Source organism: Ignavibacteriales bacterium (assembly GCA_026390595.1).
Lineage (GTDB): Bacteria > Bacteroidota > Ignavibacteria > UBA10030 > UBA10030 > UBA9647.
This window is the reverse complement of sequence record JAPLFQ010000020.1, coordinates 1-57,671: the sequence shown is the minus strand read 5'-3', so window position 1 is coordinate 57,671 and position 57,671 is coordinate 1. Positions and strand designations below refer to the sequence as shown.

Annotated in this window: 37 protein-coding genes (1 of these 37 running past the window's edge); 26 read left to right on the top strand and 11 right to left on the bottom strand. The window is 54.5% G+C overall.

Annotation, left to right across the window (positions count from 1 at the left end; translation table 11 throughout):
• On the top strand, positions 1–757 hold the 3' portion of the coding sequence (surE, locus tag NTU47_08380; GenBank protein ID MCX6133814.1) for a 5'/3'-nucleotidase SurE. It extends 32 nt beyond the left edge of the window; the window shows 757 of its 789 coding nt (coding positions 33–789); its start codon lies beyond the left edge, outside the window; it ends in the stop codon at positions 755–757.
• Between the two features lie 23 nt (positions 758–780).
• Positions 781–1,941, top strand: a complete 1,161-nt coding sequence (locus tag NTU47_08375) for a 6-phosphofructokinase (protein MCX6133813.1) — start codon at positions 781–783, stop codon at positions 1,939–1,941.
• A 90-nt stretch (positions 1,942–2,031) separates the two neighbouring features.
• Here NTU47_08375 and NTU47_08370 read toward each other — a convergent pair whose 3' ends face one another.
• Positions 2,032–2,910: a hypothetical protein gene (locus tag NTU47_08370; protein MCX6133812.1), complete on the bottom strand. Its 879-nt coding sequence runs from the start codon at positions 2,908–2,910 to the stop codon at positions 2,032–2,034.
• 358 nt (positions 2,911–3,268) lie between these two features.
• Here NTU47_08370 and mutS point away from each other — a divergent pair, with 358 nt between their 5' ends.
• From mutS to NTU47_08300, 14 genes are all read left to right on the top strand, one after another.
• Complete coding sequence (gene mutS / locus NTU47_08365; protein MCX6133811.1) at positions 3,269–5,878, top strand: DNA mismatch repair protein MutS; 2,610 nt, start codon at positions 3,269–3,271, stop codon at positions 5,876–5,878.
• Positions 5,879–5,952: 74 nt separating this feature from the next.
• The gene (locus tag NTU47_08360; protein MCX6133810.1) at positions 5,953–6,558 is read left to right on the top strand and encodes a DUF3109 family protein; all 606 of its coding nucleotides are present in this window, start codon (positions 5,953–5,955) and stop codon (positions 6,556–6,558) included.
• An 835-nt stretch (positions 6,559–7,393) separates the two neighbouring features.
• Positions 7,394–8,020, top strand: coding sequence for a TetR/AcrR family transcriptional regulator (locus NTU47_08355; GenBank protein MCX6133809.1), 627 nt, complete (start codon positions 7,394–7,396; stop codon positions 8,018–8,020).
• 18 nt (positions 8,021–8,038) lie between these two features.
• A complete protein-coding gene (locus NTU47_08350) occupies positions 8,039–8,992 on the top strand; it encodes an efflux RND transporter periplasmic adaptor subunit (GenBank protein ID MCX6133808.1) in 954 nt (317 codons plus the stop codon).
• 12 nt (positions 8,993–9,004) lie between these two features.
• The gene (locus NTU47_08345) at positions 9,005–9,952 is read left to right on the top strand and encodes an ABC transporter ATP-binding protein (protein MCX6133807.1); all 948 of its coding nucleotides are present in this window, start codon (positions 9,005–9,007) and stop codon (positions 9,950–9,952) included.
• A complete protein-coding gene (locus NTU47_08340; protein MCX6133806.1) occupies positions 9,949–11,262 on the top strand; it encodes a TolC family protein in 1,314 nt (437 codons plus the stop codon). The genes NTU47_08345 and NTU47_08340 overlap by 4 nt, the downstream gene beginning before the upstream one ends.
• A 30-nt stretch (positions 11,263–11,292) precedes the next feature.
• Positions 11,293–12,234: an ABC transporter ATP-binding protein gene (locus NTU47_08335; GenBank protein MCX6133805.1), complete on the top strand. Its 942-nt coding sequence runs from the start codon at positions 11,293–11,295 to the stop codon at positions 12,232–12,234.
• Between the two features lie 10 nt (positions 12,235–12,244).
• Positions 12,245–13,372 carry an ABC transporter permease gene (locus tag NTU47_08330; protein ID MCX6133804.1) on the top strand — a complete coding sequence of 376 codons (1,128 nt, stop codon included), beginning with the start codon at positions 12,245–12,247 and terminating at the stop codon, positions 13,370–13,372.
• 4 nt (positions 13,373–13,376) lie between these two features.
• Entirely contained in the window at positions 13,377–14,501 is a 1,125-nt protein-coding gene (locus NTU47_08325; GenBank protein MCX6133803.1) for an ABC transporter permease, read from the top strand.
• Positions 14,502–14,717: 216 nt separating this feature from the next.
• The gene (locus NTU47_08320) at positions 14,718–15,959 is read left to right on the top strand and encodes a SpoIIE family protein phosphatase (protein ID MCX6133802.1); all 1,242 of its coding nucleotides are present in this window, start codon (positions 14,718–14,720) and stop codon (positions 15,957–15,959) included.
• Between the two features lie 22 nt (positions 15,960–15,981).
• On the top strand, positions 15,982–17,592 hold the full coding sequence (locus NTU47_08315; GenBank protein MCX6133801.1) for an ATP-binding protein: 1,611 nt from the start codon (positions 15,982–15,984) through the stop codon (positions 17,590–17,592).
• A 99-nt stretch (positions 17,593–17,691) separates the two neighbouring features.
• The gene (msrP, locus tag NTU47_08310; GenBank protein ID MCX6133800.1) at positions 17,692–18,636 is read left to right on the top strand and encodes a protein-methionine-sulfoxide reductase catalytic subunit MsrP; all 945 of its coding nucleotides are present in this window, start codon (positions 17,692–17,694) and stop codon (positions 18,634–18,636) included.
• Positions 18,637–18,648: 12 nt separating this feature from the next.
• Positions 18,649–19,314 (top strand): sulfoxide reductase heme-binding subunit YedZ, encoded by a 666-nt coding sequence (locus NTU47_08305; GenBank protein ID MCX6133799.1) that lies wholly within the window; start codon positions 18,649–18,651, stop codon positions 19,312–19,314.
• Positions 19,311–19,976, top strand: coding sequence for a hypothetical protein (locus NTU47_08300; protein MCX6133798.1), 666 nt, complete (start codon positions 19,311–19,313; stop codon positions 19,974–19,976). Before NTU47_08305 ends, NTU47_08300 begins: the two co-directional genes overlap by 4 nt.
• A gap of 17 nt (positions 19,977–19,993) precedes the next feature.
• Here the strand turns inward: NTU47_08300 and NTU47_08295 are convergent, their stop codons facing one another.
• The 4 genes from NTU47_08295 to acnA form a co-directional block, all read right to left on the bottom strand.
• Positions 19,994–20,368: a DUF302 domain-containing protein gene (locus NTU47_08295; GenBank protein MCX6133797.1), complete on the bottom strand. Its 375-nt coding sequence runs from the start codon at positions 20,366–20,368 to the stop codon at positions 19,994–19,996.
• A 27-nt stretch (positions 20,369–20,395) separates the two neighbouring features.
• A complete protein-coding gene (locus tag NTU47_08290) occupies positions 20,396–20,569 on the bottom strand; it encodes a DUF6132 family protein (protein ID MCX6133796.1) in 174 nt (57 codons plus the stop codon).
• Positions 20,570–20,598: 29 nt separating this feature from the next.
• Positions 20,599–20,985 (bottom strand): rhodanese-like domain-containing protein, encoded by a 387-nt coding sequence (locus NTU47_08285; GenBank protein ID MCX6133795.1) that lies wholly within the window; start codon positions 20,983–20,985, stop codon positions 20,599–20,601.
• Positions 20,986–21,380: 395 nt separating this feature from the next.
• Complete coding sequence (acnA, locus tag NTU47_08280) at positions 21,381–24,155, bottom strand: aconitate hydratase AcnA (protein ID MCX6133794.1); 2,775 nt, start codon at positions 24,153–24,155, stop codon at positions 21,381–21,383.
• A gap of 557 nt (positions 24,156–24,712) precedes the next feature.
• Here acnA and NTU47_08275 point away from each other — a divergent pair.
• The 8 genes from NTU47_08275 (at position 24,713) to NTU47_08240 (ending at position 37,552) form a co-directional block, all read left to right on the top strand.
• Positions 24,713–26,677, top strand: a complete 1,965-nt coding sequence (locus tag NTU47_08275) for a M1 family aminopeptidase (protein MCX6133793.1) — start codon at positions 24,713–24,715, stop codon at positions 26,675–26,677.
• 155 nt (positions 26,678–26,832) lie between these two features.
• On the top strand, positions 26,833–28,314 hold the full coding sequence (gene carB / locus NTU47_08270) for a carbamoyl-phosphate synthase large subunit (protein MCX6133792.1): 1,482 nt from the start codon (positions 26,833–26,835) through the stop codon (positions 28,312–28,314).
• Positions 28,289–28,837, top strand: a complete 549-nt coding sequence (locus NTU47_08265; protein MCX6133791.1) for a hypothetical protein — start codon at positions 28,289–28,291, stop codon at positions 28,835–28,837. Before carB (NTU47_08270) ends, NTU47_08265 begins: the two co-directional genes overlap by 26 nt.
• Positions 28,827–30,641, top strand: coding sequence for a carbamoyl-phosphate synthase large subunit (gene carB, locus NTU47_08260; GenBank protein MCX6133790.1), 1,815 nt, complete (start codon positions 28,827–28,829; stop codon positions 30,639–30,641). The genes NTU47_08265 and carB (NTU47_08260) overlap by 11 nt, the downstream gene beginning before the upstream one ends.
• Positions 30,642–31,029: 388 nt before the next feature.
• Complete coding sequence (locus NTU47_08255; protein MCX6133789.1) at positions 31,030–33,972, top strand: tetratricopeptide repeat protein; 2,943 nt, start codon at positions 31,030–31,032, stop codon at positions 33,970–33,972.
• A gap of 4 nt (positions 33,973–33,976) precedes the next feature.
• Entirely contained in the window at positions 33,977–35,728 is a 1,752-nt protein-coding gene (locus NTU47_08250) for a hypothetical protein (GenBank protein MCX6133788.1), read from the top strand.
• A gap of 59 nt (positions 35,729–35,787) precedes the next feature.
• On the top strand, positions 35,788–36,489 hold the full coding sequence (locus tag NTU47_08245; GenBank protein MCX6133787.1) for an SPOR domain-containing protein: 702 nt from the start codon (positions 35,788–35,790) through the stop codon (positions 36,487–36,489).
• Between the two features lie 118 nt (positions 36,490–36,607).
• Entirely contained in the window at positions 36,608–37,552 is a 945-nt protein-coding gene (locus NTU47_08240; protein ID MCX6133786.1) for a hypothetical protein, read from the top strand.
• Between the two features lie 15 nt (positions 37,553–37,567).
• Here the strand turns inward: NTU47_08240 and NTU47_08235 are convergent, their stop codons facing one another.
• From NTU47_08235 to NTU47_08210, 6 genes are read right to left on the bottom strand one after another with little or no spacing between them, the layout of a single operon-like run.
• A complete protein-coding gene (locus NTU47_08235) occupies positions 37,568–37,939 on the bottom strand; it encodes a hypothetical protein (protein MCX6133785.1) in 372 nt (123 codons plus the stop codon).
• A 25-nt stretch (positions 37,940–37,964) separates the two neighbouring features.
• Entirely contained in the window at positions 37,965–39,419 is a 1,455-nt protein-coding gene (locus NTU47_08230) for an undecaprenyl-phosphate glucose phosphotransferase (GenBank protein ID MCX6133784.1), read from the bottom strand.
• A gap of 52 nt (positions 39,420–39,471) precedes the next feature.
• The gene (locus NTU47_08225; protein ID MCX6133783.1) at positions 39,472–40,077 is read right to left on the bottom strand and encodes a D-sedoheptulose 7-phosphate isomerase; all 606 of its coding nucleotides are present in this window, start codon (positions 40,075–40,077) and stop codon (positions 39,472–39,474) included.
• Positions 40,078–40,092: 15 nt separating this feature from the next.
• Entirely contained in the window at positions 40,093–40,857 is a 765-nt protein-coding gene (locus NTU47_08220; protein MCX6133782.1) for a geranylgeranylglyceryl/heptaprenylglyceryl phosphate synthase, read from the bottom strand.
• A gap of 11 nt (positions 40,858–40,868) precedes the next feature.
• Positions 40,869–43,730, bottom strand: coding sequence for an alanine--tRNA ligase (alaS, locus tag NTU47_08215; protein MCX6133781.1), 2,862 nt, complete (start codon positions 43,728–43,730; stop codon positions 40,869–40,871).
• A 24-nt stretch (positions 43,731–43,754) separates the two neighbouring features.
• Positions 43,755–44,033: an ATP-dependent Clp protease adaptor ClpS gene (locus NTU47_08210; GenBank protein ID MCX6133780.1), complete on the bottom strand. Its 279-nt coding sequence runs from the start codon at positions 44,031–44,033 to the stop codon at positions 43,755–43,757.
• Between the two features lie 1,001 nt (positions 44,034–45,034).
• Between NTU47_08210 and NTU47_08205 the strand changes: the two genes are divergently transcribed.
• Together NTU47_08205 and NTU47_08200 are read left to right on the top strand one after the other, a co-directional pair.
• On the top strand, positions 45,035–55,435 hold the full coding sequence (locus NTU47_08205; GenBank protein MCX6133779.1) for a hypothetical protein: 10,401 nt from the start codon (positions 45,035–45,037) through the stop codon (positions 55,433–55,435).
• Positions 55,383–57,671: hypothetical protein (locus NTU47_08200; protein MCX6133778.1), on the top strand; the 2,289-nt coding region annotated here is incomplete at its 3' end. The genes NTU47_08205 and NTU47_08200, both read left to right, overlap by 53 nt.

The following is a 57,671-nucleotide window of genomic DNA, read 5'->3' as shown; positions in this document are numbered from 1 at the left end:
ACTGGTTTCGAACGACGACGGCATCGACGCGCCGGGCATTTTTGCTCTCGTTCAGGAGCTCAAGAAGATCGGTACCGTCATCGTGGTCGCACCCGACAAGCAGCAGAGCGCGGTCGGCCATGCAATCACCATGAACTTTCCATTGCGGGCCAAGGAGTTCAAGAAGAACGGCGTGTTCTTTGGCTATGCAGTCGAGGGAACGCCGGCTGATTGCGTGAAACTTGCCGTGAAGGCACTCCTCAAGGAGAGGCCGGACCTGGTAGTTTCAGGCGTGAATCACGGCGCGAACACGGCCATCAGCATCATCTACTCTGGCACGGTATCAGCCGCCACGGAGGGTACGATTCTTGGCATCCCGTCGATCGCTGTTTCCCTCACGACATACGGGCCCCCCGACTTCAAGTACGCGGCGAAATTTGCCAGGAAATTGTCCCAATTGGTCATCAAAAAAGGAATGCCTGAGGGGACGCTGCTCAACGTGAATGTACCGGCGCTCGCAGAAAAACTTATCAAGGGCGTGGTGGTGACCAGGCAGGGGAAGGCCATCTGGAACGACACGTTCGATGTGCGGCGCGATCCTGCCAACAAGGAGTATTATTGGTTGACAGGCGCTCTGGAGGAGAGTGATACAGGGCTTGAGTTCGACCAGTCTGCAATTCTTAACAACTACGTATCCGTTACTCCCATACACTATGACCTCACTGACTACGATTCGGTGAAGGTTATGGGTCGTTGGGGTATCGACAAACTTCACTAACACGATCAAGAGGAACCCAGACAATGAGAATCGGAATACTAACAGGCGGCGGTGATGTGCCTGGATTAAATCCCTGCATCAAGGCCGTCGTGTATCGCGCCATCGACAAAGGCGCAGAAGTGGTCGGCATTCGCCGCGGATGGGGAGGATTGCTCAATTATGATTTCAACCGAAAGGACAACGAAGGAGACAACTTCCTTCCTCTCAACAAGCTCAACACTCGTACTATTGACCGATCGGGCGGAACGTTTCTCCACACCTCCCGAACGAATCCGGGCAAAGTGAAAAAGGATGACATTCCGGCGTTTCTCAAGACGCCAGAGCATGAAAAACTCGGTGTGGACTACAAGGTCGATTTCACGCCTCACGTTCTGAAAGTGATTGAGCACCTCGGTATTGATGTTCTTATCACGATCGGAGGCGATGATACGCAGAGCTATGGTGTGCGGATGCACAAAGAAGGAGTGCCCGTCATCGCGATTCCCAAGACGATGGATAATGACGTCTTCGGCACGGATTACTGCATCGGGTTCTCGACAGCCGTCACGCGGAGCGTGGATTTCATCACGGCTCTCCGGACAGTCGCCGGTTCGCATGAGCGTATTGCGGTTGTGGAGCTCTTCGGGCGCAATTCAGGCGAGACAGCGTTGATCTCCGCCTATCTGGCCGGCGTCGATCGCGCGCTCATTTCAGAAGTGCCGTTTGATGTCGAGAAGCTGGCCCGGTTCGTCATGGACGACAAGTCTCACAATCCGAGCAACTATGCCGTCGTGACCATGTCTGAAGGTGCTCACTTCCTCGGCGGACAGGTTGTGGAGTACGGTGAGGCGGATGCGTATGGCCACAGAAAACTGGGAGGCATTGGTGCCGCGACAGAACAAGCTCTGAAGAGGCTCACGGGTTCGCACACAGTCTATCAGCAGGTTGCGTATCTGATGCGAAGCGGCGAGCCGGATGCTTTGGATCGGATGGTCGCGATCAGCTATGCCAACTTGGCGACGGATCTGGCGTTGAAGAAGGAGTTTGGGAGGCTCGTGGCATTGCGGGAAGGAAAATACACGACTGTCCCGATCGAAACGCTGACGCAAGGACTGAAGCGCGTCGACGTCGCTGAATTGTACGATGCGGAACACTACCGTCCGAAGGTTTCTCACCTGCTTGGCAAGCCGATGTTCCTGTACTAGGATCGATGGACGGTTGAGCAGAGCCGGATGCTCTGCGGAGAGATGCACGAATCCCGCCTGAAGAAGGCGGGATTCGTTTTTGGAGGATGATTAACGGCGTTTCTTCCCGGGCGGATGTTGATAGACGGGTTGGACACCATACTCGCTCGCGGCCCAGAGGGTCAGGAGAGCGGTAATGCCCGCGATGCCTCGCTTCTCATCCTGGCTCGGGAAGACAAGGCCGTAGGTGTCTGCGACGAAATGAAGATGGTTAAGCACGCGCTTAGCTTGCGGCCGTTCGATCCAGCCGTGCCAGAGGTCAACCTGATCGACGATCATTGCCTCGTGGCGACGGAGGAATTCACCCAGCGAAATGAAGTTCGAACGTTGCGGGGTGCGCGGCCGGCAGAGGTTCAGAAGATCTGCGAGATATTCGTTCCACAGCCGTGAGAATCCGCGGTTGCTCGGTTTGAGAAGGTAATGTGCTCGAGCGACCGAAAACCGGGCTTTGGTCTTGACGCGAAAGCGCGGGATGACGGGGTGAAAGTCGAGAATTGTCATGACCGCGGTTTTGTCTCGCTCGTCCGGCTCGTGAAGAATCCACGTTTTCCGCAGTTCGCGCCACGAGAGGATCCTGAGAACTGATTTCTTCTCGCTGTCGAGTATGATGAACTTTCCTTTTTCTTCCTTGACGGCAGTGACCCAGTGGCTCCATTCCTGCACGCAGAGCAGGACGGGAATGCCTTGCCGCAGATACGAAACGAGTTCCAGCCTCGCTTGTTCCGGGTCGAACCGTCTCGTAAACTTCAGGTCGCAGTTGAATTTGCGGGCTGCTTTGGCAAGTTGAAACTCGTCCGTGCCGGACCACCAACGCGTCCCCGCAATTTCTGCGATCTTGTTCTCGTCGGCAAGAATGCCGAGCATAACAAGAGCGTGCTTGAGGGCAAACGGACCGCATTGCCACAGATTCGGTTGAGGGTAAAATCCCATCGTGCAACTTCTCCCTGCTTTCAGTGCGCTGAACCTACCGAAAGTTTGATGTAATTACAACCACGTTCTAAGCCCCTATTGTCAGTGAAGACGGTTGTCTCGGTCTCGAAGTTTCTGTATCTTTCAGGAGAATGACGAACGAAGGGTCAATTGGTACGTATCGCTGTGCCGTGTGCGGCGAGGAAAATGAGACTCTTGTGGATCCTACGGCCGGATCGGCCCAAGACTACGTGGAAGACTGCGAAATCTGCTGCCGCCCCAATGTCCTTCACGTGCGGATTGACGGATTGACCGGAACAGTTTCCCTGGAAACGGAATTTGAGGGATAGAGAACCCTGGTTCTCGCCCGATGAGGGATATGGCTACACCATTAATGAAACAATACCAGCAGGTCAAAGCGAAACACCCCGACACGATTCTCCTGTTCCGGATGGGGGACTTCTATGAGACTTTTGAAGAAGACGCGAAGACCGCTGCGAGGGTGCTCGGCATAACACTCACCAAGCGCGGGAACGGCGCGGCGGGTGAGGTGCCCCTCGCGGGATTTCCCTACCACGCTCTCGACGCGTACCTTCCAAAACTCCTCAAAGCCGGACATCGGGTTGCGATCTGCGAACAGATGGAAGACCCGAGGTTTGCGGTCGGTCTTGTGAAGCGGGATGTCGTTGAGGTCGTGACGCCGGGTGTCTCATTCTCTGACAAAGTCCTGGAGCAGAAACAGAACAACTATCTCGCCGCTGTCGCACTTCCGTCTCCGCTGGCTCAGGGGGATGAGATGATCGGATTTGCGTTTATCGACGTCTCAACGGCGGAATTTGGTGTCACAGAGTTCCCGTTCAGGAACCTCGCCGATCAGATTCATGTCTTGCAGCCTTCTGAGCTTCTCGTCCAGAAAAGAGACCTCGAGACACTCGAGAGCATTCTCCGTGATAAGTTCAGGGGCTTGTATACGAAGGTGGAGGATTGGGTCTACAACGGAGACTACAGCTACGAGATCCTGGTCAACCACTTCAAGACGCAATCGCTCAAGGGCTTCGGTGTTGAGCATCTGAAGACAGGTCTGGTCGCGGCCGGCGCCGTCATGCACTACCTCCAGGAAACGCAGAAGGCGAATCTGCCGCACCTCAGGAAAGTGACTCCCTTCGACACCAGCGACTATATGGTGCTGGACGCTTCCACGAAACGCAACCTCGAGATTACGGCTTCGCTTTCCGGACAATCGGATGGGACATTGTTCGCGGTTCTGGATCGGACTCAGACTGCGATGGGAGGGCGGCTGTTGAAGGCATGGGTCAATCGTCCGCTGAAGAAACTGGAATCGATTCGCCGCCGGCTCGACGCAGTGAAAGAACTGTTCGGCAACGACAGCGTGCGGAGCGACCTCCGGGATGTGCTGGGGCAGGTGGGCGATCTTGAGCGGCTGGTTGCGCGCATCGCGACTGGACGCGCAAACCCCCGGGAACTGAAGCAACTCGAACGGTCGCTGACTTTCATCCCTTCTGTGAAACAGCACGTGGGCTTGTTAAAGTCGCCAACGCTTGCGGAGATGCACGCCGCATTGAATCCTCTTGATCCTCTGGTCAAACTTCTTCACGACGCGATCGAAGAAGATCCGCCTCTTGCTCTCGTCGAAGGAGGAGTGATCAGGGTGGGATACAGCAAGGAACTTGATGATCTCCGGACGATCGCCTTCAGCGGAAAGGATTGGATCGCGAAACTTCAGGCGAAAGAGCGTCAGAGGACCGGAATCCCTTCGTTGAAGGTGGGGTACAACAATGTGTTCGGATACTACATCGAGATCACGAATACGCATAAGGACAAGATACCGGCGGACTATATCCGAAAGCAAACCCTGACGAATGCCGAGCGGTATATCACGCCAGATCTGAAGGAATACGAAGAGAAAGTCCTTCACGCCGAAGAAAAGATCCTTGCCCTTGAAACGCGGATTTTCAGTGATATCCGAATTTCGATTGCCGAGTACTCCGCCTCAATTCTGGACAACGCCCGGCTCCTTGCGACATTCGATTGCTTCGTCGCTCTTGCGGATGTCGCTGTCGAGAGTAACTTCGTCTGTCCGGAAGTTGATGATTCAACCAGGCTGGAGATCAGGGAGGGGCGGCATCCGGTGATCGAGCGGCTGCTCCCGCCGGGAGAGCGCTATACGGCCAACAACACGCTCATGGACACCGAATCGGATCAAATCCTGATTATCACAGGTCCAAACATGAGCGGCAAATCAAGTTACCTCCGGCAGGTCGGCCTGATCGTACTTCTCGCACAAATCGGCAGCTTTGTTCCGGCAGCCGAAGCCAAGATTGGTCTGGTGGACCGGATCTATACGAGGGTTGGGGCGAGCGACAACATTGCGTCCGGAGAGAGCACGTTTCTGGTGGAAATGCACGAGGCCGCGACGATCGTCAACACGTCCACGAGCCGCGGATTGATCCTGCTTGACGAGGTGGGACGCGGGACGAGCACATTTGACGGGATCAGCATCGCGTGGGCCTTGACGGAGTACCTGCACACCCGGATCGGTGCGAAAACGCTCTTTGCGACGCACTATCACGAGCTGAACGAACTCGCGGATATCTTCCCCCGCATCAAGAACTACAAAGTTGATGTGCGGGAGTACGGTGACAAGGTTCTCTTTCTCCACAAAGTGGTCCCGGGATTTGCTGACCACTCGTATGGTATTCAGGTTGCCCAGATGGCCGGGCTTCCCGAGGAAGTGACCGACAGGGCAAAGAAAATCCTGAAGAATCTCGAGGAGTCTGACCTCAACGTGTATTCGAGCGGGAGGCAGATCAAAGGCCGCACACCTCCTCCGGATATCCAGATGACGCTTTTCGAAGTGAAAGATGAACGGCTTCGCGAGGAGATTCGAAAACTGGATGTCGAGAATATGACCCCGCTGGAAGCATTGCAGAAACTTACCGAGATCAAGCGCCGGTTGGATCAACAATAGCCCGTCGAATCGTCACGGGATGGTCTAAGCGTCAAGACTCACAACCCTATCACAATTCAATTGAAAAGGAATCGATGGCAGACAGCAGCTACCCGATACTTCGCACACACAAGCTTGCGCATATCCCCGCCTTGAAGGTCGACCCGGTCGTATTTAACTCAAGGTTCCAGCACGGCTGTTCGATGATCAACTGCAATGCGACCTGTTGCGCGGGAGGGGTCCTGCTCGACATCGAGGAGCGTGACAACATCCTGCATCATGTTGACCTTATCCATCGGCATATGGAACCTGGGCAGATCAAAGATCCGGCCGCATGGTTCGATGTCGAAGTGGAAGAAGATGCCGATTATCCGTCCGGCAAGGGGACGGGGACTCAAACGACCGAGAAAGGCTGCGTGTTTCTGAAGCATGACGGACGCTGTGTCCTTCAGACGGCAGCGATGGAGGAGGGACTGCCGAAGGACATGCTGAAACCATTCTTCTGCTTCGCATTCCCGGTCACGATCGATGGCGGTGTTCTGACAATTGATGATCCTGATCTTGCGAATCGGCCTGAGTGTTGCAGCATGATTCCCGGTGGAACTGTATCGGTGCTGGATCTTTGTGCCGAGGAGTTTGAATTCGTTTTGGGGAGCGAAGGGGCGAAGGCCTTGCGCGAACTCGCGCCTCCACATGCATAACATGTTCGGTGCAGTTGTGCACTAGTCGCTGGTGCGGGTGATCGAGCACCAGCACGCCTACTGGAACGATCGCTTCGAAAACACACCTCAATGAATTGAAGAAACCCTGGCATCGGTATGATAGCCAGGGTTTTTGCATTCTTGCCGACACACTCGATCCTACTATTCCGCATAATAGCATGTTGCAACCGTCTCGTTGCCAGTGGCAAGAACCTGTGTATGCGAAAAATGTCAGTGGAAGGCTCCTGGAAGTCATACGCCTGAAATGCCTATTGATAGCGGGTTTGAGCAGGCGGCTCGTCATGATACGTTTGTCAGGATTGTGCCGGAGATGATGATCGATGGTTCGGACGCTCATGGGTGAATTCGCTTCGTTGAGGCGGAGTCCCGATCTTCGTTCGTCCAAGAATTGACCTGGCTCGAGTTCCTGACAAACTTGACTCCCGGTCAGATTGATTTGTAACCGGACGCGGGGAAACCTCTGCTCTGATTCCAGGCCTTCGCTCAGCGTTCGACCATGTTGTCTCCGAACTCGCCTCCCGTAGAATCATCCCCTCCTCAGCCTCTTGCCAATAGAGTTCGGTACATGCGCTTGCGACAGGGTAGTGCCAATCTCATCAATGCAGAAGTGGCCGTGAAATTGAGACAAGACCAACAGGCGACGGATGCAGGAAAATTTCGCTTGACATACCTTCTCCGATTATCTATATTGGAAACGTAAGACACGATATTAGTTTCTCAAATACCAACATAGTGACTCCATAACGATATGTATAGTATGCGATAAGCACCAGTGGAAACCTTAAATACTCAATTGGTATCCGTATGCTAGCAAATGACGAATAATCTTGAGGTGAGAGAGAGAGTGCTGGAACATGCCCGGGATGCGTTTCTTTCCAGAGGGTTCAGCAAAGTGACGCTTGACGAGATAGCATCCGACCTCGGGATAAGCAAGAAGACACTCTACAAGTTTTATCCAAGCAAGGAGGAGCTGTTGAGAGCCTCCTTGCATACGATGATGCGCTCCGCTGGGTGGGAGCTGGAGCGCATCTCTTCTTCCGATAAGCCCTTCGCAGAGAAACTGGCTGAAGCTATGGTGACAATGGGGAAGTACATCAGCCGCCTTCGGAAGGAAGGGCTGGCTGATGTTCAACGCAACGCACCATTGATATGGCGAGAGCTCGACAAATTCCGGGAGGAACACATCGTGAGCAAACTTGTCGCCATGATCGTGCAGGCTCGCAATGAGAACATCTTTCGTCCCGAGATTCATGAGCAAGTCTTGATCCGTATGCTTATGAGCTCCATACAGGGAGTAATCAATCCACAAGTGCTCACGCAATGCTCCTTCTCTGCACAGGAAGCTGCGCAGAACATCCTGAAGGTTCTCTTCGAGGGTGCACTGACCGATGCGGCGAGGAAAGAATTTCACGTCTTCGACAAACCAACTGAATTCGTCTAGTTCACAACGAAGGACATCATGAAAACGAAATCCATTTTCCTGGTTCTGGGCTTCGTGCTCTGGGGATGCGGGAACGGCAGCAAAGGAGCAATAGAAGCGAGCGGCACACTCGAAGCAACGGAAGTAAAAGTGAGCGCGAAGGTGCCGGGTCAGATTGAGACCATTCGTGTGCAGGAAGGGAGTGAGGTGAAAGCCGGCGATACGCTTGTGATCCTTGATCGCTCCACGCTGGTCCTGCAATGGAAGCAGGCGCAGGCGGGCTTCGAAGTAGCAGACGCACAACACAGGCTGTTGCTCAACGGCGCACGCTCGGAAGACCTGAGGCTCGGTGAAGAGGCGCAGCGTCAGGCCGAGGCGTCCTTCAAGAGCTCCAATGATGACTACGCGAGAATGAAACAGCTGCTTGCGACGAACACGATCTCGAAAAAACAATTCGACGACGCCGAATCGCGATACACGATCGCCAGGGCCCAGTTGAATTCCGCCGAACAGAACCTTGGCAAGCTCCGGAAATTCGCGCGTCCCGAAGACCTGGCCGCGGCGAAAGCCCGGGCAGGTCAGGCCAGAGCGACCGCGGACCTGCTTATGAAACAGCTCACTGACGCAGTCATCATCGCTCCGGTCGCGGGCACGATCACGCATAAGCCTTTTGAGGAAGGTGAACTCGTGAGCATGGGCGCCGTGATTGCCACGATCGCACGCCTCGACAAGATGGAACTGATGATCTACGTCAATGAGTCAGAGCTCGGCAAAGTGAAGCTTGGGGGACCGGCGGACGTATCGATCGATACCTATCCCCAGAAGACCTTCCCCGGAAAGGTCATGTACATTTCGCCTATAGCAGAATTCACTCCGAAGAATGTTCAAACCAAAGAAGACCGAACGAAGCTGGTCTTCGGTGTGAAGCTCGAGGTGGAAAACAAAGAACGCGCGTTGAAGTCTGGAATGCCGGCCGATGCCGTCGTGCGTTGATCGCAAAGTGCTATGAGCGCCATCGAACTAAGGTCAGTCAGCAAGTCATTCGGGATCCATCGCGCAGTCGATTCGGTGTCGATGCGGATCGAGAAGGGGGAGATGTATGCCCTTGTTGGTCCCGACGGTTCCGGCAAGACGACTACGATCAGGATGCTCTGCGGCATTCTTCCGCCCGACGAGGGGGAGTTGTACGTGTGCGGCTACGACGTACGGAAACAGCCCGGCCAAGTGAAGGATCGCATAGGATACCTGTCTCAGAAATTCAGCCTCTATGGCGACCTGACTGTCGATGAGAACATCGAGTTCTTCGCAGAGATCCATGGAGTACGTGAATACCGGACACGGAGGGAGGAACTTCTCGAGTTTACCCGGCTGGTCCCTTTTCGCAGCCGGTTCGCGGAAAACCTGTCCGGAGGCATGAAGCAGAAGCTCGCGCTCGCCTGCACGTTGATTCATACGCCAGAGGTGATTTTTCTTGATGAACCGACCGCCGGCGTCGACCCGGTTTCGCGGCGTGATTTCTGGAAGATCCTCTCGAACCTCTTGAAAACCGGCATCACCATCCTGATGACGACGCCCTATCTGGATGAGGCCGAGCGCTGCAGCCGCGTTGCGATGATGAACGCAGGGCGGGTGCTCGTGGCGGATACCCCGCAGAATCTCAAGAGTACCATGAAAGGCACGATTGTCGAGTTGGTGTGCGACGACATTCGCAAGGCGTCATCGGTTCTCAAATCAGGGCAACTGGCGATGGAAGTGCAGGCCTTTGGCGACCGGCTGAATGTCGTGGTGGAGGACGAAAAAAAGGGGATGCGCAGAATTCTCGAAGCTCTGAAGAAACACTCTGTGGAAGTAGCCGATCACCGGGTGATCGCGCCGTCCCTGGAAAATGTTTTTATCTCTCTTCTTTCGGAGCGAAACAGCAAACAAGGCATTGTGGAAGGCCCGGCAGCATGAAAACGATTACTGTAACATTGGCTCTGTTGGTCGCAGGATTCTCGAGCGCTGTTGCGCAGGTGAAGATGCTCACGATTGAGGAAAGCGTGAACATCGGAATCGAAAACAGCCGGGTTCTTCACGCTGCGCAGATGAAATCGGAGTATGCGGGTGCAAAAGCGAGTGAAATGAGCGCAATGCTCTATCCGTCATTAAAGGTGATGGGTTCATATCAACGATTGAGCGAGGTGCCGGCGTTTACTCTCCCGCTTCCGGGAGCGCCTACCTCGTTGTTTCCCTACATCCCGAACAGCTACAATCTCCGGGCCTCCTTTCAACAGCCGCTCTTCACCGGTTGGAAATTCCAGGGCGCAGCGGACAACGCAGCATTCCAGGCTGAGGCCTCCAGAATTGATGTGGCGAAGGAGAGGGCGGAACTGGTCTTCAATATCAAGTCGGCCTATTGGAACCTGTACAGGGTAAACGAAATGAAACGCCTGACTGACGAAAATGTGAAACAAGTGAGTTCGCATCTTGAGGATGTCGAAAACCTGGTGAAGCAGGGGATGGCAACCACCAACGATGTCTTGAAGGTGAGAGTGCAACTATCCAATTCGAAGATCCTTCAAAGTGACGCGGGAAATGCTGTAAGGCTTGCGATGATTTCCCTGAACTCAACGATCGGCATCCCTCTTGGTACAGACGTCGGCATTGCCTCGCCCCTCACTGCGACGACGAGAGAATTTCCCGAATTGGCAAAGACGCTCGCCTCGGCTCTGGGAACCCGCCCAGAAGTCCTGGGGATGGAATCGCGCGTGAAAGCCGCCGGAGCAGCAGTGACTTCGGCTGTGGGAGGCTGGTTTCCGCAGATCTTTCTCACAGGGAACTACAATTATGCCAGGCCAAATCAGCGGATCATTCCGGCCAAAGACGAATTCAAGGACACATGGGATGTGGGTCTTTCGGTCCAGTTCGATCTCTGGAACAACCTCACGGCGTTGCACCAGACGAATCAGGCGAAGGCACAGCTTGAACAAACAAAAGACGCTCTCGTGACATTGAAGGACGGTATCACGCTCGAGGTGACGCAGAGCTATCTGAATTTCCAGCAGGCGAAGGAACGCATCAGGCTTTCCGAATTGACTGTCGATCAGGCAAATGAAAACTACCGGACGGCGGCAGAAAAGTACAAGGCAGGCCTTACGTCGAGCTCCGAGCTCCTCGATGCGGAAGTCGCACTACTGCAGTCAAAACTCCAGCTGACGCAGTCGTTGGTGGACCATGAATTGGCGGAAGCAAGGCTGGAGAAAGCACTTGGCGAGCTGCGGTAGCAGGGGCCGATCCTTTGAGGATGATATCTCATGGCTGTGAATGCGATTGAAGTCGAAAACCTGACCAAGCACTTCGGAAAGTTCTGTGCAGTCGACCACATCTCTTTCGAAGTGAAGCAGGGGGAAATCTTCGGGTTCCTCGGGGCCAACGGAGCGGGCAAGTCCACGACGATCCGCATGCTGTGCGGGCTTCTGCAAACGACAAAAGGGACGGCCCGGGTCGGCGGTTATGATATCAACACGCAATCGGAAAAGGTCAAAGAGAACATCGGGTACATGTCGCAACGGTTCTCGCTCTACGAGGATCTCACGGTGGATGAGAACATCAACTTCTTCGGCAAGGTGTACGGGCTGAGCGACGGTGAGCTTGCGGAGCGGAAGCAATGGGTGCTGGAGATGGCTAACCTCAAAGGGCGTGAACGGAGCATCACGGGCACGCTGTCAGGAGGGTGGAAGCAACGCCTTGCGCTCGGCTGTGCGGTGCTTCACCGGCCGAGAATTGTGTTCCTGGATGAGCCGACGAGCGGCGTAGACCCGGTCATGCGGAGGAAGTTCTGGGAACTCATCAACGACCTTTCCGCTGATGGAATAACGGTCCTTGTGACTACGCACTTCCTCGAAGAGGCGGAATATTGCAACGACATCATCCTCATCAACGCCGGCAAGATCATCGCCGGGGGTAGTCCAAAAGAGCTCAAGGAACAGCACATCAAGACGCCGATTCTTGAAGTGCGATGCGGCACCGTGATCGAAGCTCTCGCGTTGCTTGAGCAGCAGCCGTGGGCAGTGGAGACGTCGGTGTTCGGAACGTCGATGCACGTCAGTGTCTCCGACGAGACGCTGGCGCGGAGGGAGATCAAAAAGGTGTTGAAGAAACAGGACATTCACGTGACGCATATCGAGCGCATCACGCCTTCGCTCGAGGATGTGTTCATCTATCTGCTGGATCAGGAAGCTCAACGAGCCGCTTAGGGAACAACGCATGCTTGACCGTCTACTTCCGATCATAAAGAAGGAATTCCGGCACATCCGGAGAGATAAACGCGTGCTCGCTGTGCTGACGCTTGTCCCCGCAGGCCTTCTGCTGCTGAACGGGTATGCGTTGAATTTTGACGTCAATCACATCAGGATGGTTGTGGTGAACCTGGACAAAGGGTCCATCTCCCGGGAGTTCGTCAATTCCTTCGTCACGTCGGGGTACTTCGACTATGTGCAGGACCTGGCAACGTCGGAGGAGGCGACGCACATGCTGGACGACGGGCACGCGCGCATGGTTCTCGTCGTGCCAGCGGGTTTTTCAGATCGCATGCATGCGAACGAGTCTGCCTCAGTCCAGATCCTTGTAGACGGAATGGATGCGAACTCGGCAACGACCATCGTGGGGTTTTCGCAGGCTGTTGTTCTTCAGTATTCTCAGCGGATCGTGTTGAACAATCTGGCGAAGATTGGCCGGGGCAACTACATCCCCATACAGTACGAGGGGCGCATCTGGTACAATCCGGAACTGAAGAGCTCCAAATTTCTCGTGCCCGGACTGATCGCATTCATCCTCGCGATCACAGCCGTCATTGCGACGTCGTTGTCCATTGTCCGGGAAAAGGAACGCAACACGATTGAACAAATAAACGTCTCGCCGGTACATTCTCTCCACTTCATCATGGGAAAGTTGATACCGTATGCGCTCATTTCGCTCGTCGCCGCGGCGCTCGTACTCATTGCGGCGTACGCCTTGTTTGGAGTGGTCATCAAAGGGAGTGTGTTTCTGCTGTTTGGGGCGACGGTGCTCTTTGTCATCGCGGCACTGAGCATTGGGTTGCTTGTTTCAACGATCTCGGATAGCCAGCAGGTCGCATTTCAGATAGCCGCTCTCGTTTCCATGCTTCCTACGATTATTCTCTCCGGATTCGTGTTCCCGATCCGGAGCATGCCGTGGTGGCTGCAGGTGTTGTCGAACGTCACGCCGGCGAAGTTCTATCTGGTCATACTCCGCAGCATCCTTCTCAAGGGAGCGGGCATTGCTGCGTTCTGGGAGCAGCTTGTTTACCTGGCGGTTTTTGCGACTGTCTTGCTGACGATCAGCACAGTACGATTCAAACGGACCATAGGATAGATACGTGAGCCGACACCGGATCATAGCGCTTCTCAAGAAGGAATTCGGCCAGTTGCTGAAGGACCGGCGGCTGCTGCCGATCGTCTTTCTCGCTCCGGTCATCCAGCTGACGTTTCTCGGGTTCGCGGCATCGCTTGATGTGAAGAACATCTCGATGGTCGTCTGTGATCTGGACAAATCGGCGGAGAGCCGTCAGTTCATCCAGCGATTTTCGAATTCCGGCTACTTCATGATCGAGTACGCAACGGATGACTACAACTCCATCCAGGACTACGTCGATAACAACAAGGTCACCATGGCGTTGGTCATTCCCCCGCGGTTTGGTGACAACGTGCTGAGAAACGAACCGGCGACTATCCAGGTGATCTTCGACGGCAGTGAAGGGAATACCGCAGCAATCGGCATGAGCTATGTCAATCAGATCATTATCGGCGCATCGACCAGCATTCTCACGGAAGTGCTCGGTGGGAGAGCTCTTTCGGGAAGGGTCGATGCGCAGATACGTTCGTGGTACAACCCTTCGCTGAAGAGCCGCAATTTTATGGTTCCCGGTGTGCTCGTGTTGATACTTCTCATCACGACAACGAACCTGACTGCGATGGCGATTGTGAAAGAGAAGGAAGTGGGCACGCTGGAGCAGCTCATGGTGACGCCGATCAGATCGTACGAGCTGATCCTGGGAAAGCTCATACCATTTACGATTATCGGCATGGTAAACGTGTGCGTGGTGCTGACAGTCATGGTATTCGGGTTCGGCATCGCAATCAAAGGGAGCGTCCTGTTACTGTTTGTTCTCACCGCCGCCTTTCTCATGACTTCACTTGGAGTTGGGCTCTTCGTTTCAACGATCTCGAGGACGCAGCAGCAGGCCATGATGACGGCGATGTTCTTCGTGATGATGCCCATGATGTATATCTCCGGTTTTGTTTTTCCGATCGAAAACATGCCAACTGTGCTGCAGTATCTCTCGCTCGGCATACCGATGCGCTATTACCTCATTATCATCCGATCAATCATACTGAAGGGTGCAGGAATCAGCACGCTCTGGCCGCAAGCGGTGATGTTGGTGCTCATGGGACTTGCCATTCTCGTCGCAAGCGCACTCCGGTTCAAAAAGAAACTCGATTGATCATCGTCACCTGATCAGGGGCAACTCAATCTCAAATTTGATTTTCATTCAGAAATGCGGTAAAATTACGACGCATTACACGTGCGGACACCGGGATCCGGGTCTTTCCCCGCGGGAAAGCCCGCCCCTTGTTCCTCGCATGCCAGAGTATCCCATGCACCAGCGTTCCTTTGCATTCACCACAGTGCTTCACGAAAAGGTTTCTTAAACGTTATGATGAATCAACGTCGTCTGTACCGAACAATTGAGAGTTTCGCGTCACACGATTTCAAGACAGACAAAGAGCTTCTCAAGCATGTTTTGAACGAAATCGTAAAAGATGAGCAGATCAATATCAAAGGGGGGCGGATTTGGCAATATGAGCCATCCACCACCTCGTACCGCCTGATTCATCAGATCGGTGTCATCGATCGGGTTGAACATGGCTACAAAATCGCTCTCTCGAGTTATCCGATCTTCTACCAGCTGGCGGATCATCGCTCGCTGATCGCAAATGAGACGGATCGCCACCTGAGGAAAAAAGGGATCGTCAAGTACTCGGCGACGGGCGTTGGGGAACGAATCGATACGAAGAAGGGGAAAGTCCCGCAGTATATCCTTGCCTTCAATTCGGACAGGCTGGAGGAATCCCTGCTCGCGGATCTGAATATCATCAGCCTGGCAGTGACCTCCCTCCTGCGCGGCAAGAAGGTTGAACGCAAAGCTGATTTGCTCGAGAAGGACCTTGACAAGGCCCGGGAAATCCAGCAGAGTATCCTTCCGCAGCATGCGCTCAACTTCCATCATTATGAGCTCTACGGTGTTTCGATTCCTGACAGGGTGGTAGGGGGCGATTTTTTTGACTACCTGCAATCTGACGAAGAAGAAGACCGGTTGAGCGTTGTCATCGGGGATGCTGCGAGCAAAGGATTCAGGGCCGCAGCCCAAGCCCTTTATGTCTCGGGCGCGCTTCGGATGGGCATCACCTTTCACACCAAGATCAGCGCCCTGATGTCCCGCGTGAACAGGCTGGTGAACAAGACCTTCGCGGAAGAGCAGTTCGTGACGATGTTCTACGCTGAACTCTCGAACGATCCGAAGGGACTCCTGCTCTATTCGAACGCTGGACACAACAGCCCGATGGTCTATCGTGCACGGGACAAGCGCATCGACATGCTGGAGGCGACAGGACAAATCATGGGACCGTTCCCGGATGGGCTCTACAAAGTGGACAATACACATTTGGACAAAGGCGACGTCGTTGTGTTGTACACGGACGGTGTTGTGGAGGCGGTCGGGGGAGGGGTCATGTACGGTGAAGACAGGCTGCAGGAGAAAATCAAAGAGATCGCACACCTCACGGCCCGTGAAATCTGCCAGCTCCTGGTGGACGATGTATTGAAGTACTCATCGGCATCCGACGATGGGGATGACAAAACCATTGTTGTGATCAAACGAATGAACGAAGCCACTCACTAGTGTCTTTCCAGCGGGGAGTGATATGACTGAACAGAAACGAGTCGGCATTGTAACGGGAGTCACCAGCGGCACCATGACCGCTGTCATGGACTCGGAAATCAAGAACCTTGCCCGCGAGCTCAATGGCAAGATCTACTATATCGGCCAGATCGGCAGCTATGTGCTTATCCCGGTTGCGAAGATCATTGTCGTCGCCATGGTGTCAGAGTTCAAAAAGATCGACGTCTCAGAAAACGGGAAGCTGACTCAGCGCTGCGTGATGGACCTCAGCCTTGTTGGAACCGTCAAAGCGGGTCGCTACGAGCGCGGTGTCTCCGTTATCCCCCCGGTTGATTCACCGGTATTCATCGCAGAGGATGCTGACCTGACGGCGGTGTTCTCCGTGTTCCGCAAATTCGGGTTCTCAGTTGGGCAACTCTCGATGTTCGAGCGCGAACGCGCATATCTCGACCCGAATAAGTTCTTCGGAAAGCACCTTGCAATCCTCGGGTCCAGCGGCTCCGGAAAATCATGTACGGTTTCTTCGATTCTTCAAAAAGTGGCGGTCTATCCGGATACGAATGTCATCATTCTCGATATCCACAACGAATACAGCAATGCCTTTCCGGAGACGAGTCAGCACCTCGATATCGCGGAGCTTGAACTACCGTTCTGGCTGATGAACCTCGCTGAACTTCAGGAGACGTTCATCGATGAGCGCGACGAGAACTCGGCGACACAGCTTACCGTGTTCAAGGACCTTATCGTTGCGTCAAAGAAGGGCAAGAATCCCGGTCTCGCAGATATTCTCACAGTGGATACGCCAGTGTACTTCGACCTTGCGGAGGTCCGTGCGAAGATTCAGTATTATGATTCGGAAAAGATCTCGGGTCTCACCGGGTCGACAGCGAAAGAGGGACCTTTCTATGGGAAGTTCACAAGGTTCCTTGTCCGTCTCGACAGCCGTTTGAACGATCCGCGCTATGCGTTCATGTTCAAACCGAAGGAGTACGTGCAGTCTTCCTCGTTTGCCGTGCTCCTGGGCAAGATCTTCGGACGGAATCAGGACTCCCGTATCACAATTATGGACATGAGCGGTGTTCCGTTCGATATCGTCAACACCATCGTATCGCTGCTCGCCCGCCTCGCATTCGATTTCAATTTCTGGAATGCGAGCCGACGCGACTTCCCCATACTTCTTGTCTTCGAGGAAGCGCACAACTATCTTCCGAGCGGCGGAACCGGAGCTGGCGCGGCGAGACGAACGGTTGAAAGAATCGCGAAGGAAGGGCGTAAATACGGCGTGAGTTGCATGATCGTGAGCCAGCGCCCTGCTGAAGTGTCTGAAACCATTATCTCGCAGTGCAACAACTTTGTCATTCTCCGCCTCACGAACCCTGTCGACCAGGGTTATGTCCGGAAATTGATGTCAGATACGTTTGCGGGGCTTATCGACACGCTTCCTTCGCTGCGACAGGGGGAGGCCCTCATCGTTGGGGAGGCTATCCCCATGCCGCTGCGCGTCCAGATTGATTTCCCCAATCCCGAACCCAGCAGTGCCGACATCAAGTTTTTCGACAAATGGAAGCAAAGCGAGGTGAAAACGGAAATCCCTGATGTCGTTGAACGCTGGTGGCACCAGCATCGAGGGTGACGATCGACCCCAGCTGTCATTTCTCACATCCTGACAAGGAACGAAGCCCCGGGCCGGTGTGTTTTGTAGTTGCAGCCAATCACATTGGAGGGACGCAGCATGCTGGTCAAGCGGGCCGAGGATCTCAAGTCAACCGATATCACACCTGAACATCTGTACTTCAACCGCCGTGAGTTCATCCAGGCTGCAGCGGCAGCCGGTATCGGATTCGCGTCCTCCCTGGCGTTCCTTGAAGCCGCCCACGCGGACGATCGCTGGCCGCGCGGCAAAAAGGGTCCGTACGACACAGACGAAGAAGTAAGCACTTTTAAAGACATCACTTCGTACAACAATTTCTACGAATTCGGAGTTGACAAGGGAGACCCTGCAAAGTACTCAGGGCGCTTTCAACCGAAGCCATGGTCTGTGCGAATCGAAGGGGAGGTCAGGAAGCCGGCCACGTATAACCTCGAAGATTTTCTGAAACCGCACAAACTCGAAGACAGAATTTACCGGATGCGATGTGTCGAGGGATGGTCGATGGTGATTCCGTGGCGCGGTGTTCCTCTTGCGGATCTGGTCAGAAGGGTCGAACCGACATCGCGTGCAAAGTACGTGACGTTCGAAACAATCTTCAGGCCTGAACAGATGCCGGGGCAGAAAGAGCGATACCTTCGCTGGCCGTACACAGAAGGACTGCGGCTCGACGAAGCACTTCATCCGTTGACGTTTCTGGCGACCGGACTTTATGGAAAGGACCTTCCGAATCAAAACGGCGCTCCATTGCGACTTGTCGTTCCCTGGAAGTACGGCTTCAAGGGAATAAAGTCCATCGTCAAGATCAGGTTCACAGATCAGGAACCCAAAACGACCTGGATGCTCGCGGGTCCCGATGAATACGGATTTTACTCCAACGTAAATCCCGACGTGGATCATCCGCGCTGGAGCCAGAAGACGGAGCGTCGGATCGGCGATTTCTTGAAACGCAAAACTCTTCCGTTCAATGGCTATGCAGACCAGGTCGGTTCAATGTATTCTGGAATGGATTTGCGGAAGCTCTTCTAACCCCGTTCCGGCATGACAAGAACGCAGTGGGAAATAGGACTTCTGAAAGTCGCGGTGTTCGTCCTTGCTCTCGTACCGTTGGGGTTGCTCCTGTATGGAGCCGCAACGGGGGAGTTGAGTGCGAATCCGATCAAGGACATCACCGAAGAAACAGGAATCTGGACGCTCCGTTTTCTCGTCATCACTCTTGCAGTCACTCCGTTTCGCAAGATCACCGGTTGGTCCCGTCTCGCACGATTCCGGCGCATGGTCGGGCTTTTCGCGTTCTTTTATGGATCCCTGCATCTCACCACCTACGTCTATCTCGACCAGTTTTTCGCATTCGATGAAATTCTGAGAGACGTCGCCAAGCGTCCGTTCATTACCGTCGGATTCACAGGTTTCGTTCTGATGGTTCCGCTGGCGATTACATCCCTGGACAGAATCCAGCACTGGATGGGAGGCAAGCGATGGCAGTTGCTGCACCGGCTGGTCTATGGTGTGGCACTCTGCGGAGTATTTCATTATCTTTGGCTGGTCAAGGCCGATACGAGCCGGCCGCTCCGCTACGGTGCAGTGATCGCAGCGTTGCTTCTCTTTCGTGTGTGGGATTATCTGAGATCGAGGGGATCAGGAAGGAAGGCCAGGGCGGAGCGGGGAAAAGCGGTTGCCCAGGAACTTGATGGAGCGTCACGATGAACTCGATTCTTCTCTCTACGCGGGTTGTTTCACTTCTGCTGGGACTCGCCCTCGTTGTACCTCTCGCCGGTCAGGAGAAGACCAGAGAGTTGGAGCAACGGCTCAAGTCAAACCCTCGGGATGAATCGGTCCTGATGGATCTGGGACGGTTGTACCATGATCAAGCGGCGGCGGGCGATGGGAACTCGGTCGACAAAGGAGTTCGGACGTTCGATCAGTTGCTGGCAATTGATTCGACCAACGCTGTCGCGGTTGCATATCGCGGAGCTCTTCTGACAATGCGGGGCCGGGATTCCTGGTGGCCGCCCAATAAGCTGAAGTACATGCGGCAGGGGTGCGAAGAACTCGACAGAGCCATTGCACTGGACCCCGGTAACATCATGGTGCACTTGATTCGCGGGATCAACGGCCTCGAGTTGCCTGACTATGCCGGGAGACTTTCGACTTCACTCGAGGATTTTATCCTCCTGCTCAGACGTCCGGATTTCCAGGAACAGGGAAAAGAACTGAAAGTGCTGATTCTGTACTACGGTGGGGTTGTACACAAGCGTGCCGACGAATACGAGAGGGCCCGTGAACTGTTCAAGAGGGCGATAGCAGTATTTCCCGATTCGGAGTATGCCAGGCGGTCACAGGAAGAGCTCAAAGACATGGGCTCCTGACCCGCCGACGGTAGATGTCACTCGATCGCTTGAAACACCCGCTGAAGCCTGGCTGCGACATCTTCTGCAATTGGTTTCAGCGCCTCGTTTTCTACCATCTTTGTCATCGTCATCGGATCAAAGATCCCGACGACGGTTCTCCCTTCCTTCTCATATACGATCACATTGCAGGGGAGCAGCAGCCCGATTTGTTCCTCGGCCTGGAGTGCTTTATAGGCGAATGGAGGATTGCAGGCTCCCAGGATGATGTACTTGTTGAAGTCCACGTCGAGTTTCCTCTTGAGCGTGTCCTTGACGTCGATCGTGGTCAGAACTCCAAACCCTTCCTTTTTCAACTCCTCCGTGACCTTCTCGATTGCCTTCTCATATGACATCGAAACTGTTTTTGACATCCCGTAGCTCATTGCCACTCCTTGATCTTATGAAGCGCTGTCTTCCCGAGTCTTTTCTTTCTTCGATTGCATGGTCAACACCAAACCAAAAAGCGATCCGTACGCAGTGCTCACCCAGGGATTGCTCGTGATGGGGCAGGCGCCGGTTGAACAACCGATAAAAGTATAGTAGGCGAAGCCGCCAAGAGCTCCAAGTGCCATCGCGCCTCCTCGCTTCAACCAGGAGCGCGTTATCGCAATTTGCTGAAATTCCATTCGGCAATGCCGCCCTTCATGTGAGCAACAGTGAACCCCAGACGTTTGAGCCGCAATGCCGCCGTGAGACTCCTGTTTCCTGACTGGCAATAGCAGATGATTTCTCTGCTCTTGTGTTTCTCCAGGTCGGTGTAGCGTCGTCCCAGTTCATGGAGCGGGATATGGTGTGCCCCTTTGATGTGATTCTGACTCCACTCTTTTTCAGTACGAACATCCAGGAGAAAAGTCCCCCGGTCTGTTCGCATTTTCTCTTCGACATCCACCGGATGATACTCCGTGATGGACCGAACCGCGAGAAGCCGGCGGAGGTACAAGAGCCCGAGGATCGCCACGATGGCATATGCAAGGATCTCTCCGCTCACTGAACTCTCTCCTGATACTGGTGTCGTGTGATCAATTGAGCCCGCATGCCCCGCCACCGCAGCATTCGCCGCCCGTTTCACAAGGGGGGCGCGAGGGAGAATGGGAAGAAGATCCGCCCATCGAAACTGAAGCCATCGAGAAGAGCTTCTTGTGCTTTTTCGATCCGCATTGCGGGCACGAGACATCTTCGACCACTTCGCGAACCTTGTGGTACACATCGTACGTTTTACCGCACTCAGAACAACTGTAATCGAACACTGGCATTGATGGTATCTCCTTACAAACACCTGTGTGCTAAACGGAGCTGAACAATTGCCTGTCCACCCCCATACGCTTCATTGGATGCAGCTATTGCGTGAAGGATTCAGCATCCCGGGCAATTCGGAGACGCATTCTATTTCAACAATGATCGGAGCACGAATTGGAGTATCCCGTCGTGTTTGTAGTAGTCGACCTCGTTCGGCGTATCAATCCGTGAGTTGACCGTAAAGGTCTTGACATCGCCGTCTGCGGACTTCGCTTTGACAGTCAACTTCTGACGCGGCTGCAGGCCCCTCGAAATGCCTTCAATGTAGAATGTCTCGAATCCTGTGAGTCCAAGTGTTTTGTGATTTTGCCCCTCCTCGAATTGGAGAGGAAGAACGCCCATGCCTACGAGATTGCTCCTGTGAATCCTCTCGAAGCTCTCGGCGATTACTGCACGTACTCCAAGCAATTTAGGCCCTTTTGCAGCCCAATCACGGGATGAGCCTGAACCGTATTCCTTGCCGGCTATAATGATGAGCGGTACTCTTTCGTCTTTGTACTTCATCGCAGCGTCAAAAATCGAGAGAGGGTCTTTGGATGAGGGATGAAGAGTCCAGCCTCCCTCAGTGCCCTGGGCAAGGAGATTGCGCAGGCGCACGTTGGCAAACGTCCCGCGCATCATCACTTCGTGGTTGCCGCGTCGCGCACCATATTGGTTAAAGTCCTTCTTCTCTACTCCGTTCTCCATGAGGTACTTTGCGGCCGGGCTCGTGGCTGCAATGGAGCCAGCCGGGGATATGTGGTCGGTTGTGACTGAATCGCCGAGAAGCGCCAGGACTCTTGCTCCCGCAATGTCCTCGGGAGGTTTGGGTTCACGCGGCAGATTGTCGAAGTAGGGGGCCGCCTTGATGTACGTCGAACCTCCATCCCACGCGTACCGGGCGCCGGTCGGCACGGGAAGGGATTGCCATTCGTTGCCTCCCTGAAAGACGTTTGAATATTCCTTGTGATACATTTCCGATTTGACGCATGAACGGATTGTTGACTCGACTTCTTCCGGAGACGGCCAAATGTCGCTGAGAAACACAGGCTTCCCGTCATTCGCCGTCCCGACCGGTTCGGTCTGGAGATCGATGTTCATCGTTCCTGCGAGCGCATACGCAACGACGAGCGGGGGAGAGGCCAGGTAGTTGGCCTTCACCTGGGCGTGCACGCGCCCCTCGAAGTTGCGGTTCCCTGATAGAACGGACACAGCAACGAGATCGTTGTCCTGGATCGCTTTCCCGATTGACTCGGGGAGCGGGCCGCTGTTACCGATGCATGTTGTGCAGCCGTATCCGACGAGATTGAAACCGAGCGCGTCGAGGGGTCCGTCCAATCCCGCTTCGCGCAGGTAGTCAGTAACAACCTTCGATCCCGGCGCGAGGCTTGTCTTCACCCAGGGCTTTGTCTTCAATCCGCGTTGCGATGCTTTGCGAGCGAGCAGCCCGGCGGCGACCATTACCGATGGGTTCGACGTGTTCGTGCAACTCGTGATCGCTGCGATGACGACGGATCCGTGGGCGAGTTGGAAGCTCGAATCGTTCTTCTGGACTGGCACGGATTTCGTGACTGCGTCGGCGAAATCCTTTGGCAGTGATCCGCTTTGTTGCCCCGCTGATTCATTCGCCCATTGAGACGCGGCTTCTTTGTCGAGTTGTTTCCCTTTCAACTCGAGCATCTCGACGAGCGCTTTTCTGTACGTTGGCCTGGATTGTGAGAGTGTGACACGGTCTTGCGGACGTTTCGGGCCTGCGAGGCTTGGCTCAACGGCTGCGAGGTCGAGTTCAAGCGTGCTGCTGAACTCCGGCTCAGGACTATCCGCTGTATGGAACATTCCCTGTTCTTTGCAGTACGCCTCGACGAGCGAGACCAGCTCGGGGTCGCGTCCGGTGAAGCGCAGGAAATTGATTGTTTCCTGATCGACGGGGAAGAAGCCCATCGTTGCTCCGTACTCCGGTGCCATGTTCGCGATGGTCGCGCGGTCGGCGAGCGAGAGGCTGGACATTCCCGTTCCGAAGAACTCGACGAATTTACCCACGACGCCATGCTTTCTCAGTATCTGCGTCGCAGTCAGAACGAGATCGGTTGCCGTTGCCCCCGGGCGGAGCTTTCCTTTGAGCTTGAAACCAACGACCTGTGGGATCAACATCGAAATCGACTGCCCGAGCATGGCTGCTTCAGCTTCGATCCCGCCGACTCCCCAGCCCAGGACGCCGAGTCCATTGATCATTGTCGTATGCGAGTCCGTTCCAACCAGCGTGTCCGGATACGCCCACGTTGCGCCGTCGATCTGTGTGGTGAAAACCGTCCGGGCGAGGTACTCCAGATTGATCTGGTGGACTATGCCGGTTCCAGGAGGGACGACGCGAAAATTCTTGAATGCCTGCTGGCCCCAACGAAGGAATGCGTACCGCTCCAGGTTCCTGGCGAATTCCTTCTCCACATTGAGCATGAATGAAGCGCTACTGCCGAACTCGTCCACCTGAACTGAATGGTCGATGACCAGGTCGACTTGCTGAAGGGGGTTGATTTTGGCCGGGTCTCCGCCCATCTTCACCATCGCGTCCCGCATCACGGCCAGATCGACCACACAGGGAACGCCGGTGAAATCCTGCAACAGCACACGCGCAGGCATGAAGGCGATTTCCTTGTCAGGCGTTGCCTTCGCATCCCAGTGAACGAGCGCCTCGATGTCTTCACGGCGAACGACGCGTCCGTCCTCCTGCCGCAGAAGGTTCTCGAGCAGTATCTTAAGCGAGATTGGGAGTCTGCCCAATTGATTGGGAAACGACTTCTCCAGGAGCTTGAGCGAAAACACGGTATGCGGCTTGCCCGAAACCGTAATGGTGGATTTCGTTTGGAAACTATCCTTCAATTGCATTGTTCCTCCTCAATCTCTTGGGTGGATGACCTGAGAAGCCATCGTGTCGCATGAGTACATATGGTAGAAAAAAATCACCTGACTTTCCAGATGAGCTTAAAACTCTGGCGGAACCCAGTGAGGCTGACTCTTTGTTCTTTTCTCAGTATATTTGCGGCGAGCATGGGGGGAGACATCACTTTCGTTGGCGACAAATTCCATGTCAGGCGCCGACGCTTCTCGATTTTGCCGGAGACAGTCAGGCATGTCCGGCACGGGAAGGCTTCGGAAGGAGATCCGTTGCCGGTGGCAAAGGTCGCGGCATGGAGGCAGAAGCCGGCGGCGGATGAGGCTGTGGTGCCCGATCTCAGGATTGCGCGTTTTCAGAATCACGCTGGACCTCCCGGGTTCGTTGCACGTCGTTGGAGAATCACCCATGCAATGCTCTGCGGTACTTTGAGTGACTGCAGAAAGCTTCAAGGAGAAGGATACTTACGATGACAATGTTCCAGAGGACTTTGAACCCACACCGCCTCGCTCTCTTGGTTTTATGTACTCTCGTTTCGGCGAGCTCTCTGTTGCCCCAGGAACGGAAAGAGTACCGGAGGCAGGAATTCGAATCGCAGGAAACTCTCCGGGCGGAGCAGCTGTCAAAATTATCTTCCACACTCACGCCGGGCCAGGAAGGATTTGATGTCACCTACTACAAGCTCGACCTGAAACTCAGGACCTCGCCCGGCGATGTAAGCGGGGCCGTGACGATGGTTGCCAGAAGCCTTACGAGCAGTCTTTCATCAGTGACGCTCGACCTGATGAGCACGATGAAAGTTGACTCGGTGATCGCTGGGGGAACTCGCGTTACAGGGTTTGATCAGCAGACGTCGTTCGTGAATATCCCTTTGAATCGCGGCTACGGTGCGGGGGAATATTTTACGACGACTGTTTACTACCACGGTGTCCCGGGGAGTTCCGGGTTTGGGAGTTTCGCGTTCCAGACCGCTCCGGGCTCGACGAATCCCTGGGTCTGGTCTCTGAGCGAACCCTACGGCGCGAAAGACTGGTGGCCGTGCAAGGACCACCCGGGAGACAAAGCGGATTCCGCCGATGTCTGGGTAACCTGCGACGCACTGTTCAAAGTCGGATCAGAGGGAAAGCTGGTCTCCGTCGTCGATAACGGAGATGGGACCAGGACGCACAAATGGAAGCATCGCTATCCCATAGCAACGTACCTCGTTTCAATTGCTGTCGCTGATTACGCCGAGTTCTCGGGGTGGTTCAAATACACTCCATCAGATTCGATGCAGGTGTTGAACTATGCGCTTTCCTCGAGCATCGTCCCTGCAACATCATCGATGGGCGTAACCCTCTCCATGCTTCAGATCTATTCCGACTTGTTCGGATTGTATCCGTTCGTGAAAGAGAAGTACGGTCACTCACAATTCGGCTGGGGCGGAGGCATGGAGCACCAGAAGATGACGTCACTCGGGAGTTTCGACGAGAGCCTCATTGCCCATGAAATGGCTCACCAGTGGTTTGGGGACATGATCACGATGAAGACCTGGCCTCACATCTGGTTGAACGAAGGCTTCGCCACCTACTGCGTGGCGCTGTACCGGGAGAAGAAATACGGGCAGGCTGCGTTCAATGATGAAGTCCTCAATCACATTTTCCCCGGCATCGTTTCACCTACGGTCAATGGATCGGTGTATGTCAAGGATACGTCGACTGTCGGACAGGTATTCAACACCGTCTTGGTTTATCACAAGGGGGGGGCGGTGCTTCACATGCTTCGCCGCGTACTCGGAGATTCCGTTTTCTTCAAGGCAATGAAGCAATACGCGACCGACAAGCGGTTTCAGTACGGCGTTGCGTCGACCGAGGATTTCCAGTCGGTCTGCGAAACCGTTTCAGGCCAGCCGCTCGGGTACTTCTTCAGTCAGTGGATCTATGGCGGACGATATCCTGCATATCGCTATGAATGGGGAACCACGCAGGCCGGCCCGCCCTACACGGTTCGGGTCTCTCTCACGCAGACGACCGGAACAAGCAACCCGGCGTTTTTCCAGATGCCGATCGATTTCAGGTTCACCGGCTCGGCATTCGATACGACGATCGTCGTATTGAACAACGCCGCCAGCCAGGTTTTTGTTTTCACGCTGCCGAAGATGCCGACGTCATTCCAGCTGGACCCGAATAACTGGATCGTGAAAAGCTCCTCTGGAACCGTCGTGAACATCGAGCAGATTTCGGAGATGCCGGAAATGTACGCGCTCCTGCAGAACTACCCGAACCCGTTCAATCCGTCGACCGTGATCCCGTTTGATCTTCCCAGGACATCGCAAGTGACGCTCGAAATCTACAACGGGCTCGGAGAGCTCGTAAACGTGCTTGCAAAAGACCAAATCTTTGAAGCGGGACATCACACGGTACAGTTTGAAGGTGTTTCCATTCGAGGAGGCGGCCTTCCGTCAGGGGTGTATTATTGTCGAATGATGGTGTCGGGTAATCTGGTCCAAACACGGAAGATGGTCCTGCTGCGCTGACGACTCCACCTGGAGAGCCAGTCACCATGGTCGTGCGCCCTGACTCCGCGATGAATTGACAAGTGCGGTTCTGATATTGATTACGAATCGCAAGAGTGGTATATTAATGCCCACGCTTATTGGTTTCTCCACACTAGAACGAGTGAAAGCCGAAGTTGCCCAAACGAAGTGATATCAAGTCCATCCTGATTATCGGTTCCGGCCCCATCGTTATTGGTCAAGCATGTGAATTTGATTACTCCGGAACTCAGGCCTGCAAGGTGCTGAGGGAAGAAGGGTATCGTGTCCTGCTCATCAACAGTAACCCTGCCACGATCATGACCGACCCGGATCTCGCCGATGCGACTTACGTCGAGCCCATCACGCCTGCCGTTGTTGAAAAGATCATTGAAAAGGAGAGGCCGGATGTCATTCTCCCCACCATGGGAGGGCAGACGGCGCTGAATACGGCCGTTGCGCTTGCCGAGAGCGGTGTCTTGAAGAAGTACGGCGTCGAATTGATTGGGGCAAAGCTCGAGGCGATCAAGAAAGCCGAGGATCGCGAACTGTTTCAGGCAGCAATGAGCCGAATCGGTCTCGAGACTCCCCGCGGGCGGTTTGTCCACACGCTCCAGGAAGCGATGCAGGTTGCCGATGAGATTGGATTGCCGATTATCATTCGCCCGTCGTTTACGCTGGGCGGGACGGGGGGAGGAACCGCGTACAACCTCGAGGAATTTCGCGAGAAGGTGGAGCATGGCTTGACGAGCAGTCCCACCCACCAGGTTCTCGTTGAAGAGTCGGTTATCGGATGGAAAGAATATGAACTTGAGGTCATGCGTGATCTCAAAGATAATGTGGTCATCATTTGTTCAATAGAGAACTTTGATCCAATGGGAGTCCACACGGGGGATTCCATAACGGTTGCTCCTGCTCAGACGCTGACAGACAAAGAATATCAGACAATGAGGGATGCTGCGATCCGGATTATACGGGAGATCGGCGTCGAGACGGGGGGATCGAACATACAGTTCGCCATCAATCCGGCGGACGGCAGGATGACGGTCATCGAAATGAACCCACGAGTGTCCAGGTCTTCTGCGCTTGCATCAAAAGCCACCGGCTTCCCAATTGCCAAGATCGCTGCCAAACTCGCCATCGGGTACACGCTCGACGAAATTCCGAACGACATCACAAAGGAAACGCCCGCCTCCTTCGAGCCCACGATCGATTATTGTGTGGTGAAGATTCCGCGTTGGGATTTTGAGAAATTCAAGGGCGTCGATGACACGCTCGGAGTTCAGATGAAGTCTGTCGGCGAAGCAATGGCGATAGGGCGCACCTTCAAGGAGGCATTTCAGAAAGCTCTGCGTTCCCTCGAGCAGGGACGTTTCGGCCTCGGAGCGGACGGGAAAGATATCATCGATGTCCGGACACTCACTGATGACAAGCGTGAAGAGTGGAAGAAGAAGACCCTCGACCGTCTGAAAATGCCGAAACCAAACAACGTATTTTACATCCGTTATGCGTTGCAGCTCGGTGCGACAATCGCCGAGTTGCACAACGTGACGAAGATAGATCCCTGGTTTCTCCATAACCTGAAACAGATTGTCGATTGTGAGGAGGAGTTGTATGGGTACGGCGTGCAGCCTTTGTGACCATCTAAAGAAGCGGGGCGGCTTTGCGGCCTGGAAAATGCTGAGGTTCCGATTGATCATCGGCCTGGTCCTGTTGGGTGTGTCCTCGGGGCGTCTGTTTGCTCAACCGACAGTCCCGCCGGACAAAGATGCTCTTCTGAAGGGGCTCGGTATGGGGCTTGCGGCCATCGCCGATCTGAACAACTATCCCGGACCGAAACATGTGATAACAATGAAGGCTGAACTCGGTCTCACCCGGGATCAGCTGAAGAAAACGGAAGCGTTGGACAAAGTCGTTTCAAGTTCAGCGGTCGCAAAAGGAGAAGAGGTCGTTCAGGCAGAAGATGAATTGTTCAAACTCTTTGAAGCCGGAACGGTCACGGAGAAAGTGCTGAGGGCGAAGCTGGAGCAGATCGGGAAATTGCGGGCTGATCTGAGGTTCATTCATCTGCAGGCGCATTTGCGGATGAAGCAAATTCTTACTCCTGATCAGATCAAACAATACGGTGAACTACGGCCTCGTGAAAACAAGCTTGAAAACTAAGGGTGTTCCGCCGCGCGTGACCCGCGAGGTATTGTTAAAGGCGAAGCAATACGGCTTCTCCGATCGGCAGCTCGCGCATCTGTGGGGGACCAACGAAAAGGCTATCCGCTGTCTCCGGAAGGAGATGGGGGTCACCCCTGTGTTCAAGACCGTCGATACCTGCGCTGCTGAGTTCGAGGCGCACACTCCCTACCATTATTCCACATATGATCAGGAAAATGAATCGATTCGCACAAACCGGAAGAAGGTGATCATCCTCGGCGGGGGACCGAACCGGATTGGACAGGGGATCGAGTTTGACTATTGCTGCGTGCATGGAGTCTACGCTCTCGAGGAAGAAGGAATCGAGACGATCATGATCAACTGTAATCCGGAGACCGTTTCCACGGATTACGACACTACAGACAAATTGTATTTCGAGCCTCTCACGCTGGAGGATGTTCTCAATATCTATGACCACGAACAGCCCCTCGGTTTGATCGTCAGTTTTGGGGGACAGACTCCGCTGAAGCTTGCCAAATCGCTGGAAGAAAACGGTGTCCGTATCCTGGGCACTTCATCCGAGGGAATCGATATTGCCGAGGATCGTGAACGGTTCGGAGCCCTCCTGCGAAAGCTCAAGATTCCGCATCCGATGTATGGGACGGCGTACTCTGTCAGCAATGCGGTCCTCGTCGCGGAGCAGATCGGTTTCCCGGTTCTCATCCGTCCTTCGTATGTGCTCGGAGGGCGCGCAATGGAAATTTGTTATAACAGCGATGCTGTCCGTGAGTACATGAAAAAGGCGGTTGACGTTTCCCCGGAACATCCCGTTCTTATCGACCGGTTCCTTGAGGACGCGTTCGAGTTCGACGTTGATGCCGTCTGTGACGGCAAGGATGTATTGATAGGCGGAGTCATGGAGCATATCGAGGAGGCGGGCATCCACTCCGGTGACAGTTCTTGCGTGCTTCCCCCGTATATGATCTCGGCGACGAATCTTGAAGAGCTGAAAAACTATACGGTCCGGCTCGCGAAGGCGCTGAATGTGATCGGCCTGATCAATATCCAGTATGCGATGAAAGATGGAGTTGTCTATGTCCTCGAAGTGAATCCGCGGGCATCCCGGACGGTACCATTCGTCAGCAAAGCGGTTGGGCTTCCGCTGGCCAAGATTGCGGCCAAGGTCATGATCGGCAGGACGCTGGAAGATCTTGGGGTACGGGATTTCGACTACGCGAAAGTAAAACATATCTCCGTAAAGGAAGCCGTGTTTCCGTTTTCGAAGTTCCCGCGTGTCCCGGTGTTCCTTGGACCGGAAATGCGCTCGACAGGGGAGGTCATGGGGATAGCGGCCGATTTTGGAGCGGCGATCGCCAAAGCTCAGATGGGTGCCGGGAATACACTCCCCACAGATGGCACTGTTTTCATCAGCGTCAACAACAGCGACAAGACCCCTCTCACAGTGAAGATCGCGCGTGACTACACGCGATTGGGTTTTTCGCTCGTGGCGACAGAGGGGACGGCAAAATTCTTGCAGGAGAACAACGTTGAATGTGCGACCGTCTTCAAAGTAAATGAAGGGAGACCGAATGTCGTCGACATGATAAAGAACGGCGATATCAAACTCGTGATCAATACTCCGCTCGGCGAGGAATCCAGATACGATGAATATTCCATCGGTTGGGCGGCGATCGAACAAAAAGTCTCCTTCATTACAACCCTTTCGGCTGCTGCGTCGGCCGTGAAGGGAATAGAGCAACAGAAGTTGCACGGAATTGAAGTGAAAAGCCTGCAGGAGTATCAGAAGGAGATCACTGGATAGGGCCTTTCGCACGAACCGACCCCCTTCGCCAAACCCCTCTTTACCCCTTTTCAAGTTTCCGGCGTCTAACAATTGGAATTCAAGGCCTCCCCGGGAATCGGGAATCTCGCTTTTTTAATCTATTTGCGCGTTTTTCCTGACTTCCTCGAAGAGCTGCCCGGGAAGCTCAGGATAATTGCGAAGTTCTTGACTTCTTTTGTCATTTCAGCTAAATTAGAGCGTTAAAAGAATCATCTCAAACTACACTTTAAGTTTGGAGGCCTAGGTGTTTGGAACGCCGAAGGTGGCAGATCAACATAAGCTGATGCTTCGTTTCTTGGCGTTTTTGTTCCTTTTTTCCGCTCTTGCGGTTGGGGTTAGTCAGAGGGTCTTTTCTCAGAATCTGCCTGTGCCCAATGCAAATATCGCGGAGGAGCAAGACTACGCATTTGCTCATGGTCTTTACAGGGACGGCCTCTTTCAGATTGCAGCGGAACAATTCGAAAAATTCGCGAGCAAACATCCCCAAAGCGTCAGAATTCAGGACGCACTGTTTCTTCGGGCCGACTGTTTCTTCCAACTTGAACAGTATCCGTCCGCTGCCCGCGAATTCACGAATTTCGTGAGTCAGTATCCAACGTCAATCCTTTCCGACAACGCCCGGTTTCGTCTTGGAGATACGTACGCGAAACTCAAGAGGAATCGGGATGCTGTGGAAGCCTACAAATCCATACTCGAGCATCCCAAAAATCCGTCTGTAGCCGGTGAAGCAGCATATTGGATCGGGGAGATCTATCTCAAGGATGAAGACCTCAACAACGCCCTGAAGTACTACACGCTCTCATTCGAAGGGTTTCCAGGAAACCGGCTCCAGGACTACGCAGCCTATTCCGCTGGATGGACGAATCAAAAGAAAGGGGACTACGCAAAAGCTGCAGAATGGTACAGGATCGTGATCGATAAACTGCCGCAGAGTTCTCTCGTATCTACATCGCGGGTCAAGGTGGGAGAGTGCTACTTTTACACGAAAGATTACACGCGGGCAATCGACGAACTCACATCGGCGAAAACGAGCATCGACTCGACCGTTCTCAGGGGTGAAGCCGATTACATCATCGGCGAATCGTACTACAATCTCGGTCAGTACGAGAAGGCGCAGAAACAATACGAATCATTTCTGAAGGAGTACCCCGGACATCATCTGATGAAGGAGGTTCAGTACGCGCTGGGGTGGACGCTCTTCAAGGAACGCCAGTTCGATTCCGCTGCGGAGACATTCGGAAAGCTCGGGAATGCCGGAGGTCAAATCGGTGCTGCCGCTCAGTACAGGAAAGGGGTAGCGGAGAAACTCGCTGGAAAGAAGGACGATGCACTCGCGACATTCACGGCACTCGCTCAAAGTGATCCGCGGGGAGAGAATGCCGATAACGCGCTCTATGACGCAGGGACGATTCTGTTCGAAGACAAAAAGCATGAACAGGCAAAATGGTATTTCAGCCGTGTCGTGAAAGGCTTCGACAGCAGCGATGTCATGGCAGATGCGTTCATGATGCTTGGGGAGTGCTACGTGGAAAGTTCGGCATTCGACTCAGCGAGGATATGCTTCGAGAAAGCGCTCTCTTTCAGCGGACTTTCATTCGAAACGAAGGTGACCTCCTCTTATCAGCTTGCCTGGAGCACGTTCAAGCTGAGGAAATCCAAAGAGGCGGCGGCGGGATTCTCAAGATTCATTGCTACGTATCCCGACCATCCCAAGTCATCCGAAGCGCTCTACTGGCTTGCCGAGTCAGAATACCAGGCCGGAGATTTTCGCGGCGCCCTGAAGCACTATCAGGCGATCGCCGCTATAACCAAGCATGCCCGGCGCGAAGAAGGAATGTACGGGATCGGATGGACCTACTTCAAGCTCGGCGATTTCTCCAAAGCGATTGAGTCGTTTGAAAAACTGATCATCGCCTATCCCTCGGGGAAATTCTCTTTCGATGCGCGACTGAGGCTGGGAGATTGTTACTTCCAGCTCAAGGACTACAAGAAAGCCGCCGGAGCATATCGGACCGTTGTGCGTCTCTTCCCAAAAAACGAAGGGGCGGACTACGCGCTGTATCAGCTGGGACAAACCTTCTATCGGTCGTCAGATCACGAGCAGGCTGCTGACCAGTTTAGCGCTCTCATCAAGGCATATCCAACATCAAATCTCGCTGACGATGCCCAGTATGCGCTGGGCTGGATGAAGTTTCAGCGCAAGGACTATCTCGCCGCAATCAAAGAGTTTCAGTCTGTTCTCACGAAGTATGCTGAAAGCGAACTTGTTCCCCGGGCATACTACAGCATAGGAGATTCGTACTACAATCTCAGGCAGTACGCGGCCGCAGAGAAATCGTACCGTGAAGTCCTCCAGCGCTTCCCCCGGAGCCCTCTTGCTGCCGACGCGTTGACGGGTGTGCAATACTGCCTCGTTGCACTGGGAAAGGGGAAAGAAGCTGTCGGAACGATCGACGCCTATGTCAAGGAAAACCCTACTTCTCCGAATGCCGAACAACTCGAAATGAAAAAGGCCGATCTCCTGCTAAGTCAGAAGCAGTTCAGCGACGCTGCGCAGGAGTACCGGAGTTTCGTGGCCCGCCATCCCAAATCAGCTCTTCGGGCCCAGGCTCTCTATGGGCTGGGGCGTGGTTTGCAGGAATCTGACAGCCTTATGGCGGCTGCGGGTGCGTATCTCTCTTCGGCGGATGTTGCGAATGTCCCGATCACAATCAAGGCCACTGCTCTTCTTGAGAGCGCGCGTATCTACTTGAAGCAGAAGGAATATGAACGGTCTTTCAATGTCCTCGACAGGGCTGACGCGGATCTGGTGAATACAGATTTCGCACCTCAGGCGGCGTATCTCCGCGGAGTGGTGTTTGTGGAGAATGGCGCAATGGATGACGCGAAAGCGAAATTCGAATATGTGATTTCGAAATTCCCCTCGACGATTGAGGCAGACAAGGCGCGGGTCGGGTTAGCGAGAATAGCGCTCAGCGCGAAAGACTATGTCGTCTCACAGGATCTCGCACAGAAGGCAGCGACAACCCGAACTGATGACGTTGGAGCTGAGGCGCAGTATCTGAGCGGACTTGCCTACGCACAGAGCGGTGACTTGCCGAATGCAATTACCGCGTTTCTCCGCGTCCGGTATGTCTTCCCTTCTCACGAAACCTGGGTTGCCAAGGCATATGTCGGGCTGGGACAGGCGTATGAGCAGATGAAGGAAGTGGGCAAGGCGAGGGAGTCGTACCAGCAGGTTTTGAAGATGTTGAAAAGCGGCGAAGACTACGACACGGCTTCACAACGATTGAAGATGCTGGGGCAATAGACCTATGACCAGACCATCTCTGAAAATCGTCGTTCTGTTCGTTGCGTGCGTTCTCTGGGCCGCTGCGCAGGAAAAACCGACACCGGCAGGCAAACCGCAGCAGGATCCCCGTGCGCTCGGAGTGACTGCACCCGACACGATGTTCAAGTCACCTGTTCGTGACAGCGCCGCAAAAGCCACCCAGGGATTGCCGAAGTTCGACCTGCCGGAATACGTCATTACCGGTGCCGTTTCGATTGATCTGCCTGACGTCGAGAAACAGGATCCAGTCGAACCGTTGCTCACGCTTGATCTGGTTAATCCGCTGGATGCAGCGCGTGATAGGGTTACTGTTGACTGTGCAACGGAGAAAGAAGCATGGGCTCCGGCCTCCCGCACGTCGCAGAATGGCAGGATACTCGCCGGCAGCGGAACATATTTCACATCGAACGTTGGTGTCTGGGTCAGCACTGTGAAACCGGGTTATTCGCTGTTCGGTGACGCAGGCTACGGTGTGTCGGGAGCATATGTCCCGTTTGCGAACCGTTCCGGCGGGCACGTCGACATCTTTGGCGGGATGACGCTGCGCGGCCCTTCAGACTTTCCCGGTGGCGCACGGTTGATCGGAGACCTGGGCTACGCGAATGATGTTTATCGTTTCTATGGATCCCCCTCGCCTGGTGTCACGCGAAGTGTTGCTCGGTTTCGCCTCAACGCTGGTCTCGAGTCGCCCCGGGATTTCCTGTACAACTATGGTGCACAGGCCGGCTTGCTGGTGGTGAACGTGGCTGATTCATCCGGCAGCAATACTGAAACGCAATTCAACCTGGGGTTCGAGTCTAATGTACTCGTGGGCTCGTTCCCGCTCGATGGGAAAATAGATCTTTCCCTCGCCTCCATCGCCGGTTCTGGTTCCGGCGCGCTGCCATATCTGCATGTGTCCCTCTTGACTCCGAAACACTGGTTCGGAGACATCTTTGTTCAGGGGTCTGTTCACTTGTATGTTACCCAGGGGATGCTGGGTCAGAAACTTGCCAGGGTCTATCCGAATGTGGAGGTTGGGTACAGAATTGTTGAGGGGTCAGTTCTAAGTGCGGCATATCGTGGAAAGGTCCAATTCAATACGCTTGCGAATCTGATTGAGACAAATCCATACCTGTCAGCAAGCTCGATCATCAGACAGTCTGACATTCCGCTCAACCTGAGTTTCGCTCTTGAAACTGATTGGAACGAGGTGTGGCGAACGAAGTTCTCCGCGCGGTTTCAATCGATTCGCGAGTATCCACTGTTCACGGAGGGAGGGCTCGGTCCCGTGATTCCGTTGTGGGGTGCTCCGGGTCACAGGGGAATTTGGGTGACGGACTATATTGGTACGACCGCGATTACGTCATACCAGGCAGAGGTATTTGCGAAGTTCGATGCAAATAGTTACTTTACCTTGTCGCTGGAGCTCAACACCTCGAAGAACTCGAAGACACAATGGGAGGTCCCGTACCTGCCTGAGGTACGATTGGGCGGAGGGTTCCTCATGGAAGTGCTCAGGGGACTTACGATTCATCCTACAGTCGCTTACGTGGGTCTTAGGGTGCCGGATCTGTACGAGCCATCGAAGTTGAAAGAGCATGTCGTCCTGGGAGTTCGCGGAGAGTATTCGGCGCTGAGGTTCTTGAATATATTCCTCGACATCCAGAACCTTACAGACTCGAAGTACGATGAATGGAATGGTTACAGGGCAGCACCGTTTGTCATGACGGCGGGAATTGGTCTCCGCTGGTAGCGACTCAGAGTGTGAGCAAGTGTCTTTTTCCTAACTCCCAAACCTAGGAGGGATTTTCAATGCCAGATCTTAACCTGCAAGATGAAGGACCGTTGGACAATCTGGAAGACTCGACAGGGCATGCCGAAGAAACCGGAGTGACTGACGAGGAAACAGCAAAGAAGGGGGGAGCCACCACGATAATTCTGGTTGTGCTTGCTGTTCTGATTGTCGGAGGAGGCGGGGCGTTTCTTCTTAACAAACTCGGCGTCATCAATCTCTTTGGTAAGAAGAAGGCGGCTCCCGCTGTTGTGCAGCTTCAGGAGCAGGCTGGTGCGGAACAAACCGAGGCAGCCACGCAGCCTGCTGATGCAGGGCAAACGCCGATGATCGAGACCCCACCGGTGGACCAGAAGGGGGCTCCGGCGGCAAAAAAAGAGGGAGAAAAAGCCGGTGCGAAGAAGGCAACGAAGGAAAAACCCCTCCAGCCGGTCAAAGAAATGCCTTCACCCGCGTCCGGCGGCAAGCTCGGGGAAATGAAGGGAGAATTTACGATCCAGGTTTCCGCGTGGCGTGATAAGGAAATCGCTCATGAGATCGTGAAACGTCTTGAAGATGCAGGATATCCGGCGTTCCAGGAAGAGCGTGCCTACAAAGATGGGACATGGTTCACGGTCCGCGTTGGACGGTACGCATCCCGGAAGGATGCGCAGAGTGCAGTGCAGAACTTTGCTGAGGAACTGAAGACCAGTTATTGGATCGACAGAACGCAGGCAAAGTAGATCGGGGTTACTGTTGAAACTGGCTACCTGCTTCATGAAGGCGCAACCTGAGGTTGCGCGTCGGAGGAGTGGGGTTCCTTTTGTTGGGTGGTTATGAAGCAGGAAGATGTGGAGCGCTATGTCGGATCTTTATCTTTACCTTCAGCGGACTCAATCGTGGTACGGCGCCGTTGAACTTGTCCAAAGTTATCGGAGAAACCTTCGGCGCGGACTGACGGTTTCGTTGATCTTCCATGTTCTCGTCCTTGGGATCTATTGGCTGTTCTTCTACGAGAGCCCGTCAAATTCAGCAAATCGTGAGGTACGCATCACGACCTATGAAGAGCTCGCTGTGAATCCGAGCATAGGCCAATCGGAATTCGGTCTCAAAGTCCATCCCGTCCTCGCTCGGAACGCTGAAAGCGGAGACGAACCAGTCCCTGCCCCCCGTCCCTCGAAGGGGTTCACCACCAGGATACCAAACGCGCGGCCAAGAGCCATGGGGATCGGCATTGGTGATCTCCCATCAGTCCTGCCGAACGACAAGATCAACGCGAACAGCCTCGCCGCCGTCGAAGAGAATTCTCAGTGGGATCGTAATGATGCGGTGGGTGGCAGCAACAATCGAAACGACAGGAACAATGTCCGGGGTGGACGCCCTGTGCTGGGCCGGGACGGCGATGTCCCGAGCGGCGCGGCATCGTCGGGAATCGGATCAGCGCCGAAACCTGCTCCCGGCATCTATGGCGATGGCGGCAGGGGAGGCACCGATTTCTACGGCGATGGGACTGGGGGTGGAATCGGCTACTCCATGAAATGGCTGCAGGGAGGCACGCGGCGAAAGCTCGCAGGAGATTTACCGAAATACCCGGCGGGATCCAAGGTCGAAGCGGAAATTCGTCTGTTTGCTGTGGTGATGCCTGACGGCACCATCGAGGCGATTACGCCAGCCCAGAAAGCCGATTCACGGCTTGAAGAAGCTGCTTTGAAAGAAGTACGGTTCTGGCGTTTCGAACCGCTGAAGACCTCGCAACCCCAGGTTAACCAAACGTGTGAGATTAGCTTCCTCTTCACACTGAAGTAGTTCCATCCGCCCGCCTCAGCCGTCCGTTCCCTTCTCGTCTTCCGGCCTGTCCTGGTTCTTTTCTTCGTGAACACCCTTGAGAAACAGATAATAGAAACCGATTTCGCCGAACGTGAGTATCAGAAGCGAGATCGTATCGCGGCTGATTTCCTTCCGCAAAATTCTCAGGAAGAGTGAATCGGTTTGGTGATAGTACCATTTGATGAAGAACTCGGGCGTGAACAACAGGTTGGTGAGCATCGTGGCAATCGTCCAGCCGACGGCAAACACGATTCCGACAAATGCGACGGCGAGAAGGCCTTCACTGAGGCCGCCCGATTTCTTCCTGGAGAAGAAGGCGAACGCGAGAGCGAAAAAGTGGAGTATGAAGATGAAGGCGGCTGCCATGGATGCATGCGTGTGGTGAGTGCTGCTAGTACGCGTCGGTTCCGAAAAGGACCGCACGAACAGTTTTCAAGATGATCTTCAGATCGAACACCAGCGACCAATTCTCAACGTAATACACGTCGTATCTGGTGCGTTCTTCAATAGGGGCGTTCCCCCGAAGCCCGTTCACCTGGGCCCAACCCGTAATACCTGTTTTTACGCGATGCCGATCGAGGTACTTTGGAATTTCTTTCTTGAATTGATCAACGAAGTGCTGACGTTCGGGGCGCGGCCCCACGATGCTCATATCACCTTTGAGTACGTTGACGAGTTGCGGAAGCTCGTCGAGACTGAACCTCCTGAGAAAAGATCCAACTCGGGTTTTTCGCGGATCGTTCTTTTGCGCCCAGACAGGCCCCGTCTGCTGTTCTGCGTTGACATGCATGGTTCTGAATTTTATCAACCGAAATGGTGTTCCGTCAAGGCCGACCCGCTCCTGGAGATAGAACACGGGTCCTTTGGAACCAAGTTTGATGAGGAGCGCGAGGAGACCGATCAAAGGGCTCGCGAGGATCAGGAATAGCAGCGATGCCCCTGCATCGAATGTCCTCTTGACGATGAGGTTCCATGTGGACAACGGGACAGCCTTGATTCTGATGAAGGGGATCCCGTGCAGTTCTTTGATCCGTACACGGCTGGTCATCAGCTCCAGCATGTCCGGGACCATCATGATTTCCGCGTTCAGTCCCTCGCAATCCCGGACGAGTTCATAAAGCTGCGGATGATCCTTGTACGTAAGCGAGACAAGAACAATATCGATTTCGTGTGTGCGGGAGTAATGAGGAACCTGCGACAGGTGGCCGAGGAAGTCAACTCCGCTCGTCTCCATATCATTCAGACCGTTGACAGAAAAGAAGCCGACAACACGGTATCCGAGTGCAGGGTTGAGTGTTATGCTGTCATAGATCTTTCGAGCCGTCGAGTTCGTACCGACGATGACAACCATCTTCAGGTCGTTTCCACTGGCGTACCAGAATTGTTCAAAACGAAGCACGAGGTATCGGGCGATCGAAATGAACAAGACTGCGAAGAATCCGAGCAATGCAAAGACCGCCCTGGAATATGAAAACGCCCGATAGAAAAATGCCGCGCTCATGACAACCAGCATCCCGAGGAAGACAAGCCGGACGATGGCGAAAAACTCGTCAGAGAAATACACATTTCTTCTCGCGTCATACATCCGCCGGGAGCTGAAGAGAAACAGCCAGGCGGGAATCACAACAAGGGAACCAAGGACGTAAGCGCCGAGCGTGGGAACGCCGAGAGTGACCGGGACGATTTCTGTAAAGGGAGACTGGAACCGAAGCCAGTACGAGAAGAGGAATGCGGCCTCGATGGAGAGCACGTCGGCGATAACCGTGATCAGGGGAATGAGGAAGTCTTTTCGAGGCTGGTGCGGCATTCTGGCGTTATAGTTGTCGTGGCGTGATGTGCCTGGCACAGTCAGCTGATCGCGTCGGTGACACTGCGCCTCAGCAGGGATAGCGAATCCTCTACCCGAACATCTCCTGCTCGACTTCCTGGAAAATGATGTGGCCGATCGTGATATGGCCCTCCTGGATCCTCTGTGTGTCCTGGGATGGAACGACAATTGCGAGGTCGACGAGGGCTTTCGATGCTCCGCCGTCTTTTCCGAGCATGCCGATTGTTACCATTCCCTTTTCCCGCGCTTTCTGAAATGCATTATTGATGCTCGCGGAGTTGCCGCTGGTGCTGATCCCGATGAGGATATCACCGGCATCGCCGAGGGCTTCCACTGATCGCGCGAACACATTGTCATAGCCGATATCATTTGCACCTGCCGTCAGGACCGAGGAATCGGCGGTCAGGGCGATAGCCGGGAGTGCAGCGCGCTTTAGGTTCGGGTTCAAGCGAATGACGAACTCGGTCGCAAGATGCTGGGCGTCCATTGCGCTCCCACCGTTACCGCACAGAAGTACTTTCTTTTTCTTGTTGAAGGCCTCGATAAGGAGATCGACGGCCTTCATGATCTCAGGGACGCACTGTTCGGCAATTCGTCCCTTCGTCTCCGCACTCTCCCTGAGAGAATCGAGGATGAATTTTTGCCGGTACACGAGCGTGAGCGGTAAATGCGCCATTGGTTGCCAGCCGATCTATGATGTTCGCTGAAGGCCTGATCCAACGTGGACGGCTTCGGCGAATTCTTTGATGAAGGAACGATGATTATTGAGTTCGGTGACAGTGCCGGTGACTACGAATGAAGCTCCCGCTTCGACTTTCTTGCGGGCCTCTTCCGGCGTTCGAATCCCGCCTCCCACGATAATCGGCAACGCACACCGGCGCGCGATTGTACCAAGCATGTCTTCAGAGACGGAATCACGCGCTCCGCTTCCCGCATCGAGGTAAAGCAGCTTCATCCCCATGATTTCCGCTGCGAGAGCGTGTGCGAGTGCGATGTCGGACTTGTCACGCGGAATGGGTTTCGTGTTGCTCATGAACTCCGCAGAAGTCGTATTGCCTGCTTCGATGAGCATGTAGCCTGTCGAGAGTGCCTCGAGTCCGCTCTTCCGGACAATCGGAGCTGCGAGAACCTGGTTGCCGATCAGGTAGTCGGGGTTCCGGCCGCTGATCAGAACAAGAAAAAGAATCGCATCTGCAATCGAAGAAACCTGCATGATGCTGCCGGGGAAGATGATCACGGGGGCAGAGGTGTTCTGTTTGATCGTCTTCAGATGGTCTTCAAAATCATTCGAGAGCATCAGGCTGCCGCCGACGAGAAACCCGTCGACACCTGCCTCGGTGGAATTCTTGATGAAAGAGGGGAGCATCGCCCGGTCGATCTTGTCCGGGTCGAGGAGGATGAAGTAGCCCGCGCCGCGTTCCTTCCGGATTTTCAACAATCGCTCGTATGTTGTCATTGCTCTCTCACTCACGATTTGACCAGCATCCCTTGGACTATCGATCCCGTCGCAGCAAGCGCTTCGGGGAGCTTCGAGGCATCCTTACCGCCGGCGGTGGCCAGGTGGGCTTTTCCGCCGCCGCCCCCGCCTAGGAGTTTGGCAACAGCGCCAACAATCTTGCCTGCTTCGAGCTTTTTGGCCCCGACGAGGTCGTCGGTGACGACACAGACAAGAGAAACCTTGTTGTCGATAACAGAGGCGAGGAGCCCTACCCCCTGGCCAAGCATCGATCGGAGGGCGTCGCCGAGGGATTTGAGCTCATCGAGCGAGCCGGCGTCGACCCTTGCGGCCACGAGCTTGATCCCCTCGATCACCTGAGCTCCGGAAACCAAGCCAGCAATCCCCTTCGATTGAGATTGCAGGCGGGACTTTGAGAGTCCCTTCTCGATCAGTTTCCGTTTTTCAGCAATATCGAGAATAAGTGACTCTACCGAATGCTGACGCCGTGCACGATTCTCGAACTGAGAACGAAGATCGACCGTGAAGTTCTGCGGCGTCTGGGGATTTGTCCTAAACGATGCGATGGACGTTTCGAAACCGGAAATTGTTTTGTCGACTTCCGCATGGCCGTGTTGTGATTCTCCAGCAGGTTGCCCGCCGAGGTCCCGAAGCTCCTGCACCTGGCCAGCAGCATAGTCCAGTCGGTCGGAGGCGCTTCGATCCTGGAGTTTCATCAGTTCGATAGCATGAGAACCGGTCACTGCTTCGATGCGCCGGACGCCGCTTGCCACGCTTCCTTCGGATGTGAACTTGAAATATCCGATGTCTTTCGCAGCATGGACGTGCGTTCCGCCGCAGAACTCTCTGCTGAAATCTCCGAATTCGACAACGTTGACCCGGTCGCCGTACTTATCGCCGAAAAACATCAACGCCCCCATTTTCTTTGCCTCGTCAAACGGGATGCTTCGATGGTGAGTCAGCGTGACGTTCTCCCGGATCTTCTCATTTACCAGAGCCTCGACGTCCGCGAGCTCCTGGTCGCTTACTTTTGAAAAATGCGAGAAATCGAACCGGAGGTATTCTGGTGCGACGAGCGAGCCCGCCTGGTGGACATGTGTTCCCAGGATTTTCCGGAGAGCGGCATGGACAAGGTGCGTAGCGGAATGATTACGCATGATCTCATTGCGGCGGTCGGTATCGATTCTCACGTTTACGATACGCCCTGCCGCGAGTGTGAGCGGAGACTCGAGAATATGAACATTCACGCTTCCGCTTTTCTGCGTATCGAGTACTTTTACTCTGACATCATCAATGGTAAGCTCGCCCTGGTCCCCCATCTGTCCTCCGGCCTCTCCGTAGAAGGGAGTGCGGTTGAGAACGAGAATGTTCTTCTGCGATGAGAGGACGGTGCTTTGGGCGTCGACATCGTCATATCCGGTGAATATGAACTCTCCTTCAAAGGCGGATGTGTCGAGAGCGCGCGCCAGAGCTTTCCCGCGCGCCAACTCAGCATCGGCGTTGCTCGTCGCTTGCCCGACTTTGGCCGCGGATTCCGGTTCGACCTGTGCCTCGGTGGAGCGCGAGCGCTTCCGCTGCTCTTCCATCAATTGAGTGAATGCACCGACATCGACTTTCAATCCCCGTTCGGCGGCAAGCAATTCCGTGAGGTCCAGCGGAAAACCAAATGTGTCATACAGCTTGAAGGCGTCTTCGCCGGGGAATCCTCTGGAGTGGCCGATGTGTTGAACGACCTGCTCGAAAATCTCGAGGCCGCGGTCGAGGGTTGCATTGAAACCTTCTTCCTCGCCCCGGATGATTTTCTGGATGTGGCTCTGCTTGTCTCCGAGCTCGGGGAAGATATCGGCCATCGTCTCGGCCAGGGTGGGGACCAGCTGATACAAAAAGGTCTCGTGCATCCCAAGATTCCGGCCGAACCGTGCAGCACGGCGGAGCAAACGGCGGAGAACATATCCGCGACCCTCGTTGGACGGGGTTGCTCCGTCGGCGATGGCGAATGTCAGCGCCCGGATGTGGTCAGCGAGCACCCGCATCGCCGTGTCGATATCGAACTGCTTCTGGTCGACACCGCTCAGCCGTCCGTCGTATCGTTGGTGTGTGATCTCGCTGATGCGCGTGATTAGAGGCATGAATACATCAGTGTCGTAATTCGAATCCTTGTTCTGCAGAACCGCACACATTCTCTCGAATCCCATCCCCGTGTCGACGTGCTTCGCGGGGAGGGGGTTGAGGACTCCCCGGGCATCCCTGTTGTACTGGATGAACACCAGGTTCCAGATTTCCATCACCTCGGGTAATCCGGCGTTCACCATCGGAGCGGTGGCATTCCCCTGTGGTGTCCTGTCAATGTGGATTTCGGAACAAGGGCCGCAGGGACCGGTCTCACCCATTTCCCAGAAATTGTCCTTCTCAGCGAACCGGAGGATGTGCGAGTGATCGATGTCAGTGACGGTTTTCCACAACTGCTCGGCTTCCCCGTCATCCTTGTACACTGTGGCCCACAGCCGGTCCTTGGGAAGTCCCCAGACCCCTGTGAGTAAGTCCCAGGCCCACTGAATTGCTTCCTTCTTGTAGTAGTCACCGAAGGACCAGTTCCCAAGCATCTCGAAAAAAGTATGGTGATAGGTATCCCTGCCGACTTCTTCGAGGTCGTTGTGCTTGCCGCTTACGCGAATGCACTTCTGCGTGTCTGCTGCTCTGGAGTAGGAACGCTTACCCTGACCCAAAAACACGTCCTTGAATTGATTCATGCCCGCGTTGGCGAAGAGCAGGGTGGGATCGTCGTAGGGAACTACCGGAGAGCTTGGCACAATCGCGTGCCCGCGCTCTGCAAAGAAGCTTAGAAAGCTGTGTCTGATTTCGGTGGAAGTCATGCCGTCTCTTTTAGGTGTCAATTCTCACATTTCAATCTGGGTATGAAGTCCGATTTCTTCAAGGACTCCTGAAACCTTCACGCATCGGTCCATCGGACCCTGGAACACTGCCGCCTTGCCGCTGTTGTGAACTTCGAGCGTAAGTGCTTCAGCCTTTGTGGAACCACAACCGAGTGCCTTGATAAGTTGACCGATGACTTCCTCAAAAGTGTGCACCTCGTCGTTGAAGAGGATCACCTTGGCAGGAGTCTGGATCGTTTCGTCGGTTTCAGACGTGACATTGAGTTCGGTCTGTTGGTTCACTACACGCAATCCTGAAGATTTTGAGCACAATAAATAACAAACAGATCAATAGTACTCAAAAATCGAATCGGATTCAAGAAATGCCTGAAGGACACGAAGAAATCAGAGAAAATAGGTTGTCAGCGCACAAAATCAAGCGGTTCCAGTGAAGCCCAGTGAATTCGCGATTGGGAGGAAGTGATTCTGAATCGACACGCACAATCCTAACAGAGGATCCGGCTCGCGATGGACGAATGCCACCAAAGTGAAAAATCACTTTTGGATGCCATCCCGGCAGAAGTGCCCTTCAATGACTTCGCGACGTTGACTATGATTTTCGACAGAACTCCGGTGACTAATAGGAGGTCTTGAGCGCAAGTCTGGGGGCGTTTTGAATCGTGGAGAACCTTACCGGGATAGGCCCGATGAACTACTGTTGATCTCTTACCCATTGATGATGAATCAGTTCGTTTTCGCTTCGTTGCTTAGTAAGGACGCGATCGAAGATGAAGTGGGCTCTTCTGCTAATTGACTTTGACCTCCGAGGCAATCTTCCCGGTTCTTCTCTTGAAACGCTGCAGCATATGCTTCTCGATCGACTCTGAAACGAGAATCAGCGCGCCTAATTTCAAATCCAGCAGCCATTCTCAACTGTGAGAATAGCGTCGGGCTGAAGTTGTCGAATTCACCCCATTTTCCGCACTTTGACTTCATTCAAGTGTCTCATTTTATCTAAGGGTGAGACCGTAATCACACACGTTTATCAACGTATTCTCTAAACTACGGTGTGCAAGCGATTGATTGTCAATCCCTTAACAGTGAAGTTGTTGTCAGAGCAACGTGTGAAAACCGAACCCAATTACTTCGGAGAATCTCTACAGACCAACGTAATGCGTCGGTGGCTGTTGCTGCGAAAACTAACTTCAACGTCGCCGGCACAATAGCGGTGAATGCAGTCTGAGTACCAAAAGGGAAATGCTCAATACGATATCACATATCGATCCAAGGGTTAGCTCACGCTCGTGAGTCAGGACAAACACATATCGCTACTTAAGAGGTGCCTGCAGGTATCGGCGCATTGGTTTGTGCGGTTGTTCACGCTGCTGACGTTCCTCACGCTTGTCGGGAGCTCTTCGGCTCATGCGGGTACTGTGACCACGGGCGGCACTGGCGCATGGAGCTCTACAACTCCAAATGCTCCATGGCCAGGTGGGGTTATTCCAGCTACCACGGACGACATCATCATAGGGGCAGGATTTACACTTACCGTCGATGGCGACCGGACGTGCAACTCGATGACCGTCGGAAATGGATCAACGCTCGCTGTCAATTCTGGTTTCCTCTTGACAGTGACGGCTTCCATTTCATTCCCAAATCTCGCGACAGGTGCTGCCACAGGCACGCTAAGCGGGGCTGGGTCAATCACCGCAGCCACTCTGGACGTTGGGGGCACGACGACTCCAACAGGTGCTGGCACCATAACGGTCTCATCAAGCGTCACGTCGCTGACCGTTTCGGGAAACCTCACACTGACGTCGCTGAGACCCGCTGCGCTCGCCAACAATCCGACGTTCAATCATGGTTCCGGAGCCATAACGATCAACGGCTCTCTTGCATCGGTCACTGCGGCTAATGCAGGCAGCACCACTCTGTATAGTCTCAACACTGGCGCTGGAACTGGAACACTTGTTCTTGCAGGTGCTACTCCCATTACAACTTCGGGGAATGCTGGTGTTCCGACTTTCACATTTAGTGGGACGGGTTCGACTGTAAACTACAGCTATGCAGGGGCGCAAACGGTGCGGGATGTTGCCTATCGGAATCTCATAACCTCAGGATCGGGAACAAAGGCATGGACCGAGTTAGCAGCGAGGATCGTGGGAGGTAATCTCACGGTTGGTGATGGTACGACGTTGAGCATTGCCGGGGCCTTTGCATGGACTGTCACAGGAGCAACCACGATCGGCACTGGAACAAGTGGCACACTGAGCATAACTAATGCTACAGGCACAAAGACCTTCACAGGTGCTGTGACGATCAGTAGTGGTGGTGATATAACAGAGACTGCGGCTGCCACGCTATCATTTGGCTCGGATGTTTCTATCAACGGCACGTTAGCGGAATTTGGGGCTGCAGTTGTCAGTATCGCCGGAAGTCTCGCGAATAATGGAACGTATACCGCCAGCACTGGTGTGCATACATTTTCGGGAGCAACGAAGACCATCAGTGGGACGACTGCTGTGTCTATACCGAGCGTCACCGTTAGCGGCACGTACACAAACAATGGGACATTGACGGTTGGCACTGCACTTTCGGGAGCAGGCACACTGACCAACGGTGCGACGGGTACACTGAATATCGGAGGGACCTCCGGTATCACGACGCTCACTGCAAACGCAAGTGGCAATCAGGTCAACTACAATGGAACCGGTTCGCAGACGATCAAGCCGACCGATTATTCCAACCTTGGTATCGCCGGTGCGCGGACTACCAACAGCGTCACGATCGCGGGAGCGCTCGGCGTTGCCGGTACGCTCACAAACTCCGCAAGCTTCACCTCGGGCAACTATGTGCTGACGGGCAGCACCATCACGTTCAATGGAAGTGGTGGGCAGACAGTGCCGTCGTTGAATGGTTCTTCATTCTCCAACCTGACACTTTCCGGAAGCGGAACGAAGACCTTTGCGGCTGCAACGAGTATTCTTGGGACTCTGTCAATCAGTGCGGGGGTGGTAGCAGATCTGGGCACCTTCACTTCCACAGCAACAGCGCTAACGCTTGGTGGGGCTGGCCAAGTTGGTGGAACTTGGGGAAGCACTTCTTCCAGCGCAGCCAATCCAAATGATGTCTACTTTGCGGCAACAACCGGCATTGTGGATGTCTCCGGCGAACTCGATACGTGGTTGGGGGGTACTTCAACAGATTGGAGTTCCGCATCTAACTGGTCTGTAGGAGTACCGACATCTTCATCAAGTGTCGTGATACCGAGCGGAGGTAATCAACCGGCCATAGGTAATGGTGTAACTGCTGACAGCAAAAACATCACTGTTAATTCCGGCGCAACGCTGACAAATAATGGCACGCTGACTGTGGTGGCTGCACTGTCGGGGACAGGCACACTGACCAACGCCGCAACGGGCACACTGAACATCGGTGGGACGTCCGCTATCACGACGCTGACTGCTTCCGCTGTGGGCAACACGGTCAACTACACCGGCGCTGCGCAAACCGTTCACAATAACGCCTATCATCATCTTAGCTTAAGCGGAAGCCTGGCAAAGACCATGACGGGCATAACGACTGTGGCCGGTAACTTCACGATGAGCGGTTCGGCCAGTACTACGGGCATGGTAGTTACCACGATCGGCGGTTACGTGGACTTGAGCGGTACTGCTACAGCTACAACTGGAGCCAACCTGGCAGTTACAGGCAGTGTTGCCATACACACTGGCGCGAGTTTATCTATCGGTGCATTTACCTTCTCCGTCACATCAACTACCACTGTCGATGCAGGCGGATCGCTGATCTTCACCTCGGCCACAAACCCCGGAAAAACTTTCACTGGTGATGTGTTGGTGAACGGCGTTTGGAATGAACAAGCGGCTATCACTCCAACGTTCGCCGGCAATTTCACCAACAACGCTACGACGTGGACAGCGAGCACGGGAGCGCACACGTTCAGCGGCACAGCCAAAGTTATCAGCGGCACTACTGCCAGCATCATCCCAAGCGTCAGCGTCTCCGGAACGATTGCGAACTCGAACACTCTGACGGTCGCAACCTTGCTTACTGTTGGTGGCACCCTGACCAACAACGGCACCGTTACGGCCACCACAGCATTGAGTGGTGTGGGTGGACTGACGAATGCTGCAACGGGCACGTTAAATATCGGTGGGACCTCCGCCATCACGACACTGTCGGCTGCCGCTGTGGGCAATACCGTGAACTACACCGGCGCTGCGCAGACGGTGCATAGCAATAATTATGATATTCTCACGCTTTCAGGTAGTGGTGTGAAGACGTTGCAGGCGGGCATGACGACCGTCGGCGGCAACCTGACGCTGAGCGGAACCGCATCGGCGACAACGGTCGTCGGCTTGTCTATCAGCGGCAATCTCAGCATTGGGAGTGGCACGACGTTCGCTACCGGCGCAACCTTCACATTGGGGGTCACAGGAACGACATCAGTTACGGGAACATTTACACTTGCAGGTACTGGTGCAAAGACGTTCACAGGCGATGTCACTATTAATCCTGGTGGCGTTTGGAATGAAACTGGCGTTGCGGCTTTTGGTATTGCCGGAAACTTCACGAACAATGCAACGACCTTCACCGCCAGCACGGGCGTGCATACCTTCAGCGGTGCATCCAAAGTCATCAGCGGCACCACCGCCAGCGCCATCCCAAGCGTCAGCATCTCCGGAACGATTGCGAACTCGAACACTTTGACGGTCGCAACCTTGCTTACGGTTGATGGCACCTTGACCAACAACGGCACCGTCACGGCTACCACTGCCCTAAGCGGTTTGGGTGAGCTGACGAATGCTGCGACGGGCACACTGAACATCGGCGCCGCCTCCGCCATCACAACACTAACGGCAACCGCTGTGGGCAATACCGTGAACTACACCGGAGTGGCGCAAACCGTTCACGTCAATGACTACTGGCATTTGACCTTCTCCGGCAGCGGCGTGAAGACCCTGAACGCAGGAATCACGACTATCAGCGGAAACCTGACGTTTGCAGGGACAGCCACGGCTACCGGCCTTGTTGGACTGACGATTGGTGGCAATGTCATCCTCGGGGTGGGGACTACTTTCACCAGCGGTGCATTCACGCACAACGTCGCCGGCAACTGGACGAACAACGGTGGCACGTTCACTGCAGGAGCGGGCACAATCAATTTCAACGGAACAGGAGCACAGGCAGTCAACGGAACGGCGGCGGCGCAGACATTCTTTAACCTGACCATTAACAAAACGGCAGCGACGCTGCTGAGTGCCGGTGGCAGCACGACGACGATCACTGTCAGTGGCGCGCTCACAGAGACTCAGGGCGATTTCACGCCGCCTGCAACCTTGAACGTGACGGGATCTGTGACGCTGACGGCAGGTACTTTCTCGGCGGGAACGAATGTCAATGTGGGTGGTGACTGGACGAACAATGGCGGGACGTTCAACGCCAACACGTCGACGGTCACTTTTAGCGGTGCTGGGAATGCTTCGATCATTGTCAACTCCGGCACTCTTACGTTCAATAATCTGATTGCTTCGAAGACCGCGGCTACCGATGTCCTCACGCTTACGGCCAATGTGTCGGTTGTTGGCAATCTCAGTGTTTCAACTGGCGTATTCGATATTGGGACATTCATCGCCGATCGCACTGCACCCGGTGGAACGCTGACCGTTTCCAACCTCGCCACGCTGCGGATCGGCGGAACAAATACCATGCCGGGCAACTATACCACACATACTTTTGGTGCCACGAGTACCATTGAGTATAACGGCGCAGCTCAGGCGGTATCAAGCGAAAACTACGCCGGTCACCTGACCCTGTCTGGCTCTGGAATCAAGACCCTGCAAACGGGCACGACCACTATCGGCGGCAATCTCACGCTAACGGGAACAGTGTCAACAACAACGGTCGTTGGTCTGACGATTACAGGCAATCTTTCGATCGGGAATGGGACCACGTTCACTGCGGCTGGCTTTGCACTGACTGTGACGGGAACATCGACTGTTGGCGCAGGCACGAGCGGAAACCTGACGATTTCCTCTGCCACGGGTGCCAAGCGGTTTACAGGACTTGTCAGTGTTTCGGCCGGCGGCACGTGGGACAATTCCGGTGATTCGCCAATCGAATTTCGGGGCGGGATAACAAAGAACGCCGCCGGTACATTCACTGCCGGAGCAGGAGTACACACGTTTACCACGAATGCTCAGGTGCTGAACGGGGTATTCACGATTCCGAGTGTCACTGTCACGACGATCACGGTGACAAACAATGGGACCCTCACAGTTGGGACTGCCCTCTCGGGCACAGGCGGATTGACAAATGCTGCGACCGGTACGCTCAATCTCGGCGGAACCTCCGGTATCACCACCATGACGTCAACCGCCGTCGGAAACCTCGTCAACTACACTGGCACTGGCCAGACACTGAAAGTGACGGCTTATCATCATCTCACTTTGAGCGGCGGAGCAGAAACCTTTGGAGCAATCACCACGATTGGTGGAAACCTGGCTTTAAGCGGTACTGCAGCGGCGACTACCGGAGCCAACCTGGCAGTGACGGGTGCTTTGCTTGTTCAGTCAGGCACGAGTTTGAGTACTGGCGCATTCACTCTCTCTGTTGGATCAACGACCACTGTTGATGCGGGCGGATCACTGATCTTCACCTCGGCCACCAACCCCGGGAAGACGTTCACTGGTGATGTGCTGCTGAATGGCGTGTGGAATGAACAAGCGGCTGTGACTCCATCGTTTGCCGGTAGCTTCACAAACAATGCAACGACCTTCACTACCAGCACCGGTGTGCATACCTTTAGCGGTGCATCGAAGACGTTAAGCGGGACAACGGCCACTGTGATTCCATCAGCGACATTCACGGGCACCTATACGAACAGTGGAACATTAACATGTGCAACTGCACTTTCGGGAGCAGGCACGCTGACCAACGGTGCGACGGGTACGCTGAGTATCGGAGGGACCTCCGGTATCACGACGCTCATTGCAAGCGCAAGTGGCAATCAGGTCAACTACAATGGAACCGGTGCGCAGACGATCGCATCGGCCGATTATTACAATCTTGCTATTTCCGGTGCAAGAACCACCAACAGTGTCACGATCGCCGGAGCGGTCGGCGTTGCCGGTACGCTCACAAACTCTGCGTCCTTCACCTCAGGTGACTTTGTGCTGACGGGCAGCACGATCACGTTCAATGGAAGTGGCGGGCAGACAGTACCGTCGTTGAATGGTGCTTCATTCTCCAACCTGACACTTTCCGGAAGCGGAACGAAGACGTTTGCGGCTGCAACCAGTATTCTTGGGACTCTGTCAGTCAGCGGGGCGGTAGCTGATTTGGGCGCATTCACTTCCACAGCAACAGCGCTAACGCTTGGTGGGGCTGGCCAAGTTGGTGGAACTTGGGGAAGCACTTCTTCCACCGCAGCCAATCAAAATGATGTCTACTTTGCTCCGACAACGGGCATTTTGGATGTCGCCGGCCAACTGGATTCATGGCTGGGGGGTACTTCAACAGACTGGAGCACCGGAGCTAACTGGTCTGCAGGAGTACCGACATCTTCATCAAGTGTTGTAATACCGAGCGGAGGTAATCAACCGGCCATAGGCAATGGTGTAACCGCTGACAGCAAAAACATTACTGTCAATTCCGGCGCAACGCTGACCAATAGTGGTACGCTGACCGTGGTGACTTCACTGTCGGGGTCAGGCACACTGACCAACGCTGCAACGGGCACACTGAACATCGGTGGGACGTCCGCCATCACAACGCTGACAGCAACTGCGGTCGGCAATACCGTCAACTATTCCGGGACCGGCCAAACGTTGAAGGTGACCGCTTATCATCACCTCTCCTTGACTGGCGGTGCAGAAACCTTCGGCGCAATCACAACGATTGGCGGGAACCTGAGTTTGAGCGGTTCTGCTACAGCGACCACCGGGGCCAATCTCACCGTCAGCGGCAATCTCAATGTTGGAGACGGCACCACGTTCACTGCGGCTGGATTTGCACTGACTGTGTCTGGGACGACGACAGTTGGCGCAGGAACAAGCGGATCGCTGGCAATATCTTCAGCGACGGGGACCAAGACATTCACAGGTGCGGTGACGATCAATAGCGGCGGCGCCCTCACAGAGACTGCGGCCGCGACGCTATCGTTTGGTTCGGATGTTACAGTCAACGCCGGTGGCACATTGACGGAGTCCGGTGCTGCAGTCGTTGGCATTGCCGGGAGTCTCACGAACAACGGAACATACACCGCCAGCACAGGTGTGCACACGTTATCGGGAGCAACGAAGACCATCAGTGGGACGACAGCTGTTTCCATACCGAGCATCACAGTCAGCGGCACGTACACGAACAACGGGACATTGACTGTCGGCACTGCTCTTGCTGGAGGCGGCAGCTTGACAAACGCCGGTACACTGAACATTGGCGGGACTTCCTCAATTACCACGCTGACTAATTCAGGAACAGCGACCATCACCGGCGCTGGAGCGATTTCCACCGTGCCCGCCAACTTCACCAACACCGGCACGCTGAATCTCAACGGGTCAGGCACCATTGCCGGCATTACGAACAACGCCAGCGGAATAGTAAACCTTGCCAGCTCTGGTACAATTACCAGTTTTATCAACGCAACTGCGACGAGTGCGCTCAACATCAGCGCCTCTCCCGTGCCTGCGATCACCACGCTCACGGCAACTGCTGCCGGCAATACCGTAAAATACAATAGCACGACAGGGGCACAGACAATAAAGGGAACTACCTATTCCAACCTCACAATAGACAAGTTGGGACAAATAGGGACGCTTGGGGCTGCAACAACAATCAGTGGCGACTTGTCTCTGCTGAACGGCACGCTTGCCGACGGTGGATTCCAGATCACAGGCAACGTGGCAGGAACTTTGAGTGTCGCAGCGGGAGCAACCCTTCAGATCGGTGCAGGGACTGCAACCATAACCTCGTTCCCTACACTCTTTACTACAGCCCACATTACGTTAAATGCGACCTCAACCGTAAATTACAGTACGATCACCAATCCACAGAACGTGGCAGGCAGCGTGGCAGGTGCAGGTCCTTCGACCTATGGTCATTTAACAATAACGGGAGCCACAGGAACAAAGACTCTGACAAGTGCGATTACGGTCGCTGGCAATCTTACCATAGCAACCGCCGGTGAGATCTTGGCCGACGGCGGAAATACGATTACGGTCAATGGTAATGTTACAAACAACGGCACACACTCAGGAGCGGGTAACATCACCTTGACAGGCGGCGGCAGTGCGCATGCCGTATCGGGAGGAACGAGCACTTTTGGTACCCTGATACTGGATGATGCCGCGAATGGTGCTACCATGACCGGCACCGGGACAACAACGGTGGGCACACTTACAGTAACGTCCGGCATCTTGACGTTGAATGCATTCACTACCGGGTTGACTGTCAGCGGGGCCACCGGTGTAACCGGGACGATCAATATCAATTCAATCACGGGCACGAAAACCTTCACAGGGCTGGTGACAATCAATCCGCTCGGCGCGTGGACGAACACAGCGGCAAATTCGCCTGTCACGTTCGCAGGTGGTATCACGAACAATGGGACGTTCAGTGCCGGCACGGGCGGACTGACGAATGCCGGAACTGGCATACTGAACATTGGCGGGACTTCCTCAATTACCACGCTGACTAATTCAGGAACAGCGACCATCACGGGCGCTGGAGCGATTTCCACCGTGCTCGCCAACTTCACCAACACTGGCACGCTCAATCTCAACGGGTCGGGTGCGTTAACTGGCATCACGAACAACGCCAGCGGCATCATCAACCTCGCCAGCTCCGGCACGATCACGAGTCTTACCAACGCTACTGCAACGAGCACCCTGAATATCAGCGCCGCTCCCGTGCCTGCGATCACCACGCTCACAGCAACCGCGGCCGGAAACGCGGTGTACTACAACAGCACAACGGGAGCACAAACGATAAAGGGAACTACCTATTCCAACCTCACCATAGACAAGTTGGGACAAGCAGGGACGCTTGGGGCCGCAACAACGATCAGCAACAACTTGTCTGTTCTGAACGGGACGCTTGCGGATGGCGGATTCCAGATCACAGGGAATGGAACAGGAACCCTGACTGTCGCCGCTGGAGCAACGCTTCAGATTGGTGCAGGAGTTGCGAATGCAGAAACGTTCCCAACACTCTTTATTACTGCCAATACCACGTTAGCTGCTGCCTCCACGGTTATCTATAATTCTACCAGTGCCATGACGGTGGCGGGAAGCGTTGCAGGTGCGGGTCCTTCAACTTATGGGAATCTCACGTTATCAGGCGCGAGCACAAAAACAGCGGCTGCCGCGATTACCGTTGCCGGTAATCTTACCATTAATGCGGGCACTTTCGCCGATGGCGGATTCCAGATCACGGGTAACGGAACGGGAACCCTGAATGTCGCCGGAGGAGCGACGCTTCAGATAGGTGCAGGAGCTGCGAATACAGAAACGTTCCCGACTCTTTATCCTGCTGCCAATATCACGTTGCCTGCCACGTCCACCGTCGTTTACAATTCTACAAGTGCCATGACGGTGGCTGCGGGAAGCAGCGCAGGGTATGGCCATCTTACCTTATCAGGTGCCAGCACAAAAACAGCGGCTTCTGCATTTACCGTTGCCGGCAATCTTACCATCAATGCAGGTGTTTTTGCCGATGGCGGAAATACAATTACGGTAAATGGTAATGTTACAAATAGCGGCACGCACTCAGGAGCGGGTAACATCACGTTGGCGGGTGGTGGTGGTGCGCATGCCGTATCGGGAGGCACAAGCACTTTCGGCACCCTGATACTGGATGATGCCGCGAATGGTGCTACCATGACCGGCACTGGGACGACAACTGTGGGCACACTTACAGTGACGTCCGGCACCTTGACGCTGAATGCATTCACAACCGGGTTGACTGTCAGCGGGGCGACCGGTGTAACCGGGACGATTGCCATAAATTCAGTCACAGGGACGAAGACCTTCACAGGGCTGGTGACGATCAATGCCCCCGGCGCGTGGACCAACACAGCGGCGAATTCGCCCGTCACGCTCGGAGGTGGTATCACGAACAACGGGTCGTTCAGCGCCGGTACGGGTGTGTATACGTTTGCCACCAACGCCCAGGCATTGAATGGCACGTTCTCGATCCCGAATGTTACTGTCACGGCGATCACACTGACGAACAACGGGGCACTCACGGTAGGGACTGCGTTGGCAGGCACTGGCGCACTGACGAATGCCGGAACAGGTACACTGAACATCGGTGGGACGTCCGCCATCACAGCGCTGACAGCGAATGCGGTCGGCAATACCGTCAACTATACCGGGACCGGCCAAACGTTGAAGGTGACTCCTTATCATCACCTCTCCTTGACTGGCGGTGCAGAAACCTTCGGCGCAATCACAACGATTGCTGGAAATCTAGCTCTAATCGGATCTGCTACGGCAACCACCGGAGCCAATTTAACTGTCAGTGGCAATCTCAATATCGGCAGTGGAACGACGTTCGCAACTGGCGCGACCTTCACATTGGGTGTCACGGGAACCACATCAATTACCGGGACATTCACACTGGCGGGTACAGGTGCAAAGGTTCACAGGCGATGTTACGATGAATGCCGGTGGTGTCTGGAATGAAACCGGTATTGCGGCTTTTAGTATCGCAGGCAATTTCACGAACAACGGCACTACGTTCACCGCCAGCACGGGTGTGCATACCTTCAGCGGTGGTGCGAAGACGTTAAGTGGGTCAACTGCCATAGTGATTCCATCAGCGGCATTCACAGGTGACTATACTAATAGTGGAACACTGACATGTGCAACTGCACTTTCGGGAGCAGGCCAAATAACCAACGATGCGACGGGGACTCTGAACGTCGGTGGGACTTCCGCTATCACGGCGCTGGTCGCGGGCGCGGTCGGGAACACGGTCAATTACACAGGTGCGGCCCAGATCGTCCATAACAACGATTACCATCACCTCGCCTTGAGCGGCAGCGGGGCGAAGACACTGCAGGCGGGCACCGCGACAATCGGCGGGAACCTGACATTAAGCGGGACAGCGACAACAACGACAGTCGCTGCATTGATGGTTTCAGGCAACCTTTCAGTTGGCAATGGAACCACGTTCACAGCGGCAGGCTTTGCCCTGACGGTGACAGGAACGACAACAGTCGGTGCAGGGGCAAGCGGCATGCTGACGATATCCTCTGCTGCAGGTGCTAAACAATTTGTCGGACTTGTAAGTGTCTCTGCAGGCGGCACATGGAACAACTCCGGGAATTCACCAATCGAGTTACAGGGGGGACTGACAAACGATGCTACCGGCACCTTCACTGCCGGCACGGGTGCGTACACATTTACCACGAATGCTCAGGCACTGAACGGGACATTCTCGATCCCGAGTATTACCGTCACGACGATTACGTTGACGAACAACGGCACGCTTACGGTAGGGACCGCATTGACGGGCACAGGCGGACTGACGAATGCCGGGACCGGCACATTGAACCTCGGAGGTAGTTCGGCGATTACAACCCTCACAGCGAACGCGGGAGGGAACACGGTTAACTTCAACGGAACTGGTGCGCAAACCGTCAAAGGCGTCACGTATAGTAATCTCACCATCAACAAGGCCACCGGCACAGCAACGCTCGGCGGCGCCGTCACTGCCACCGCCTTCACCATGACCGCTGGTACCCTCGATCCCGGTTCCTTTTTGCTTACAGCTACCACTTCTTCAACCCTGACCGCGGGGACACTGAAAGTCGGGGCCACAACCTGGGGAGGCAACTACTCATTTGCCCCGACAATCCCGAGTGGATTCACAGTTGACTATTACAACGGAAGTCAGGCCATTGAAACCTATACCTATTATGATCTCATCCTTTCAGGAAGTGGTACAAAGACATTTGCTGCATCAACGACGATAAGCAATAATCTGTCAATCACTGGAACAGCTATTGCTGATCTGGGCCCTAATCCTAACAGTCAAACCTCTTCTGCCTTGACCCTCGGAGGCACCGGTCAGGTTGCTGGCACGTGGGGAGGAACAGGTTCGGGTGCTACAAACATTAACACAACTTATTTTGCGCCTAATTCTGGTCAACTGACTGTCGGCTCATCCTCAATTTCGGCTACCTGGACCGGAGCGACCAACACCGTTTGGGCCACCGCTACCAACTGGAGTTCCGGCTCAGTTCCTGATGCTTCGACAAATGTTTCAATTCCCTCAACAGCTAATCAACCAACGATTGGGGCAAACGCAGTATGTAATAATCTCGGTATCCTTTCGGGTGCCACACTGACCGTGGGAGGATTTACTCTTACAGTTTCAGGAGCTACAACGGTTGCCGGCACACTCACATTGTCATCTGCCACTGGAACAAAGACCTTCACTGGGGCAGTCACGATCAGTAGCGGCGGCACTTTGACAGAAAACAGTTTTGCCGCCACGCTCGCATTTGGTTCGGATGTCGTCATCAACTCTGGCGGTACGTTGACGGAGTCTGGCGCTGCAGTCGTGGGTGTTGCCGGAAGTCTCACGAACAACGGAACGTACACCGCCAGCACGGGTGTGCATACTTTTTCAGGAACGACACAAACCATCAGCGGAACGAACGCTATTTCCATACCGAGCGTCACAGCCAGTGGCACGTACACGAACAACGGCACCTTGACCGTCGGCACAGCGCTTGCGGGTGCTGGAGCGCTGACACAAGGTGCAACCGGTATTCTCAACCTGGGCGGAACTTCAATTATTACCACTCTTACTGCAACTGCTTCAGGTAACACTGTCAACTACACTGGCGCTGCGCAGACTGTGCATGTCAACACCGACTGGACCCTGACAGTCTCCGGGTCCGCCGCCAAG

Excerpts from the sequence above, each read along its gene's own strand:
- NTU47_08375 (MCX6133813.1), top strand. The coding sequence starts at position 781 with ATGAGAATCGGAATACTAACAGGCGGCGGTGATGTGCCTGGATTAAAT.
- NTU47_08370 (MCX6133812.1), bottom strand. The coding sequence starts at position 2,910 with ATGGGATTTTACCCTCAACCGAATCTGTGGCAATGCGGTCCGTTTGCC.
- mutS (MCX6133811.1), top strand. The coding sequence starts at position 3,269 with ATGGCTACACCATTAATGAAACAATACCAGCAGGTCAAAGCGAAACAC.
- NTU47_08360 (MCX6133810.1), top strand. The coding sequence starts at position 5,953 with ATGGCAGACAGCAGCTACCCGATACTTCGCACACACAAGCTTGCGCAT.
- NTU47_08355 (MCX6133809.1), top strand. The coding sequence starts at position 7,394 with ATGACGAATAATCTTGAGGTGAGAGAGAGAGTGCTGGAACATGCCCGG.
- NTU47_08350 (MCX6133808.1), top strand. The coding sequence starts at position 8,039 with ATGAAAACGAAATCCATTTTCCTGGTTCTGGGCTTCGTGCTCTGGGGA.
- NTU47_08345 (MCX6133807.1), top strand. The coding sequence starts at position 9,005 with ATGAGCGCCATCGAACTAAGGTCAGTCAGCAAGTCATTCGGGATCCAT.
- NTU47_08340 (MCX6133806.1), top strand. The coding sequence starts at position 9,949 with ATGAAAACGATTACTGTAACATTGGCTCTGTTGGTCGCAGGATTCTCG.
- NTU47_08335 (MCX6133805.1), top strand. The coding sequence starts at position 11,293 with ATGGCTGTGAATGCGATTGAAGTCGAAAACCTGACCAAGCACTTCGGA.
- NTU47_08330 (MCX6133804.1), top strand. The coding sequence starts at position 12,245 with ATGCTTGACCGTCTACTTCCGATCATAAAGAAGGAATTCCGGCACATC.
- NTU47_08320 (MCX6133802.1), top strand. The coding sequence starts at position 14,718 with ATGAATCAACGTCGTCTGTACCGAACAATTGAGAGTTTCGCGTCACAC.
- NTU47_08315 (MCX6133801.1), top strand. The coding sequence starts at position 15,982 with ATGACTGAACAGAAACGAGTCGGCATTGTAACGGGAGTCACCAGCGGC.
- msrP (MCX6133800.1), top strand. The coding sequence starts at position 17,692 with ATGCTGGTCAAGCGGGCCGAGGATCTCAAGTCAACCGATATCACACCT.
- NTU47_08305 (MCX6133799.1), top strand. The coding sequence starts at position 18,649 with ATGACAAGAACGCAGTGGGAAATAGGACTTCTGAAAGTCGCGGTGTTC.
- NTU47_08300 (MCX6133798.1), top strand. The coding sequence starts at position 19,311 with ATGAACTCGATTCTTCTCTCTACGCGGGTTGTTTCACTTCTGCTGGGA.
- NTU47_08295 (MCX6133797.1), bottom strand. The coding sequence starts at position 20,368 with ATGTCAAAAACAGTTTCGATGTCATATGAGAAGGCAATCGAGAAGGTC.
- NTU47_08290 (MCX6133796.1), bottom strand. The coding sequence starts at position 20,569 with ATGGCACTTGGAGCTCTTGGCGGCTTCGCCTACTATACTTTTATCGGT.
- acnA (MCX6133794.1), bottom strand. The coding sequence starts at position 24,155 with ATGCAATTGAAGGATAGTTTCCAAACGAAATCCACCATTACGGTTTCG.
- NTU47_08265 (MCX6133791.1), top strand. The coding sequence starts at position 28,289 with ATGGGTACGGCGTGCAGCCTTTGTGACCATCTAAAGAAGCGGGGCGGC.
- NTU47_08250 (MCX6133788.1), top strand. The coding sequence starts at position 33,977 with ATGACCAGACCATCTCTGAAAATCGTCGTTCTGTTCGTTGCGTGCGTT.
- NTU47_08245 (MCX6133787.1), top strand. The coding sequence starts at position 35,788 with ATGCCAGATCTTAACCTGCAAGATGAAGGACCGTTGGACAATCTGGAA.
- NTU47_08240 (MCX6133786.1), top strand. The coding sequence starts at position 36,608 with ATGTCGGATCTTTATCTTTACCTTCAGCGGACTCAATCGTGGTACGGC.
- NTU47_08235 (MCX6133785.1), bottom strand. The coding sequence starts at position 37,939 with ATGGCAGCCGCCTTCATCTTCATACTCCACTTTTTCGCTCTCGCGTTC.
- NTU47_08225 (MCX6133783.1), bottom strand. The coding sequence starts at position 40,077 with ATGGCGCATTTACCGCTCACGCTCGTGTACCGGCAAAAATTCATCCTC.
- NTU47_08220 (MCX6133782.1), bottom strand. The coding sequence starts at position 40,857 with ATGACAACATACGAGCGATTGTTGAAAATCCGGAAGGAACGCGGCGCG.
- alaS (MCX6133781.1), bottom strand. The coding sequence starts at position 43,730 with ATGACTTCCACCGAAATCAGACACAGCTTTCTAAGCTTCTTTGCAGAG.